This is a genomic window from Microbispora sp. CA-135349 (assembly GCF_050947365.1).
In the GTDB taxonomy this organism is placed as follows: Bacteria; Actinomycetota; Actinomycetes; order Streptosporangiales; family Streptosporangiaceae; genus Microbispora.
In genome coordinates this window covers 224,725-280,532 of sequence record NZ_CP192001.1, presented here as the reverse complement: position 1 = coordinate 280,532, position 55,808 = coordinate 224,725, and the positions used below count along the sequence as shown (strand labels likewise).

The 55,808-nt window shown below is 71.8% G+C and carries 53 protein-coding genes, 1 tRNA gene and 1 riboswitch; of the genes, 31 read left to right on the top strand and 23 right to left on the bottom strand.

The window, feature by feature from the left end:
• Positions 1-7: 7 nt before the first annotated feature.
• On the bottom strand, positions 8-805 hold the full coding sequence (locus ACQPZZ_RS01350) for an HAD family hydrolase (RefSeq protein ID WP_432928155.1): 798 nt from the start codon (positions 803-805) through the stop codon (positions 8-10).
• 240 nt (positions 806-1,045) lie between these two features.
• Between ACQPZZ_RS01350 and ACQPZZ_RS01345 the strand changes: the two genes are divergently transcribed.
• Positions 1,046-1,249, top strand: coding sequence for a cold-shock protein (locus ACQPZZ_RS01345; RefSeq protein ID WP_041952879.1), 204 nt, complete (start codon positions 1,046-1,048; stop codon positions 1,247-1,249).
• A 736-nt stretch (positions 1,250-1,985) separates the two neighbouring features.
• Here ACQPZZ_RS01345 and serS read toward each other — a convergent pair.
• The 7 genes from serS to ACQPZZ_RS01310 all read right to left on the bottom strand — a co-directional run bounded on the left by serS (position 1,986) and on the right by ACQPZZ_RS01310 (position 11,026).
• Complete coding sequence (gene serS / locus ACQPZZ_RS01340) at positions 1,986-3,251, bottom strand: serine--tRNA ligase (protein WP_363635452.1); 1,266 nt, start codon at positions 3,249-3,251, stop codon at positions 1,986-1,988.
• 38 nt (positions 3,252-3,289) lie between these two features.
• Positions 3,290-4,210: a prephenate dehydratase gene (gene pheA, locus ACQPZZ_RS01335; RefSeq protein ID WP_363635454.1), complete on the bottom strand. Its 921-nt coding sequence runs from the start codon at positions 4,208-4,210 to the stop codon at positions 3,290-3,292.
• A gap of 111 nt (positions 4,211-4,321) precedes the next feature.
• Positions 4,322-4,741 carry a DUF4446 family protein gene (locus tag ACQPZZ_RS01330; protein ID WP_432928152.1) on the bottom strand — a complete coding sequence of 140 codons (420 nt, stop codon included), beginning with the start codon at positions 4,739-4,741 and terminating at the stop codon, positions 4,322-4,324.
• A gap of 22 nt (positions 4,742-4,763) precedes the next feature.
• A complete protein-coding gene (locus ACQPZZ_RS01325; protein WP_432928150.1) occupies positions 4,764-6,017 on the bottom strand; it encodes a glycosyltransferase 87 family protein in 1,254 nt (417 codons plus the stop codon).
• Between the two features lie 2,196 nt (positions 6,018-8,213).
• Positions 8,214-9,674, bottom strand: coding sequence for a polyprenol phosphomannose-dependent alpha 1,6 mannosyltransferase MptB (gene mptB, locus ACQPZZ_RS01320; protein WP_432928148.1), 1,461 nt, complete (start codon positions 9,672-9,674; stop codon positions 8,214-8,216).
• A gap of 250 nt (positions 9,675-9,924) precedes the next feature.
• Positions 9,925-10,662: a glycosyltransferase family 2 protein gene (locus ACQPZZ_RS01315; RefSeq protein ID WP_432928146.1), complete on the bottom strand. Its 738-nt coding sequence runs from the start codon at positions 10,660-10,662 to the stop codon at positions 9,925-9,927.
• Positions 10,663-10,675: 13 nt separating this feature from the next.
• Positions 10,676-11,026 carry an STAS domain-containing protein gene (locus ACQPZZ_RS01310; RefSeq protein ID WP_030511009.1) on the bottom strand — a complete coding sequence of 117 codons (351 nt, stop codon included), beginning with the start codon at positions 11,024-11,026 and terminating at the stop codon, positions 10,676-10,678.
• A gap of 260 nt (positions 11,027-11,286) precedes the next feature.
• Between ACQPZZ_RS01310 and ACQPZZ_RS01305 the strand changes: the two genes are divergently transcribed.
• The 8 genes from ACQPZZ_RS01305 to ACQPZZ_RS01270 all read left to right on the top strand — a co-directional run bounded on the left by ACQPZZ_RS01305 (position 11,287) and on the right by ACQPZZ_RS01270 (position 17,788).
• Positions 11,287-11,691 carry a hypothetical protein gene (locus tag ACQPZZ_RS01305; RefSeq protein ID WP_363635465.1) on the top strand — a complete coding sequence of 135 codons (405 nt, stop codon included), beginning with the start codon at positions 11,287-11,289 and terminating at the stop codon, positions 11,689-11,691.
• Between the two features lie 212 nt (positions 11,692-11,903).
• Positions 11,904-12,383, top strand: coding sequence for a hypothetical protein (locus ACQPZZ_RS01300; RefSeq protein WP_432928144.1), 480 nt, complete (start codon positions 11,904-11,906; stop codon positions 12,381-12,383).
• Positions 12,384-12,392: 9 nt separating this feature from the next.
• Positions 12,393-13,928 (top strand): multicopper oxidase family protein, encoded by a 1,536-nt coding sequence (locus tag ACQPZZ_RS01295; RefSeq protein WP_432928142.1) that lies wholly within the window; start codon positions 12,393-12,395, stop codon positions 13,926-13,928.
• A gap of 295 nt (positions 13,929-14,223) precedes the next feature.
• On the top strand, positions 14,224-14,421 hold the full coding sequence (locus tag ACQPZZ_RS01290; protein WP_432928140.1) for a hypothetical protein: 198 nt from the start codon (positions 14,224-14,226) through the stop codon (positions 14,419-14,421).
• A 246-nt stretch (positions 14,422-14,667) separates the two neighbouring features.
• Positions 14,668-15,234: a MauE/DoxX family redox-associated membrane protein gene (locus ACQPZZ_RS01285; protein ID WP_432928139.1), complete on the top strand. Its 567-nt coding sequence runs from the start codon at positions 14,668-14,670 to the stop codon at positions 15,232-15,234.
• Positions 15,235-15,236: 2 nt separating this feature from the next.
• Positions 15,237-15,455 (top strand): S26 family signal peptidase, encoded by a 219-nt coding sequence (locus ACQPZZ_RS01280; RefSeq protein ID WP_432928137.1) that lies wholly within the window; start codon positions 15,237-15,239, stop codon positions 15,453-15,455.
• 27 nt (positions 15,456-15,482) lie between these two features.
• Positions 15,483-16,010 carry a TlpA family protein disulfide reductase gene (locus tag ACQPZZ_RS01275; RefSeq protein WP_432928135.1) on the top strand — a complete coding sequence of 176 codons (528 nt, stop codon included), beginning with the start codon at positions 15,483-15,485 and terminating at the stop codon, positions 16,008-16,010.
• Positions 16,007-17,788, top strand: a complete 1,782-nt coding sequence (locus tag ACQPZZ_RS01270; RefSeq protein ID WP_432928133.1) for an ABC transporter ATP-binding protein — start codon at positions 16,007-16,009, stop codon at positions 17,786-17,788. The genes ACQPZZ_RS01275 and ACQPZZ_RS01270 overlap by 4 nt, the downstream gene beginning before the upstream one ends.
• A gap of 10 nt (positions 17,789-17,798) precedes the next feature.
• Here the strand turns inward: ACQPZZ_RS01270 and ACQPZZ_RS01265 are convergent, their stop codons facing one another.
• Positions 17,799-18,914: a sensor histidine kinase gene (locus tag ACQPZZ_RS01265; protein ID WP_432928131.1), complete on the bottom strand. Its 1,116-nt coding sequence runs from the start codon at positions 18,912-18,914 to the stop codon at positions 17,799-17,801.
• A complete protein-coding gene (locus ACQPZZ_RS01260) occupies positions 18,911-19,624 on the bottom strand; it encodes a response regulator transcription factor (RefSeq protein WP_363635482.1) in 714 nt (237 codons plus the stop codon). The genes ACQPZZ_RS01265 and ACQPZZ_RS01260 overlap by 4 nt, the downstream gene beginning before the upstream one ends.
• Before the next feature lie 247 nt (positions 19,625-19,871).
• On the opposite strand from ACQPZZ_RS01260, the gene ACQPZZ_RS01255 reads away from it, so the two are divergent.
• The 4 genes from ACQPZZ_RS01255 (at position 19,872) to ACQPZZ_RS01240 (ending at position 21,726) form a co-directional block, all read left to right on the top strand.
• The gene (locus ACQPZZ_RS01255) at positions 19,872-20,039 is read left to right on the top strand and encodes a hypothetical protein (protein WP_363635484.1); all 168 of its coding nucleotides are present in this window, start codon (positions 19,872-19,874) and stop codon (positions 20,037-20,039) included.
• A gap of 1 nt (position 20,040) precedes the next feature.
• Complete coding sequence (locus tag ACQPZZ_RS01250) at positions 20,041-20,322, top strand: DUF6412 domain-containing protein (protein ID WP_432928128.1); 282 nt, start codon at positions 20,041-20,043, stop codon at positions 20,320-20,322.
• Positions 20,323-20,399: 77 nt separating this feature from the next.
• Positions 20,400-21,062: a YidC/Oxa1 family membrane protein insertase gene (locus ACQPZZ_RS01245; RefSeq protein WP_432928126.1), complete on the top strand. Its 663-nt coding sequence runs from the start codon at positions 20,400-20,402 to the stop codon at positions 21,060-21,062.
• Positions 21,063-21,225: 163 nt separating this feature from the next.
• Positions 21,226-21,726 (top strand): GNAT family N-acetyltransferase, encoded by a 501-nt coding sequence (locus tag ACQPZZ_RS01240; RefSeq protein WP_432928124.1) that lies wholly within the window; start codon positions 21,226-21,228, stop codon positions 21,724-21,726.
• Positions 21,727-21,831: 105 nt separating this feature from the next.
• On the opposite strand, the gene ACQPZZ_RS01235 is transcribed toward ACQPZZ_RS01240, so the two are convergent.
• Both ACQPZZ_RS01235 and ACQPZZ_RS01230 read right to left on the bottom strand, forming a co-directional pair.
• Positions 21,832-22,284: an ATP-binding protein gene (locus ACQPZZ_RS01235; protein ID WP_432928122.1), complete on the bottom strand. Its 453-nt coding sequence runs from the start codon at positions 22,282-22,284 to the stop codon at positions 21,832-21,834.
• A 150-nt stretch (positions 22,285-22,434) separates the two neighbouring features.
• Entirely contained in the window at positions 22,435-24,249 is a 1,815-nt protein-coding gene (locus ACQPZZ_RS01230) for a PAS domain S-box protein (protein WP_432934253.1), read from the bottom strand.
• Positions 24,250-24,652: 403 nt separating this feature from the next.
• Between ACQPZZ_RS01230 and ACQPZZ_RS01225 the strand changes: the two genes are divergently transcribed.
• The 6 genes from ACQPZZ_RS01225 to ACQPZZ_RS01200 all read left to right on the top strand — a co-directional run bounded on the left by ACQPZZ_RS01225 (position 24,653) and on the right by ACQPZZ_RS01200 (position 30,164).
• Positions 24,653-25,213, top strand: a complete 561-nt coding sequence (locus ACQPZZ_RS01225; RefSeq protein ID WP_363635494.1) for a methylated-DNA--[protein]-cysteine S-methyltransferase — start codon at positions 24,653-24,655, stop codon at positions 25,211-25,213.
• A 176-nt stretch (positions 25,214-25,389) separates the two neighbouring features.
• Positions 25,390-25,551, top strand: a complete 162-nt coding sequence (locus ACQPZZ_RS01220; protein ID WP_363635496.1) for a hypothetical protein — start codon at positions 25,390-25,392, stop codon at positions 25,549-25,551.
• 106 nt (positions 25,552-25,657) lie between these two features.
• Positions 25,658-26,659 carry an MvdC/MvdD family ATP grasp protein gene (locus ACQPZZ_RS01215; RefSeq protein ID WP_432928119.1) on the top strand — a complete coding sequence of 334 codons (1,002 nt, stop codon included), beginning with the start codon at positions 25,658-25,660 and terminating at the stop codon, positions 26,657-26,659.
• Entirely contained in the window at positions 26,656-27,669 is a 1,014-nt protein-coding gene (locus ACQPZZ_RS01210) for a TIGR04500 family putative peptide maturation system protein (protein ID WP_432928117.1), read from the top strand. The genes ACQPZZ_RS01215 and ACQPZZ_RS01210 overlap by 4 nt, the downstream gene beginning before the upstream one ends.
• A gap of 18 nt (positions 27,670-27,687) precedes the next feature.
• A complete protein-coding gene (locus ACQPZZ_RS01205) occupies positions 27,688-28,032 on the top strand; it encodes a hypothetical protein (RefSeq protein ID WP_432928115.1) in 345 nt (114 codons plus the stop codon).
• Complete coding sequence (locus tag ACQPZZ_RS01200) at positions 28,029-30,164, top strand: peptidase domain-containing ABC transporter (RefSeq protein WP_432928113.1); 2,136 nt, start codon at positions 28,029-28,031, stop codon at positions 30,162-30,164. The genes ACQPZZ_RS01205 and ACQPZZ_RS01200 overlap by 4 nt, the downstream gene beginning before the upstream one ends.
• Positions 30,165-30,208: 44 nt before the next feature.
• Here the strand turns inward: ACQPZZ_RS01200 and ACQPZZ_RS01195 are convergent, their stop codons facing one another.
• From ACQPZZ_RS01195 to ACQPZZ_RS01175, 5 genes are all read right to left on the bottom strand, one after another.
• Complete coding sequence (locus tag ACQPZZ_RS01195; RefSeq protein WP_432928111.1) at positions 30,209-33,601, bottom strand: BTAD domain-containing putative transcriptional regulator; 3,393 nt, start codon at positions 33,599-33,601, stop codon at positions 30,209-30,211.
• Between the two features lie 209 nt (positions 33,602-33,810).
• Positions 33,811-35,151 carry a purine-cytosine permease family protein gene (locus ACQPZZ_RS01190; RefSeq protein ID WP_432928109.1) on the bottom strand — a complete coding sequence of 447 codons (1,341 nt, stop codon included), beginning with the start codon at positions 35,149-35,151 and terminating at the stop codon, positions 33,811-33,813.
• Positions 35,142-35,258, bottom strand: a riboswitch (TPP riboswitch). (Overlaps the previous gene by 10 nt.)
• 110 nt (positions 35,259-35,368) lie before the next feature.
• Positions 35,369-35,692, bottom strand: a complete 324-nt coding sequence (locus tag ACQPZZ_RS01185; protein WP_363635505.1) for a rhodanese-like domain-containing protein — start codon at positions 35,690-35,692, stop codon at positions 35,369-35,371.
• A gap of 87 nt (positions 35,693-35,779) precedes the next feature.
• On the bottom strand, positions 35,780-36,658 hold the full coding sequence (locus tag ACQPZZ_RS01180; protein WP_432928107.1) for an Fpg/Nei family DNA glycosylase: 879 nt from the start codon (positions 36,656-36,658) through the stop codon (positions 35,780-35,782).
• A 22-nt stretch (positions 36,659-36,680) separates the two neighbouring features.
• A complete protein-coding gene (locus ACQPZZ_RS01175; RefSeq protein ID WP_432928105.1) occupies positions 36,681-37,286 on the bottom strand; it encodes a TenA family protein in 606 nt (201 codons plus the stop codon).
• A 43-nt stretch (positions 37,287-37,329) separates the two neighbouring features.
• Between ACQPZZ_RS01175 and ACQPZZ_RS01170 the strand changes: the two genes are divergently transcribed.
• The gene (locus ACQPZZ_RS01170) at positions 37,330-37,980 is read left to right on the top strand and encodes a GOLPH3/VPS74 family protein (RefSeq protein ID WP_432928103.1); all 651 of its coding nucleotides are present in this window, start codon (positions 37,330-37,332) and stop codon (positions 37,978-37,980) included.
• Positions 37,981-38,164: 184 nt separating this feature from the next.
• On the opposite strand, the gene ACQPZZ_RS01165 is transcribed toward ACQPZZ_RS01170, so the two are convergent.
• Complete coding sequence (locus ACQPZZ_RS01165) at positions 38,165-39,427, bottom strand: LCP family protein (protein ID WP_432928101.1); 1,263 nt, start codon at positions 39,425-39,427, stop codon at positions 38,165-38,167.
• 255 nt (positions 39,428-39,682) lie between these two features.
• Here ACQPZZ_RS01165 and ACQPZZ_RS01160 point away from each other — a divergent pair, with 255 nt between their 5' ends.
• On the top strand, positions 39,683-41,152 hold the full coding sequence (locus tag ACQPZZ_RS01160) for a hemolysin family protein (protein ID WP_363635514.1): 1,470 nt from the start codon (positions 39,683-39,685) through the stop codon (positions 41,150-41,152).
• A 100-nt stretch (positions 41,153-41,252) separates the two neighbouring features.
• A complete protein-coding gene (locus ACQPZZ_RS01155; protein WP_363635516.1) occupies positions 41,253-42,257 on the top strand; it encodes a hemolysin family protein in 1,005 nt (334 codons plus the stop codon).
• A 413-nt stretch (positions 42,258-42,670) separates the two neighbouring features.
• Here the strand turns inward: ACQPZZ_RS01155 and ACQPZZ_RS01150 are convergent.
• Positions 42,671-42,756 (bottom strand) — tRNA-Leu (locus tag ACQPZZ_RS01150).
• A 157-nt stretch (positions 42,757-42,913) separates the two neighbouring features.
• Between ACQPZZ_RS01150 and ACQPZZ_RS01145 the strand changes: the two genes are divergently transcribed.
• From ACQPZZ_RS01145 to pknB, 7 genes are all read left to right on the top strand, one after another.
• On the top strand, positions 42,914-43,654 hold the full coding sequence (locus tag ACQPZZ_RS01145) for a DUF3662 and FHA domain-containing protein (protein ID WP_363635518.1): 741 nt from the start codon (positions 42,914-42,916) through the stop codon (positions 43,652-43,654).
• Positions 43,655-43,671: 17 nt separating this feature from the next.
• Positions 43,672-44,136 carry an FHA domain-containing protein FhaB/FipA gene (locus ACQPZZ_RS01140; RefSeq protein ID WP_079313436.1) on the top strand — a complete coding sequence of 155 codons (465 nt, stop codon included), beginning with the start codon at positions 43,672-43,674 and terminating at the stop codon, positions 44,134-44,136.
• On the top strand, positions 44,133-45,407 hold the full coding sequence (locus ACQPZZ_RS01135) for a Stp1/IreP family PP2C-type Ser/Thr phosphatase (protein ID WP_432928097.1): 1,275 nt from the start codon (positions 44,133-44,135) through the stop codon (positions 45,405-45,407). The genes ACQPZZ_RS01140 and ACQPZZ_RS01135 overlap by 4 nt, the downstream gene beginning before the upstream one ends.
• A 26-nt stretch (positions 45,408-45,433) precedes the next feature.
• Positions 45,434-46,777, top strand: coding sequence for an FtsW/RodA/SpoVE family cell cycle protein (locus tag ACQPZZ_RS01130; protein ID WP_432928095.1), 1,344 nt, complete (start codon positions 45,434-45,436; stop codon positions 46,775-46,777).
• Positions 46,774-48,231, top strand: coding sequence for a peptidoglycan D,D-transpeptidase FtsI family protein (locus ACQPZZ_RS01125; RefSeq protein WP_432928093.1), 1,458 nt, complete (start codon positions 46,774-46,776; stop codon positions 48,229-48,231). Before ACQPZZ_RS01130 ends, ACQPZZ_RS01125 begins: the two co-directional genes overlap by 4 nt.
• 7 nt (positions 48,232-48,238) lie before the next feature.
• Positions 48,239-49,741, top strand: coding sequence for a serine/threonine-protein kinase (locus ACQPZZ_RS01120; RefSeq protein WP_432928091.1), 1,503 nt, complete (start codon positions 48,239-48,241; stop codon positions 49,739-49,741).
• 67 nt (positions 49,742-49,808) lie between these two features.
• Positions 49,809-51,734 carry a Stk1 family PASTA domain-containing Ser/Thr kinase gene (gene pknB / locus ACQPZZ_RS01115; protein WP_432928089.1) on the top strand — a complete coding sequence of 642 codons (1,926 nt, stop codon included), beginning with the start codon at positions 49,809-49,811 and terminating at the stop codon, positions 51,732-51,734.
• 173 nt (positions 51,735-51,907) lie between these two features.
• Here pknB and ACQPZZ_RS01110 read toward each other — a convergent pair whose 3' ends face one another.
• Complete coding sequence (locus tag ACQPZZ_RS01110) at positions 51,908-52,486, bottom strand: anthranilate synthase component II (RefSeq protein WP_432928087.1); 579 nt, start codon at positions 52,484-52,486, stop codon at positions 51,908-51,910.
• A 210-nt stretch (positions 52,487-52,696) separates the two neighbouring features.
• Here ACQPZZ_RS01110 and ACQPZZ_RS01105 point away from each other — a divergent pair, with 210 nt between their 5' ends.
• On the top strand, positions 52,697-52,942 hold the full coding sequence (locus ACQPZZ_RS01105; protein WP_363635529.1) for a cell division protein CrgA: 246 nt from the start codon (positions 52,697-52,699) through the stop codon (positions 52,940-52,942).
• Positions 52,943-53,080: 138 nt separating this feature from the next.
• Here ACQPZZ_RS01105 and ACQPZZ_RS01100 read toward each other — a convergent pair whose 3' ends face one another.
• Both ACQPZZ_RS01100 and ACQPZZ_RS01095 read right to left on the bottom strand, forming a co-directional pair.
• Positions 53,081-53,287 carry a tautomerase family protein gene (locus tag ACQPZZ_RS01100; protein ID WP_363635531.1) on the bottom strand — a complete coding sequence of 69 codons (207 nt, stop codon included), beginning with the start codon at positions 53,285-53,287 and terminating at the stop codon, positions 53,081-53,083.
• Between the two features lie 65 nt (positions 53,288-53,352).
• The gene (locus tag ACQPZZ_RS01095; RefSeq protein ID WP_363635533.1) at positions 53,353-54,087 is read right to left on the bottom strand and encodes an SDR family oxidoreductase; all 735 of its coding nucleotides are present in this window, start codon (positions 54,085-54,087) and stop codon (positions 53,353-53,355) included.
• A 110-nt stretch (positions 54,088-54,197) separates the two neighbouring features.
• On the opposite strand from ACQPZZ_RS01095, the gene ACQPZZ_RS01090 reads away from it, so the two are divergent.
• A complete protein-coding gene (locus tag ACQPZZ_RS01090; protein WP_432928085.1) occupies positions 54,198-54,911 on the top strand; it encodes a TetR/AcrR family transcriptional regulator in 714 nt (237 codons plus the stop codon).
• Here ACQPZZ_RS01090 and ACQPZZ_RS01085 read toward each other — a convergent pair.
• Positions 54,904-55,776, bottom strand: coding sequence for a rhomboid family intramembrane serine protease (locus ACQPZZ_RS01085; protein WP_432928083.1), 873 nt, complete (start codon positions 55,774-55,776; stop codon positions 54,904-54,906). The genes ACQPZZ_RS01090 and ACQPZZ_RS01085 overlap by 8 nt on opposite strands.
• Positions 55,777-55,808 lie beyond the last annotated feature (32 nt).

The following is a 55,808-nucleotide window of genomic DNA, read 5'->3' as shown; positions in this document are numbered from 1 at the left end:
CTTTACCTCAGAACAGGTTCTCCAGCACCACCGCCACACCGTCGTCGTTGTTGGCCGCCGTCACATGGTTGACGGCGGCCAGCACGTCGGGATGGGCGTTCGCCACGGCGTACGACGTGCCGGCCCAGGTCAGCATCGGCAGGTCGTTCGGCATGTCGCCGAAGGCGACCACCTCCGCGGGCTTGATCCCGCGCTCGTCGGCCAGTGCGGCGAGGGCCGTGGCCTTCGTCACACCGTGCGCGCTCATCTCGATCAGCGCCCGCCCGCTCGAGTGGGTCGGGGTCACGATGTCGCCGACGATCTCCAGCACTCCCCGGTGCAGCTCGTCGGGGTCCATCGAGACGTGCTGCGCGAGCAGTTTGGCGCACGGCCGCGACGTCAGCGCCGAGATCGCCACTTCCTGTCCGTAGGACAGCTCGCGCGAATCCCAGCCGCCCAGCGCGTAGTCGGACTCGTGCGCGAAGCCCCCCTCGTACTCGACCGAGAACGTCAGGCCGGGCACCTGCCGTCGCAGGCGGGCGACGCACTCCTGGAGGACGTCGGAGGCGATCAGATGCGCCTCGACGATCTCCTCGGTGTGCAGGTCGTACACGAGCGCGCCGTTCGCGCAGATCGCCAGCCCACGGTGCCGTACGGCTCCCGCCACGGTGTGCATCCACCTGGGCGGGCGGCCGGTGACGAAGACGAGCGTGCCGCCGGCCTCCTCCACCCGGGCGAAGGCGGCGGCGGTGCGTGGAGAGATCGTTCCGTCGGTGCGCAGAGCGGTGCCGTCGAGATCCGTGGCGACAAGGCGGGGGCAGGTCATGACAGGTTCCAGTGTGCACCGACATACGCCCGGGGGCGCCCCCGGCCGCCCTCGGCACGAGAAATCTCCCCCGGACGTGGAACACCAACGGGCTACATAGTGTTAGATGTGAAGGCGTTGTATTAGCTGTTCCCGTAGCGAAAACCAGTTTGACTGTATGAGCCACCCGGGGAGCTGTGCGACACACCCGGGGTCCACGAGGTGTGGTCCCCAAGATTCACTTCCTTAGGGAGAGCAGTAATGGCTCAGGGAACCGTCAAGTGGTTCAACGCTGAGAAGGGCTTCGGCTTCATCGCACCGGACGGCGGCGAGCCCGACGTGTTCGTGCACTTCTCCGCGATCACGGGCAGCGGCTACCGCAACCTGGAGGACGGCCAGCGGGTCGAGTTCGAGGTCATCGCCGGTCCGAAGGGTCCGCAGGCGTCGAACGTCCGTGGCCTCTGACCTGACGACTTGAGAGAAGCGGGGCTCGCCGTGGCGAGCCCCGCTTTTCGCATTTCAGGGGCCGCCCGGGCCCGGGGGTGCACGCCCTCGGCCACCCCGCCAAGCCCGTCGGCGGTGCCGCGAGGCCTGGCGGGAAGAACGCAGCACCAAGACCCCGCCGAGGCCGAGCCAGCCGGTGGCTCTGCGCGGGATTGAGGGCCGCCTGGGGCTTCTGAGGCCGTGTGCGGGGCCTTGGGCCGAGCTAGAGGGCCGGTCTGAGGCTCTGAGTGGCTCTGAGCCCGGTTTGAGGGCCGCATCCGGGGCTGCTGCGGCACGTGCTGCAGGCGGCAGCGGGGCCGTGGGCATGGCGTGAGGGTGAGCATGGCGTGAGGGTGAACTTGCCGCCGCCCAAGCCGCACACGTGGAGCGCGACGTACCGGACGGCCTTCGCGCATGAAAGTTTCACGATGAAGGCCTTCTCCGCGCCCCAACCTCGCCGAAACAGAGAGATTTACATCACATCTGACATCCCCTGCCACCAACGCGCATATCGCATCCTTTGCGGCCTCTGAGGCTTTCGACCCCCCGGCCCCCCATGGGGCGTTCCCCGCGTATTCGGCCGGCTCGCGCGGCAGGGCCGGGATTCGCCGGCCACGACCCCGGACATTCGGGCCGTCAGGGTGAAACACGAAGACCTCCGGACGTGGCAGGCGGCACCACGCCGGAGGTCCTCATTCAGAGCGGGTCGATCGACTCCCTAACGGGACAGCGGCTCCAGCACGTCGAGCCCCACGTACGGCCGCAGCGCCTTGGGAACGACCACAGAGCCGTCGGCCTGCTGGTGGTTCTCCAGGATCGCCACGATCCAGCGGGTGGTGGCGAGCGTGCCGTTGAGAGTGGCCACGTGCTGCGGCTTGCCGTCCTCGTCCCGATAGCGCACCTTCAGGCGGCGGGCCTGGAAGTCGGTGCAGTTGGAGGTCGAGGTGAGCTCACGGTAGCGGCCCTGCGTGGGCACCCAGCCCTCGCAGTCGTACTTCCGCGACGCGGACGAGCCGAGGTCGCCACCCGCCACGTCGATCACCCGGAAGGGGATCTCGACCTTCTCCAGCATCTCCTTCTCCCACGCGAGGAGCCGCAGGTGCTCCTCGTGCGCGTCCTCGGGACGGCAGTAGGAGAACATCTCCACCTTGTCGAACTGGTGGACGCGGATGATGCCGCGGGTGTCCTTGCCGTACGACCCGGCCTCGCGGCGGAAGCAGGACGACCAGCCGGCGTACCGCATCGGCAGCGACGCCCGGTCGAGGATCTCGTCGGAGTGGTAGGCCGCCATCGGCACCTCGCTGGTGCCGACCAGGTAGAGGTCGTCGGCCTCCAGCCGGTAGACCTCGCTCGCGTGGGCGCCGAGGAAGCCGGTGCCGGCCATGGCCTCGGGCTTGACCAGCACGGGCGTGATCATCGGCGTGAAGCCGGCCTCGACGGCCTGCTGCATCGCCATGTTGAGCAGCCCGAGCTGGAGCCGCGCGCCGACGCCCTTGAGGAAGAAGAAGCGGGCGCCGGACACCTTGGCACCGCGCTCGGTGTCGATCGCGCCGAGCAGCTCGCCCAGCTCGACGTGGTCGCGTGGCTCGAAGTCGAAGACCGGCTTCTCGCCGATCTCCTCCAGCACCACGTAGTCGTCCTCGCCGCCGGCGGGCGCGCCCTGCTCGACGATGTTCGGCACGGTCATGAGCAGCTCGTCGAGCTCGCTCGCCAGCGCGGCGGCCTCGCTCTCGGCCGCCTTCACCTGCGCGGCCAGATCCTTCGCGCGATCGAGCAGCGCCTGGCGCTCGTCTCCGGACGCGCGGGACACCGACTTGCCGATGCTCTTCTGCTCGGCGCGCAGCGACTCGAAGTTGTTGAGCGCGGCACGGCGGCGCTCGTCGAGCGACAGCAGGGTCTCCACGACCGAGTCGTCCTCGCCGCGGACGCGCTGCGACGCCCGGAGCCGGTCAGGGTCCTCACGAAGGGTTCGCAGGTCAATCACGGCTCAAAGGCTACCGGAGCCGGTGCGGGTCCCGCCCGTTAAGCGAGACCGGCGCGGATCTTGGCGAGCCATTCTCCGGCCTCGGCGAAGTCCGCGTCCGCCGTACCCTCCCTGACCTGCGTCGCAACGCGGTCGGCGCGCGGATAGCTGCCGAGGAAACGCACGTCGTCGCAGAGCCGGCGGAGCCCCGTGACGGCCTCCCCGACCCGGGCGTCGGCGATGTGACCTTCCAGGTCGAAGTGGAAGAAGTAGCGGCCGATGCCGTCTCCGGTGGGTCGCGACTCGATGCGGGTCAGGTTGACCCCGCGCACCGCGAACTCGCTCAGCATCTCCAGCAGCGCGCCCGGGTGGTCGTCACGGAGGAAGGCCACGAGCGAGGTGCGGTCGGCGCCGGTGGGCTCGGGCAGCGGGCCGGGACGGTTCACCTTGATGAACCGGGTGACGGTGTCGGAGCGGTCTCCGATGTTCGAGGCGGCCTCGTCGAGCCCGTAGTACTCCCCGGCGATGGCCGGGCTGATCGCCGCGTCGTACGGCGACTCGGGAGAGGCGACCTCCTGCGCGGCGGCGGCCGTCGACGAGGCCGCGATCACCACGGCGCCGGGCATCTCGCGCTCGATGAACCCACGGCACTGGGTGTGCGCCGCCGGATGGGTGATGATCCGCTTGATCTGGGCCAGCTCGGTGCCGGAGCGCACCAGCAGGGAGAACTCGACCGGAAGCAGCCACTCACCGGTGATGTGGAGCGGCTTCCCCCCGGCCAGCTCGTCGAGGGTCTGGGTGATCGCCCCCTCCACCGAGTTTTCCAGCGGGACCACCGCGCCGTCCGCCTCGCCGTCGCGGGCGGCGTCGAGCGCGGCTCCGACATTGGCGCAGGGCAGACGCTCGGCATTCGGCTCCAGAAGTCGTAGAGCCGCTTCACAGAAGGTGCCCTGGGGCCCTAGATACGCGAGCTTCGACATGTCATCCAGGGTATCCGCCGCCAGGTGTCGCGGTCGCGCGACGACACTCCTGTGGAAAACGTCCTCGTCAGCCCCGCCCTGTGGACGACTCCCGCCCTCCGCCGTCCCACCTCAGCGGAGGACGCGATGCGGCTCGACCTCAGGACCCATGCCGAGTCTGGCCGCCCGTACGGCCTGGTCCTCCTCCGGCGACAGCGGCTGCACTCCCTTCCCTCCGCGTACGGCGCGGGCGTACGTGCGGGTCTCGGTGCGCCCGTTGATCGACGTCAGCACGACGCCGTCACCGAAGCCGTTGATGAGCGCGAGTGAGAACGACAGCCTGCCGGTCATCTCGTCGAGCGCGTCGTACCGGTACAACGCCACGTCGCGAATCGCCCTGGCGTCCACCCGCCCCTCGACGGCCGCCCGCCGGGCGAGGACGTCCAGGCATCGCCACACGGAGCGGCGGGCGGCCCGCAGTGCGATCAGGCCGATGACCATGCCGGTCGCACCCGCCACGACCCCGGCCAACCCCACAACGGTAACCAGCACGGCACCGAGCGTAATGAATTGGTCAAGTCGCCGCAGCGGGAACGGCGACAGCGGCCCTCCGCCGCGGCAACCAGGACCCGAGGAGCCACACCAGGCCGATCGCGCCGAGCCCGAACGCGTTCTGCACGACTTTCCCCACGACCGGGCTGAGCACGGGGATCTCCAGCGCCTTGAGCGCCACCCCCCACCACGGGACGGGCAGCACGTAGTAGAGCCACACGCCCGCCGCGACCAGCAGCCGGACCGGGTCGCGCCCGGACCCCGCGAGAGCCGCGAGCACGACCACGACCCAGGCGATGTGGTGGATCCAGGCCACCGGCGACAGCAGCACCGCCATCAGCCCGGTGAGCGCCACCGCGGTCGTCGTGTCACCGTCCAGGTACGCCCGCCGGGCGCGGCGGAAGCCGTACCAGCCGATCACGGCGACGGCGGCGAGCCAGAGCACCGTGGTCAGCCAGCCGGGCAGGTAGAGCCTGAGCAGCATGCCGCGCAACGACTGGTTGGTGGTGGCGGCGTTCGCGCCCAGGCGCTCGGAGTCGAGCAGCGCCCCGAACCAGAAGTCCCGGGCGTCGTCGAAGATCACCAGGAACGGCAGCAGCGTGAGCAGGGCCGCCGTGAACACCGCCATGAACAAGGCCCTGCGCTGTCCCTCATCCCCCTTCCGGGCGGGAAAGGCGGTGATCGCCAGGTAGACGAGGAACACGCCGGGGGTGAGCTTCACCGCCGTGGCGAGGCCGATCAGCATGCCGCGCGGCCACCACGGTCTGCGCGCCACGCAGTCGAGCAGGCACAACGCCAGGAGGAACAGGTCCACCTGGCCGAACCTGAACTGGTCCCTGACCGGCATCAGATACGTGCACGCGACGCACAGCACGGCGAACAGCAACGGCGCGGCCAGTGCGCCGCGCACGCCGTCCAGGAAGGCGCGGAAGGCGTGCCGGACGGTCACGGCGAGGACGGCGACGAGGGCCGCGGTCCACACCCACTGCGCGACCGGCCACGACATCATGGCGAGCGGCACCGCCAGCATCGCGGCCACCGGCGGATACGTGAACGGCAGCAGCTGGGGAGCCGGCGTGATCACGTCGTAGACGGGCAGCCCCCGCAGCAGCGCCCAGCCGCCCGTACGGTAGACGTCCAGGTCCACCAGACGCTGGTCCTCCGGATTGGTCAGCCAGAAGGCGATCAGCGGCGCCGCCGCGGCGGCCACCGCCACCAGGGCGAGCGCCCATGCCCAGGCAGGCCGGCGGCCCCCGGCGATCCGGCCAGTCGTCATGACCAGGCAGGCTACCGTGGACCGTGTCCGCACCGTTATCGATCATGAGGGAGCGCGGGACAGTGCCACCTGGATCAGCCCCGGCTCCGGCGGGCCCAGCGATCCGGGCCTCCGGCCGACCGGATGACTCGGCGTGGCCCTCGAACACGGCCCGGGCCATCACGGTCCGGCGGCGCCGTCCACCGGCCACGCCAGGCCGCACCGGCACCCGGCGTGGCCCGCTGGCGGGGTTCATCGCGTCGATCCTGATGCTCGTCGTGGCGGTCTTCGTCCTGCCCGCCTCTCCCGCGTCGGCGTCGCGTCAGCCCGCAGCGGTGACGGGCCGGGTCGTGATGATCGGGGTGCCCGGCCTCCGCTGGGACGATCTGGATCCCCGGCGGACCCCCGCCCTGTGGGGGCTGGCCACCCGCGGCTCCAGCGCGTCGCTGTCCACGAGGGCCGTCCCTCCCGAAGGGTCGCCCGTGACCTGCCCGGCCGCCGGATGGCTCACGGTCTCGGCCGGTCAGCGGGCGGGTGCGCCCGGCCCGGGCTGCACGCCCCTCCCCGGGCCCGTCACCGGCGCCGGCGGCACGGCCGCGATCCAGAACTGGTCCGAGCTGGTCGCCGTGCAGCAGGCCGGCCCGTTCAAGGCCCGGCTCGGGCTCCTCGCCGACGCCGTGACCGCCGCCGGAGGCCGCATCGCGGCCATCGGCCCGGGAGCCGCCCTGGCCGCCGCCGATTCCTCCGGCAGGGTCGCGACGTACGCCGCGACGCCCGCCGCGCTGCCCGACCTCACGCCGTACGCCCTCGTCGTCGCCGAGGCGGGGGAGATCACCGGGATCGAGACCGACGGGCAGGGGCGGCGGGCGGCGGTGAGCGCGGCCGACCGGACCGTCGCGGAGGTGCTCGCCAAGGTGCCCGCCGGTGCGGCCGTGCTCGTGGCGGGGCTGTCCGACTCCCCCGGCCGCGGCGAGGGCTTTATCGCCCACCTGCACGTCGCGATCGCCGCGGGCGGGCCGTATGGGCACGGGTGGCTGACCGCCACCTCGACCCGGCAGCGGGCGCTGGTCACGATCACCGACGTCACGGCGACGGTCACGCACCTGCTCGGCGTTCCCACCCCCGAGGGCGCGGTCGGCAGGGCGTGGTCGGGCGGCGGCGCGGCCCCGCCCGTGACCGAGGCGGCTCGCGGGCTGGCCGACGCCGATCTCGCGAGCCAGGTGCTCAGGGAGGTCAGGGAGCCGTTCTTCATCACGCTGGTCGTCGCGCAACTGCTCTTCTACGGCCTGGCCGCGGTCGTGGTCAGGCGCCACCGGCGCATGCTGACGACCACTCGCGTCGTGGCGACGGTCAGCGGCGCGCTCCCGATATCGATCTTCCTGGCGCAGCTCGTGCCGTGGTGGAGCTTCGCGCACCCGATGCCCGCCCTGCTCGGCACGATCCTGGCCTTCGCTCTTCTGGTGGCGGGGCTCGCGTACGCCGGGCCGTGGCGCCGCCACGTGCTGGGGCCGCCCGCCGTGGTCGCCGGGATCAGCTCGCTCGCGCTCCTCGCCGACGTGGTGACGGGCTCGCGGCTGCAGGTCAACGCGGTGGCCGGGTATGAGCCGGTGACCGGCGGCCGCTTCTATGGCTTCGGCAACATGGCCTTCGCCGTCTACTCGACCGGCACGATCCTGCTCCTGGCGGCCGTCGCCCACGCGCTGCGCCGCCGGCCGCGGCTCGCCGTGGCCGTCTGCGTCGCGTACGGCCTGCTCGCGATCGCCGGGGACGGCTGGCCGACGTGGGGCGCGGACTTCGGCGGGGTGCCGTCGTTCGTCCTCGGCGTGGCGGTGTGCGTGCTGATGGTCGCGGGCAAACGGATCTCGGTCGTCCGGCTGGGGCTGATCGCCCTGGCGGGCGGCGTGCTCATCTCGCTGATCGCGGTGGCCGACTGGCTGCGTCCCGCCGATCGGCGCACGCATCTCGGCGCGTTCGTCGGGCAACTGATCGGCGGCGAGGGCGGCTCGGTCGTGGGACGCAAGCTCGGGGCGATGCTCCACACGCTGGGCAACCTGCCGCTGACGCTGCTGTCGCTGGTCGCGCTGGCGTTCCTGTTCCTCGTGCTGGCCCGGCCGTCGCGGTGGGGCGCGCCCGCGCTGAGCCTTGCGTACGAGCGGGCGCCGGAGCTGAGGGCAGGACTGTTCGGCGCGCTGACCGCGGCGTTCGCCGGGTTCCTGATCAACGACTCGGGGATCGCGATCCCGGCGATGGCCCTGACGGTCGCGGTGCCGCTGACGCTCGCGGCGTCCGTACGCGCGCTGCAGACCGGGCCGCCCACCACAGCAGCGCGATCGTCAGCGCCAGCAGAAGCGACGGCGCCACCCACCCCCTGACCACGTCGACAAGCCACCCCAGGTCGTCCGGCTGATCCGCCTTACGTGCGGGCAGGTAGGCGAGCGCGAGCACGGCGAGCCGGGCGACCAGGAACGCCTCCAGGCCCGGCCAGGCGACCAGGGCCAGCAGCGCGAACCCCAGCCCGTCATACCAGGGCAGCGCGTACGGTGTGGCGAACAGCCAGGCCACGGCGACGGCCAGGGCGACCGCCGGCCCCTCGGGCCCGGCGGCGGGCCGGCCGCGCAGCAGGAGCGCGGCGAGCACGGCCAGCAGGAGCAGCGACCCGGCCTGGATCCACGCGTGGTAGGCCCCGGACCCGAACACCGCCTGCAGTGCTTTCTTCACGAGCGCCCACGGCGTGGCGAGCGAGACCGACTTGCTGGCGTTGAGCAACTGGTCGAGCGAGTGCGGCCCGGCCAGCAGATATGCCACGAGCACGGTCAGCGCCGCCGACCCGGCCACCAGGGCGAGGCGTCCGGGACTCCTGCGCAGTTCCCACGCCGTGCCCAGCGCCACCAGGCCCACGGTGGCCTTGACCGCGACGCCCAAGCCGAGCGGCACGCCTCGCCGGGCCACCAGCCCGGCCACCACGAAGGCGATCGCCACGGTGTCGAGGTGCATCCCGGCCACGAGCTCGTAGACGATCAGCGGGTTGGCCGTCCACAGCAGGGCCGCGCGGCGCTGCCGTACGGGATCGCCGGCCGTGGCACGGTGCAGCAGCAGGCCGGTGGCGACGAAGGCGGCGGCGTTGACCAGGGCCATCACGAAGACCGTCAGGCGGACCGACTCGCCCCCGGCGTGACTCGCCAGCGCCTGCACGGCCGTCGCGACCGGGCCGTACACGCTGGGGGTGTCACGCCACTCCTCCACGCTGCCGACGACGGGATCGGCGGGCAGGTCGGCGGGCACGGTCGCGTACGGGTCGTAGCCGAGGGCCGCCAGCCGGCCGTACGCCGCGTAGTTGAGGTGGTCGGCCGACCCGGAGGGCGGCAGGAACGCGAGGACCCCGGCGGCGGCGCACCCGGCGACGACCAGCGTGCGCGCCCGCGGCATCCGGTCGGCGTACGCGAGGCCGGCGGCCAGGCCGAGCGTGCCGAGGACGAGCGCCGCGGCGGCCATGGCGACGACGAGATGACCGTCGGGCGCGAGATCGAGCGAGTAGGGGGGCTGCCACGACCGCCCGGGCAGCCGGGGCACCATCGCCGACGGCCCGAGGGCGCCGATCGCGATCGTGAGAAGGATCGAAAGACCGCCGGCGGCCGGGGCCAGCCGGGCGGCGATCCGTGCGAGCCCCCGCGAATCCACCCGAGAATTCCACCACATGAGGCCGCCGCCACCGGCCGGGCCGGCGTGCCTGTCGGCACGGCCGGGCGGCGTGCCCGGCGGCACCGGCCGCGCGGAGGAAGAGCATCGCCGCGCCGGCACGGCCTCTGGGGTGGCGCGGGCCGGCGAGCGCGGGTCAGCGGCGCGGGTCAACGAGCCCCGGTCAACGGGCCCAGGTTGGCGAGCCCGGGTTGGCGAGCCCGGGTTGGCGAGCCCGGGCCGGCGAGCCCGGTCAGCGGCGTGGGGAGCGGAGGGCGGCTCGCGCCTGGTTCACGGCGGGCTCGCGGGCGGCCAGGGCCAGGCCGACGTCGCGGAGCTGCTTGGCCCTGTGCATCTGCGAGCGCCAGTCGGTGCCGGTCGCCCGGTGCGACATCTCGACCTCGACCTCGGTCACCCGGAAGCCCTTCCTGAGCAGGTCGACGGTCATGCCGGTCTCGACACCGAAACCGTGGGCGAGCGGCCGGGCCGCCTCGAACGCCGCCCGGGTGAGGCACCGCTGCCCGTTGAGCGGCTGGGTCGCCTCCCAGCCGGTGAGCCGCTTGATGCCGTCGCGGGCCAGCCGTACGACCATGCCGTGCCCGCCGAGCTTGACCCTGGTCGCGAACCTCGCGATGGTCATGTCGGCCTCACCCTCGCGGATCGGCGCGATCAGCGGAAGCGCCGCCGCCGCCGTTTCGCCCAGGTCGGCGTCGAGGAACAGCAGATGCCGGGGACGGTCCTCGTCGAGGAGGCGTACGGCCTCGGCCCCGCTCTCCATCGCCGCAGCCTTGCCCCGGTTTCGGCTGTGCCGTACGACCCGGGCGCCCGCCGCCCTGGCCACCCGGCCGGTCTCGTCGGACGAGCCGTCGTCGACCACGACCACGAGATCCACGCCGGGCAGCTTCAGAGCGGCGGTCACGGTGGCGCCGATCCGGTCAGACTCGTCCTTCGCCGGGATCACCACCGCGGTGTCCGGCTCCGGCACTGCCATCTCCCCCATTCGCCTAGCCCTGATGCTCGGCCGTGAGCAGGTCGGCGGGCACCGTGTCGTGCACGGTGAACACCGAGTCCAGTCCTGTGACCTGCAGAATCTTTCGTACCGCCGGTCTCGGCGCGGCCACCTCCAGCGTGCCGCCACGCTCGCGCAGGCGCTTGAGCGCCGACAGCAGCACGTTCATGCCCGTGGAGTCGCAGAACTCCACTCCGGACATGTCGATGACCACGCGGTCCGGCCCGGTCTCCAGCAGACGGGTGAACTCCGCCTGCAGCCGGGGCGCCGTATATAGGTCGATTTCGCCGAAGACGGCCATGACGGCCTGACCGGCGTGGGATTGCGTCGCGACTTTGAGCTCCACGAGGCGCACACTAGCGTCGTCCCGGCCCCGGGTCACGCTCCATCGGATTCGTCGAAGAGTCGTCCGCCCTTTGTCCCCGATTCCGGCCCCATGTAAACGCCGAGTGCGCGAAGCTTGACGCTACGCGACACCGGCGTCGCCGGATGGAGGGCCCGGAACCTCCGCGTCTTGGTCGTCACTTCGCGAAGGAGGGCGGGCGCCGAGCACAGCGGGCCCGAGAGCAGATGAACAGTGAAATACCCGAGGATCCCCAGCGTCGAGTGCTGCGTGAGCATCTGGAGACCATCCAGGTCCGCACCGAGAAGGCCTCGTCGTGGCGCGACGCGGCCGAGCCGCTGCGCGGCCTGGTCAACCGCGAAGGGTACGTCCCGGTCAGCGCCCGGCTGGCGGCCGAGGACCTCGACTTCCTCGCCGAGGCGCGGGAGGAGCTGCTGAGCTTCTCCGAGCTCGGCATCCGGCTGCTCGACCTGCACCAGCCCAGGGACGCGGGCGGCATCTCGAGCGACTTCGCCAACCCCATCCTGCGGTGCCGCAGCTGCATGTGGCGCTGGCCGTGTCCCACGTTCCGCGCGATGGCGGAGGCGTTCACCCCGCGCCGGCGGGAGACCGCCCCGGACGTGCCCTCCTGGCGCGGCCAGCTGGAGCACCAGGGCGACGACACATGACCTACGTGCAGGCCGGCACCCCGCCGGCCTGCGCTTTCGCGCGGGAGTCCACGGCTCCAAGCGCCATCAAAGTCATCGTTAAGTGTTCTCCATGGAGGCGCTCGTAACTTCCCCTGTGTGAGGGCCGGCGTGCGGAGACGGACGCCGGCCGAGACAGACGAGGACCGCCGGGCCGCGGCACGGCTCGCCGGGTTCCGGATGGGAAGAGCGTCATGAAACTGGTCTACAAGATCCTGGCCTCGCTGGTCGCGGCCGAGGTCGCCGTGCAGGCGATGATGGTCGTGCTCGGCGACGCCGGCCTGTTCAAGTACATCGAGCAGGGCGGTGTGATCGACAAGGCGGCCGCGGAGAGCGGGAACATCCAGTTCCCCGAGTTCTTCGCCTTCATGGTCCACGGCATGAACGGGATGATGGTCATCCCCGCGATCGCGCTGCTTCTGCTGATCTCCTCGTTCTTCGCGAAGATCCCCGGAGCGGTGAAGGGGGCCGCCCTCGTGGTCCTGCTCGTCGTGGTCCAGGTCTCCCTGGGCCTGCTCGGCCACGAGATCCCCGCCCTGGGCGCCCTGCACGGCCTGAACGCGCTGCTGCTGTTCAGCGCGGCCGTCCACGCCGCGCGCCGCGGCCGCAAGGCGGCGGACACGACGGCGAGCGCACCCGGCCAGCCGTACGCCCGTGCCGAAACCGTCGCCTGACGAACTCCCATGAACGCGACTCGCCGTCGCGGCGCCCGTCTCCGTCTCGTCCTGGCGGGCGCCGCGACCATCGCCCTGCTCGGCCCGGTGGCCTGGCTGTGGCAGGACAGTCTCATGCCCGGTGCGTACTCGGTCATGGACATGGGATACGCGGACCACGGCGGCGCCCTGACACACGTGGCCGGCACCTCCGCACACTCCGCACACTCCGCACACTCCGCACACTTCGGGCACGGCGGGCAGACGGCGCCGGCGCGCAGCCTGACGTCGTTGACCGCCGATCCGGAACGCACGCCCGACGTCGCGGTCACCCTGGTCGCCCGCAAGCAGCGGTTCCGGCTGCCCACCGGCCGCGAGGTGGACGGATACACGCTGAACGGCACCTCGCCCGGTCCGGTCATCCACGCGACCGTCGGACAGCTGGTGCAGGTCCGCCTGGTCAACGAGTCGGTGCCGGACGGCATCACGCTGCACTGGCACGGCGTCGACGTGCCCAACGCCGCGGACGGGGTCGCCGGCGTCACCCAGGACGCGGTCGGCATGGGCCGGTCCTTCACCTACCGCTTCGTCGCGGGTCAGGCGGGCACCTTCTGGTATCACTCCCATCAGGTGTCCCACGAGCAGGTGCGCCGCGGTCTGCTGGGCGCCCTGGTGGTGGCCCCGGCGGCGCGACCGCCCGCCGCCGTCGACGTCGTGGCGCTGCTGCACCTCTACGACGGAGCCCGCACCGTCAACGGGCGGGAGGGTGACGTCCGCGCCGAGGCGGCCCCCGGCGCACGGGTGCGCGTGCGCGTGATCAACACGGAGAACGGCCAGACGCCCGTATGGGTCGGCGGCGCCCCGTTCCGGCTCGCCGCCGTCGACGGCACCGAGCTGCACGAGCCCGCCGTCGTACGGGACACCGCCGTGCTGGTCACGGCCGGAGGGCGGGCCGACATCGAGGTGACCATGCCCGAGGACGGCTCACCGGTGCGGGTCCACGTCGGCGGCCCGACCGGCGTTGTGCTCGGTTCGCGGTCGTACGACGCGCCCGCCGCCCCCCGGCCCGCGACCACTCTTGACCTGCTCTCCTACGGCACGCCGGCGCCGCTGGGCTTCGACCCGGACCGGCCCGACCGGCGGTTCGACTACGAGATCGGGCGCCGCCCCGGCTTCCTCGACGGACGCCCCGGGATCTGGTGGACGGTCAACGGCCACATGTTCCCCGACGTGCCGATGTTCGTGGTCGCCGAGGGCGACGTGGTGCGGGTGCGCATCGTCAACGACAGCAGCGAGCCGCACCCGATGCACCTGCACGGCCACCACGCCGTGGTGCTGAGCAGGGGCGGCGTGCGGGCGACGGGCAGCCCGTGGTGGGTGGACTCCCTTGAGGTCGGCACCGGCGAGACGTACGAGATCGCCTTCGTCGCCGACAACCCCGGCGTCTGGATGGACCACTGCCACAACCTGCCGCACGCGACCGAGGGTCTCGTCGCCCATCTCATGTACGAGGGAGTCACCACGCCCTTCACCGTGGGCGGGACGGCGGGGAACGAGCCGGAATGACTTCGGGGGCGAGGGCGCGCGACGGCACGGCACCGAAAGCACGCCGTCGCCCCGCGATCTCGGTCTCGCGTGTTGGAACGCTCCGCCCTCGGCCGTGAACCTTTCATGACAGACGATGTCAACGACACTTCGACTCTCGTCCAGGCCGGAAGGAACGCCGCATTTCACTGCAATGGAACCCCTGACAACGCTTCTCACTGACCACCTCGCTAAGGCTCATCGGTTGATCTCCATCGCCTCGATGAGAACGTGAGGGCGGCTGCTCGAACGAGCGGCCGCGAAGGGAGGAGTGTCGATGGTTCGCACGTTCCAGTCCTGGGGTGACCGCCTGCTCGCCCGCCTGGTGCCCCGGACCGAGGCGTCGGCCGCAGTGCCGTGCTGGTGCCCCGGATACAGCCAGCCCGGCCCGAACTGCCCCTGCAACAACGGCGTACGGCAGGTCTGCTGCTACGGCGGCAACTACGGCTACTACTGCTACAGCCAGGCCTGCTGACATCCCGCCGAGCCCGGCCGGGGTCTCGGTGCGTGGGACGCGCGCGGGCGACGCCCGAGCGCGTCCCGGACCCAGCCGGTCCGCGCGTCCCGGACCGAACCGGCCCGCGTGTCCTGGACCCAGCCGGCCCGGCGATCCACCGCGTGGCGCACGGCGTCCCGGAGCCGGCGGCGCCCACCTGGTCCCTGCCGCCGGCACACCTTCCGGCGATCGATGCGCGGCGGAGTCGAAGCCGAAAGGGGATCCGTGACCTACCTGCTCCTCGCCTGCCGGATGACCGTCGGGCTGACGTTCCTGGTCTCACTCGCCTCGAAGCTGCGCGGGCGGGAGCCCTGGTCGCGGTTCGCCGACGCCACGGCGCGGCTGCTTCCCGGCCGTACGCGGGCCCTGCGAGCGGAGCGGCGCCACGGGCTCGCGGCCACGGTGGCCGTCGCAGTGGCCGCCGCGGAGGCGGCCGTCGTCGTGCTGACGGCCGTCCCGGCCACGGCGTCCGCCGGGTTCGCGGTGGCGCTGGCCGCGCTGGCGGCGTTCTCCTTCGTCATCCGCACCGCGATCCGCAGAGGTCTCGCGGTGCCCTGCCACTGTTTCGGCGGCCGGAGGCTGCCGGTCGGACCCGCCGACCTCGCGAGGAACGCCGTCCTCGGGTCGATCGCCCTCACCGGCCTGGCGCTGACGGTCCTCGTCCCCGCACGCGGGCCGGCCGAGCTCGCGGGAGCGGCGGTCGCCGCCCTGGCCGCGCTCCTGGTCACGGTCCTGGTCGTGCTGACGGGGGAGATCGCCGACCTGTTCGGGCTCACCCGGGAAAGCAGATAGCGATGGCTCACCCAGCCCAGGTGCGGCCGATCCTCCTTTCTGGCGTGGCCGTGGCGCTCTCCGGCCTGGCCGTGGTCGCCCGGCTGCGCCGGGCCGCCCATCTGGTCGTCCTGGGCGACGACCCCCGCTCCAGCCCGGACTCGCGCCGGCGCGGCTTCGTGCCCGCCGACCGGGTCCTGGGCGTGGTCCTGCGGTGGCTGCCGCCGGACCACAGCCGATGAAACCCACGGCCCAAGCAGGGAGACCTCATGCCGTTCCTCATCGCCTTCGTCACTGTCGTCGGCGTCCTGTGCGCCGTGGACCTCGTCCTCTCGGTGGGCGTCATCCGCAGGCTCCGCGAGCACTCGGAGGCGCTGGCGGCGTTGCGACGCGGGCCCGAGGTCATGGCCCCGGCGGGATCGGCCGTCGGCCCGTTCACCGCCGTGACCACGGACGGAGAGACGGTGTCCGACGACACCCTTCCCGGGACGCCCACGCTCGTGGGCGTCTTCTCCCCGGGCTGCCCGGCCTGCGCCGAGCGCATGCCGTCGTTCGTCGACGCGGCCGAGAACCGCGCGGGCGGGAGGTCGTCGGTCCTCGCCGTACTGGCCGGCCGCGAAGAGGACGTCGCGGCGGAACGGGCCGCGCTCGAACCCGTCGCCCGCGTAGTGATCGAAAGCTCCGGCGGTGGTCTCACGCGGGCGCTGTCGGTGTCCGGGTTCCCCGCTTTCGCACTGGTCGACGCCTCCCGCACGATTCTCGCGAGCGGCACCAGCATGGAGGGCCTGGGCGCGTGAGGGCCGTCCGGGCGGCCGTACGGCTGGCGTGGGAGGCGGGCAGGGCGCGGCTGGCGGTCTACGGCGCGCTGATCGCGGCCGCGGCGGTGATCCCGCCGGTGATCGCCTGGCTGACCAAGGCCGTGCTCGACCTGGTCTCCCACGGGACGGCGACCGCGGAGTCGCTCGCCGGGCTGGGCGCCGCGCTCGCCGCCTGCGGGACCGCGGTGGCCGTCGTGCCCCAGGCCACCCTGTATCTGCGGGAGGAGATCGGCAGGAGGATCGGCGTCGTCGCGCAGGACCGCCTGTTCGCCGCCACCGAGCGGTTCGTCGGGCTGTCCAGGTTCGAGGATCCCGCCTTCCTCGACACGCTCAGGCTCGCGCTGCAGTACGGCGGCGCCACGCCCGGCATGGTGGTCATGGCCGCTTTCGGGGTCGTCAGGTCGGTCGTGGCCGGTGTGGGCTTCCTCGGCGCTCTCGCCCTGATCAGCCCGTGGATGGCCGTCCTGGTGGCAGCCACCGCCGTGCCGGGCCTGGCGGCCGAGGTCTGGCTGTCCCGGCGCCGCGCCGCGATGCTGATCGGCATAGGCCCGAACGAACGCAGGGAGTTCTTCTTCCAGGACCTCCTGCTGAGCGCCCAGGCCGCCAAGGAGATCAGACTGTTCGGCCTCGCGGGCCACCTTCGCGGCCTGATGCGCGAGCAGCGCGTGACCGCCAACGCCGAGCGCCGCCGCTCGGACCGCCGGGAGCTGGCCGTCCAGAGCGTCATGGCGGGCGCGAGCGCGCTGCTGGCGGGAGCGGGTCTGCTGTGGGCCCTGCTGGAGACCCTCGGCCAGGGCCGGACCGTGGGGGACGTCTCGCTGTTCGTCGCCGCCGTCGCCGGGGTCCAGGCCGCGATCAGCGGCCTGGTCGGGGAGATCGCGACGATGCACCAGCAGGCCCTGCTCTTCGGTCACTACCTGACGGTTCTGACGGCCGCGCCGGACCTCCCGGTGCGGCCCGCGCCGGTCACCGTGCCCGAGCCTCGGCGGGGGATCGAGTTCCGCGACGTCTGGTTCCGGTACTCCCCCGAGCACGAGTGGGTGCTGCGGGGCGTCTCGTTCACCATCCCGTACGGGCACTCGGTCGGCCTCGTCGGCCGAAACGGGGCGGGGAAGAGCACCGTCGTCAAGCTGCTGTGCCGCATGTACGACCCGGAGCGGGGCGCGATCCTCTGGGACGGCGTCGACCTCAGAAACCTCGATCCCGCCGATCTGCGGCGGCGGATCGGCTCGGTGTTCCAGGACTACATGACCTACGACATGAGCGCGGCGGACAACATCGGCCTCGGCGACCTCGACGCGCTGAAAGATCGGGAGCGGATCGCCGAGGCCGCCGGCCTCGCGGGTGCCGACGGTTTCGTCGGCGCGCTGCCACGGGGCTACGACACGCTTCTGTCGCGGATCTTCCTCGACGGCGGCGAGGCCGGGGTCCATCTGTCCGGCGGCCAGTGGCAGCGTCTCGCGCTGGCGCGCGCCTACCTCAGGGGCGGCCGCGACCTGCTGATCCTGGACGAGCCCAGCTCGGGTCTGGACGCCGAGGCCGAGCACGAGATCCACAGCGGGCTACGGCGGCACCGGGCAGGGCGGACGAATCTGCTCATCTCACACCGTCTCGGGTCGATCCGGGAAGCCGACCTGATCGTGGTGCTGGACGAGGGCCGGGTGGCCGAGCGCGGCTCGCACGCCGAACTGCTGCGCCTCGGCGGCCTGTACGCGAGCCTGTTCGCGTTGCAGGCGGAGGGCTACCAGGTCGGCTGACGCCGCGCTGTCAGGCCAGGGGCAACGTGATCTCGAAACGGCAGCCGGGGCCCTCGTTCACCACGCCGATCTCGCCGTCGTGGGCCTCCACGATGCCGCGCGCGATGGCGAGACCGAGCCCGGCGCCGCCGTCGGGGCCGGGCGTCCGCGCGGCCTCGCCGCGGAACGCGACGTCGAAAACCCGGGGAAGGTCCTCCTCCGGGATGCCGCCGCAGCCGTCGAGCACGGACAGGCGGGCGGTCGTCCCGTCCGCCGTCGCCCGCACGACGACCGCGCCCCCGGCCGGCGTGTGGCGGATCGCGTTCACCACCAGGTTCCGTACGGCCCGGCCGAGCTGTCCGGCGTCCGCGTACACGGGGACGCGCGGATCCGCCTCGCCGGTCAGACGCACGCCCTTCGCGCGGGCCAGCGGCTCGACGGCGGCGAGGGTGTCCGCGACGAGGTCGCCGAGCCCGGTGCGGGTGAGCGTGGGCCGCAGCGTGCCCGCGTGGATCCGCGACAGCTCGAACAGGTCCTCGACCATTCCGGCGAGCCGGTCGACCTCCACCCTGATCTGCACGTGGTAGCGCTTGACGGTCTCGGGGTCGTCGGCCACCCCGTCCTCCAGGGCCTCCACCATCGCGCGCATCCCGGCGAGAGGCGTGCGCAGGTCGTGGCTGACCCAGGCGACCAGTTCGCGCCGTGCGCTCTCCAGCGCCCGCTCACGCTCGCGGCCCAGCCGCAGGCGCTCGTACGCCTGCTCGAGGGCGGTGCTGATGGTCTGCAGTTCGGCCGGGAGCGGTGTCGGCGGCGGGACGAACCGGCCGGAGGGCGGCACGCTCTCCAGAGCGCCGACGAGGCTCCTGCTGGCGCGCACCACCGTCCGGGCGTTGACCAGCGCGACCCCGAGGCCCACCAGGCCGCCGATGCCGACGACGGTGAGCACGATGTTCTTCGGCCGGCCGTCGATGATCATGGCGAGCGTGATGGCGACCACCCCGGCCAGCGTCGCGGAGACCGTCACGGCCGCGACGACCGCGAGCATCACGCCGATCGAGCGGCGGCGCAGCACCCGCAGCAGCGCCAGGCCGAGGCCCGCGATGACGAGGCCGAGCCCGGCGGCGACCGCGACGATCTGGACGATCACGGCAGCGGCTCGTAGCGGTAGCCGACACCCCAGACGGTGACGATCCGGCGCGGCTCGGTGGGGTCGTCTTCGATCTTCTCCCGCAGCCTGCGCACGTGCACCGTGACGGTGGAGGAGTCGCCGAACGACCAGCCCCACACCTGGTCGAGCAGGGCCGTACGGCTGAACGCCTGGCGGGGATTGCGCAGCAGGTAGACGAGCAGGTCGAACTCACGGGCGGTCAGCGTGATCTCCTTGTCGCCCAGGCGCACCTCATGGGCGCCGACGTCCACCACGAGATCGCCGTCACGCAGCACGCCGGTGCCCGTGGGCACCAGCGCGCCACGGGCCCGCCGCAGCACGGACTGCACGCGCAGCGCCAGCTCGCGCGGGCTGAACGGCTTCGTCACGTAGTCGTCCGCACCCGTCTCCAGGCCGACCACCCGGTCCATCTCCTCGCCGAGAGCGGTCAGCATGATCACCGGGACGGGCCACCGCTCCCGCAGCTTCCGGCAGACCTGAAGGCCGTCGAGCTTGGGCAGCATCAGATCGAGCACCATCAGGTCGGGCGGGTCGGCCAGAGCCCGCCGCAGCGCCTCGGCCCCGTCACCCACGCACTCGACCTCGTGCCCGTCCCGCTCCAGGTAACGGGCCACCACCTCGGCGACGGTGGGGTCGTCGTCCACCACCAGGACGCGAGCGGTATTCGCGGAGTTCTTCGAGGAGGGCACGCCCTCAACGGTAAGTCCGCCGCGCGGCCCGGCCGAGTCCCGTCACCGTCTCGTAAGAACCGGTCTCACGAAAACCGGCCGCGCCGTCTGCCCCATCGCCGCCTCTGTACGTGCGGGAGCCGTCACCGTCGGCCGGTGAACCGCGGACCTAACGCGATGATTCACGTGAAACCTCACGGAACGCGGGTAGGGAAACCGATTTTGGATCAAGCTCGCGATTGTCGGTCCCACCGCGTACCTTGTGGCTATGGCCCGTACCGTACTGACCGTACTGGGAATCCTCGCAGCTCTCTGGCTGGTGTTCGGATTCGTGATCCCCGCGCTGTTCGCGACGCTGAAGTTCCTGCTCATCATCGGAATCATCGCTCTCGTCGCCGTGGTCGCGGTCACCGTCGTCGGGAAGCTGTCCCGCTGAGGTGAACGCTCTCCAGGCCGCCGTCGGATCGCTCGTCTGGCTGCTGGCCGGGTTGGCCGCCGGGTCCGTGGGGCCTGGCATGCTGACCGTGGTCGGCCTGGCCGGCGTGGCCGTCCTGGTGTTCGCCTGGATGCTCTGCCGGCTGACCGGCGTCCCCGTTCTGCGTCGGGGGCCGGGCAGGTCGTCGTACAACGGTGAGACGGCGATGGTCAGGCTGCGCGATCCCGGCACGCCTGGCCGTCCCCGTCCCCGTGCACCATCCGGAAGCCACGCGCTCGCCTGACCGGTGATCCGTCCGGTCACGAGCGCCTTCGTCATGCCCTCATTCACCAGCAGAAGGTCACAGACGAAAGGCTTTCCATGTTCGACTTCGTGCTCGACCCCGCCTACCGGCTCATCGGCGCGCTCAGCCACGTCACCGGCGCCGGACTCGCGATCGTCCTGGTCACCCTCGCCGTACGGCTGGCGCTGCTGCCGCTGAGCCTCCGCGTCGCGCGGGCGCAGCGGATCCGGATGCGGCTCGCTCCCCAGGCGGAAAGGCTGCGCACCCGCTGGAAGAACGATCCCCGGCGGTTCCAGCGTGAGATCAACGCGTTGTACGCCAAGGAGGGCGTCGGCCAGTTCACCGGCTACCTCCCGGCGTTCGCGCAGTCCCCGTTCTTCATGGTGGCCTACCGGCTGTTCTCCGCCGCGGTGATCGCGGGACACCCGAACCTGTTGCTGGCGCAGAGCGTGCTCGGCGTGCCGCTGGGGGAGCACCTGGCGGCCGCGGTCGCCGGGGCGGGCCTGGTCAGCCCGGCGGCCGGAGTGTTCGCCGGACTGCTCGCGCTGCTCGTGGCCGTGGCCGTGATCGCCGCCCGCCGGGTCGAGCCCACGGCGCCGATGCGGCGCCTCCAGGTCCTGGCGCCGTTCTGGACCGTGGTCGCGGCGGCCTTCCTCCCGCTCGCGGCGGGCGTCTACCTGCTCGTGAGCAGCGCCTGGACGACGGCCGAACGGGCCGTGCTCCACCCGCGCACGGCGTGACGTTGGGAGGAGGAACGGGGTGACGTCCGCGCGGAGTCCGGAACGGGGTGACGGCGCGGCCCCGTGCGAGCCGTACGCACCGGTCGGTGCGGATGCCCGCCGGTTCGGCCACCTCCACCCGGCGCAGCCCGCGCCGTGACGGGCGGAATGGAATGCTGACCGCATGACCTCTGATCACGTGATCGGCATCTGGGCGGCCGGGGACACCGGCGGGGACGGCCTGCGGGCGCTTCTGGCCGCCTATCACCTGCGCACCGAGGCCGAGAAGGGCGTGCCGGTCGCCGACGCGACGCAACTGCCCGAGCGCTACCGTGTGGAGGTCGAGGATCCGGGCGCGGCGTTCGCGGACGACGTCGTGCTGGTCGCACGTCGTGGGGACGCGACGATCGGCTGCGTGGTGCTCACGGCGCCCGCCGAGGAACGGGCGGAGATCAAACGGCTGTGGGTGAACCCGGACGAGCGCGGCAGGGGTGTGGCCGCCGGGCTTGTCCGCGCCGCGCTCACCCGGGCACACGCGGCCGGCCTGCGGTCCGTACGGCTGTCGGTGTGGGGCTGGCGGACGACAGCGATCGCCCTGTACGAGCGAACCGGCTTCACCGTCACCGAGTCATGGGACGCCCGGGACGACCTCGTCTGCATGGAGTACGACTTCGGCCGCCTCTGACCCGAACCCCCATCGACTCAAGCCGAACGCGTCCTTCGGCCCGCTGCCCCCTGTCGAACCCCCGTGTCGCAGCCCCGTGTCGCAGCCCCGAGGTTCAAGTGGCCGTCAACCGACCTCGCGCAGCACCGGAGTTTCGGACATCTCGACGTGTCCGTTCCGGGCGGGCCATATGGCGGGCACGACGGCCCAGACGGTGGTCGCCTCCTCCTCGTGCCGGACTCCCCAGCGCTCGGCCAGGTACTCGACGATGCCGAGCCCACGACCGCCGAGAGACGACAGCGTCGGACGGCCCGCGCGGGGTTCCGTATACGCGCCCCCGTCGCTCACGGCCACCTCGACCTGGGTGTCCGAGCAGAACCAGGCCACTTTGAGCCGGCCGCACGGGAGAGGATGGGCGTGGCGCAGCGCGTTGCTCAGCAGTTCGCTCATGATCAAGACAACGTCGTCGACGGCGGTGGCGAGCAGCCCCGCGTGCGAAAGCTCGGCGCTGAGGCGCTGACGTGCGACGGCGACGCTCGACGGTGCGTACGGCAGCATCACGACGCTCGACGCACTCACCTCCCCCTTACCCCCGTTCTGCGGCACGAGCCAGCTACGACCGAAATGCCCCGCTTGCTCGGCCGGGAAACCGTGCCCCGGATCACAGCTTGTGCACATTGGACAATAGTTCAGTCCTTAAGTGGTGACGCCACGCTCCGATCTGTCTTATCAGGATGAAGATCCTGCCGAGTTCAACACCAGTCGCATTCGGGTTCCCCCACCGGATCGCGGCAGCGCGGCGACGTCCCCGCCCTGGGCCCGGGCGAGGTTGCGCACGATGTAGAGCCCGAGCCCGACGCCGCCGAATCTGCGCCGGTTGCCGCTGTCGGCCTGGACGAACCGCTCGAAGACGCGCTCCCGGTCACCGGGTGCGATGCCCACTCCCTCGTCGTCCACCACCAGCACGACCCGCTCGTCCTCCGGCCATGCCTCGACCCGGATCAGACCGCCGTCAGGGGAGTACTTGAACGCGTTTTCCAGCAACTGGGCCAGGAGGATGTCGGTGGCCAGCGCATCTCCGAACACGAAGGGGAGATCGGGCGGGATGTCCACCTCCAGCCGGTGCCTGTCGGGCAAGACCGGAAGTCCGAGCGTCGCAGCGTGCACGCGGGCGGCCAGGTCGAAGGGCTCGACCCTGACCTTGAGCTCCTCCGCGCCCGACCGCGCGCCGAGCAGGAGATGATCCATGAGCTGCCCGAGCGAGCGGGCGCGCTCGGCGATCGTGTGGACCGCCGAACGCCGTTCCCCGTCGGACAGGTGGTCCCAGCGGGAGTCGAGCGTGCTGGCGAAGCCGTGCACGATCGTGATCGGCGTACGCAGCTCGTGGCTGGTGGTGGCGAGGAACAGGTCCTTGGCCTCCTCCAGCTCCTTGGCCCGGGTCACGTCGCGGAAGTCGACGACGCTCTCCCCCGTCTCCCTGATCTCCGCGCACAGCACGTCGAGCCAGCGGCCGGACGGGAGCTGGAAGGTGAGCTTCTCCCCCGGCGCCGGCAGCGGGAAGGGCGGCGGCCCCCCGATCACCTCGTCGGCCGGATGCCCGGTCAGCTCGGCCGCCGCCGGGTTCCACCGCACGACCACGCCCGTGCCGTCAAGCACGGCGATGCCGTCGGCGCTGGCGTCGAAGACGGCCCGCTCGTGGGCACGCTGCCGCACCGCCTCCTGGTACGCCATCGCGTTGGCGACCGCGATGCCGGCGTGCCCGGCGAGCAGTTCGAGCAGTTCGAGTTCCAGGTGGCTGGGCTTGCGCCGGGCGAACAGCGCGTACAGCGCTCCGTACGGACGCCCGCCCACGGCGGCTATGCCGACGGCGATCGTGTGCAGGCCGGGCAGGCGCGCCCAGATCAGGTCCGGGAAGCCCTCGGGACCGGTCTCCAGCAGCACGGTCTTACCGGTGCGCAGCAGCTTGGCGACCAGGCTGGTGTGCAGGTCGGCGGTGGCCCCGCGCAGCGTCTCCGGCAGTTGGTGCACGCCGACCAGGCGCAGCCGCTCCCCTTCGATGGACACGAAACCGCCGGCGTCGGCGCCGGTCAGCTCGGTCAGGCTCGCGGCGATCCGGTCGAGCACGACGGGCAGGTCGAGTTCGGCGTTGATGTCGCCGACGACGTCGGTCAGCCGTCGCACCAGGCGGGCGCGGCGCACCATCCTGCCGTGCGCGGCGTCGTCGTCCTCGGCGGCGTGGTAGACCTTCACATATCCCAGCAGAACGCCGGCCGGCGAGCACAACGCGCTGGTGTCCACCCGCAGGTCGAGCAGCCGGCCGTCACGGTGGAGACGCTTGGTGGTCACCGACACCCGGCCGCCCGCGCGTACGCGTTCGAGCACGGCGTGGTGCTCGGCCATCAGCTCGTCGGGCACGATCGGGGCCCGTCTGCCGAGCAGATCGGCCGCGGGCCAGCCGAACAGCCTCTCGGCCGCCGCGTTCCAGCTCAGCACGGCCAGGTCACGGTCGAGGGTGACGATCGCGTCGGGGGAGCCGGCCAGGATCGCCTGCGCGAGGCCCTCCTCGACACCGCCGAAGGCCTCGTCCGCGTGCCCGCCGACGCTCCCGTTCACGGTCGTGCCGGGACTCGCGGCGGGACCTCCGTTCACGATCGCGCCGAGGCTTCCGTTCACGGTCGTGCCGGGGCTTCCGTTCGCCGTCGCGGCGGCGCCCCCGCGGGGCTCCGCGCCCGCACCGGGACCGCCGCCGGGCTCCACGCCGAACCTGCCCGCGGGCGGGTCCACGGCGTCAGGGATCGCGGGGGCGACACCCGCCGCCCGGCCGTCCACGCTGCTGTCACCCACGTCCCCATCGTGCCTTCTTTCACCTTTTGATCTTGGGGTTTTCCATCACCTCGCGACCGCTCCGATACGCTGCCTGCAGTAGTGACGAGAAAGTGGGGCGCCCATGTCCACCGAGGACCTCGAAGCCCTGCTCCGCGTGACCTCGCCGGGCTACGTCGGCGAGACCCCGCCCGAGGTCGCCTTCGGCACCGCCGACGCGCCGGTGGGCCGCCTGGTCCTCGCCGTGACCGCACGCGGCGTGCTGGCCTGCACCTACGAGGACGAGCACCAGCTCTTCGCCCGGATCTCCCGCGTCGTCGGCTCGTTCATCGGGCCCGACCCGCGCCGCCTCGATCCCCTGCGCAGGGAACTGGACGCGTACTTCACGGGCAGGCTGCGCACCTTCTCCCTTTCCGTGGACCTGCGCCTGGTCACCGGCTTCAGCCGTACGGTGATCCAGCTCATGCCGGCCGTGCCGTACGGCAGCGTCACCACCTACCAGGAAATCGCCGAGCGGATCGGGCGCCCGCAGGCGCCCCGCGCCGTGGCCAACGCCCTGTCGGGCAACCCGGTCTGCCTGCTCCTGCCGTGCCATCGCGCCGTGGAGGGCCCGGGCGCGCTCGGCGGGTACGCCGGCGGCCCGGCGGCCAAGGAGCACCTGCTCCGCCTGGAAGGCGCCCTCTGACCACCCCGGGCTCCAACCCGTGCCCGCAGGGCTTTTAGAAGATCACAAGTAAGCCTTTAGCCGCGCTCGGCAGGCTGCTTCCTCGTCGGCACACCGGACTCGTCCCGTCACGGCCCTCGGGCCGTGAGCGGGCTCTCCGGGCATGCCGCCGTTCCATATGAAAGGTGGTGAAAAGCATGTCTGTTCGCATCGACGACCTCAACGGTGACGCCGAGCTGCCGGAGGACTTCCTGGACGACATCGTCGGCGGGTTGCCGCCGCTGATGGGCCCCGAGTGCGCTTGGGTGTCCTCCTCTCTCGGAGGCGGCCAGGGCGACCCGATGGACGTCCGCATCTGACGGTCGAACCAGCACGGCGGCGTGACCGGGCGCCCGGTCACGCCGTCCCCTCGGCGGGAAACCTCGACGGGAAACCTCGCCTGGAACCTCGACGGGAAACAGTACGTTGATCTTGATTCTCAGCGCCGCGGACGACGCGTCTGTGGAGATGGTCGTCCCGCATCTGCGTGAACGCGGGACGGAGTTCCTGTGGTGGGATCCGGGCGGCTACCCGGCCGAGAGCCGGATCACCTCCCGGCTCACCGGCGAGGGCTGGCGCCACATCCTGCACACCGGCGGCAGGACGTACGACACGTCCCTGTTCAGCGCCGTGTGGAACCGCCGTCCCTCTCCGCCCCGGGCACCGGAGTCGGTGACCGACGCCGACCACCGGCGGTACGTCGAGAAGACGGCGCAGATCCTGCTGTACGGCTGGGAGGACACCCTCGACGCCCGCTGGTTCCCCGGCCGCAGCATCGACGTCATCCGGCTGCAGAACAAGCTGCTCAACCTCGCCGCCGCGGCCCGGCTCGGCTTCGTCACCCCCGACACGCTCGTCACCAACGACTCCGAGGAACTCATCCCGTTCTGGGCGGAGGCGGACGGCGAGCTGATCGCCAAGCAGGTGGAGTACGTCCCGTTCCACGTCGGCGGCGAGGAGCACGTGTTCTACACCACCCCGGTCACCCGGCGGCACCTCACCCATCGGCACCGGCTCGGCGCCTCCCCGGTGATCCTCCAGCCGTACGTGAACAAGGCGATCGAGCTGCGGATCACGGTCGTGGGAGACCGGGTGTTCGCCGCGGAGATCCACTCCCAGGGGTCGCGGACGACCCGGTACGACTACCGCCACTACGAGCGCAGCTTCTCCGCCTACGGGATCCATCGGCTGCCCGAGGACGTGGAGCGCCGCTGCCTGGCGCTGACCGCCTCGCTCGGCCTGCCGTACGGCTGCATCGACATGATCCTCACCCCCGACGGGCGATACGTGTACCTGGAGATCAATCCCACCGGTCAGTGGGGCTGGATCGAGTCGGCCACCGGCCTGCCCATCTCCGCGGCGATCGCCGACTGGCTCGTCGCCGCCGAACCCGGCCCCCGCCCCGCGACCACGATGGAAAGCACATGACCGTTCCTACCGAGGAGACCTCTTTCGCCGACGTCCTGGCCGAGGCGGTGGAGCTCCTGCGCAGCCTGCCGCGTACGCGTGACGGCGTGGCCGCGGCACGGCGCGCGGCCGAGCGCTGGCGGGCGGACCACCCGGACGCGCGGGCCCAGCTCGTGACCGACGTACGGCCCGGCAGCCCCACGGTCGACTACGACCTGGTGCTCGGCCATCCGGCCGGCGGAACCGTGGCGCTGACCGCCCCGGCCGACGACGGCGTCCCCTGGACGGTGGACCACTCCACCCATTGGGCCTCGGGCCGGGTGCTGACCGTCGACGGCCAGGAGCTGCTGATCCAGAACGCGCTGCTGACGCTGCGCGCCCGCGCCGAGCGGGATCCCTCCGTGCCGGAGGAGCTGGTCGACCACTGCGTCCTGGAAGAGCTGATCGCGCGTGAGCCCGAGCCGGCCGGGGAGGAGCTGCAGGAGGCGTCGGACGCCTACCGGCGGCGGCGCGGGCTGCACACCCGTGAGCGGATGCTGCGCTGGCTCGGTGAGGTCGGGCTCACCCAGGAGGCCTACGACAACCACATCCACGGGCTCGCCCTGAAGCGGCGGGTGCGGGCGCGGATCGAGCGGGAGACCGCGCGGGATTACCTGGAGCGCCACCCCGAGGAGTTCGACCAGGTCTGGGCGATCTGGGCCACGGGGAGCGCGGAGCGGCTGGCCGGCCTCGCCGCGGCGCGGGAACCGTTGGCCGCTCTCGGCGCGGCCGTGCTGTCGCGGGGCGATCTCGACGTGACGGCGGCGGTCCGGGTCGCCCGCGAACTGCCGGAACCGCTCCGGGACGCCGCGGCCGGCGCGGTCGTGGGGCCGGTGTCGTACGGCGCCGGGCACCTGTTCGGGGTGGTACGCGAACGGCGGCCGGCCGACCTCGACGACCCGGTGACGCGGGCCGCGGCGGGACGGGCGGGCTTCGCCGCGTTCATGGCGGCGCGCCGCGCGGCGGCCGAGATCACCTGGCACTGGCTCTGAGCGGCCCAAGGCAACGCCGTGAGCAGCACAGGACAAGGCCGTGAGCAGCAGAGGACAGAGCCCGGCGTCCTCACCCCCGGCCCACCACCCGAGCCGGGCGGTCCCGTCCCGGGGCAGGCACGCGGTGCCTTCCGGGAGGAGGCACTGCGGCGGCACGCCGTACGGAACCGGGGGCCGCGCGTGCCGGTCGCGCTCCGCGGGCCGTCGTTCCTGATGTTGTGGATCGCGGTGGCCGTTCTGGCGGCCGCCGGAGTGGTCGTGGCGGTGCTGGTGGCGGCGCAGATATCAGCGCAGATATCAGCGCGGTCAGCGGTGCCGACACCGGTGAAGACGCCCATGCCCGTGCCGGGGGCGGCCCGGTGAGACGCGTCCCGGTGATGCTGCAGAACACGCCCACCGAGTGCGGCACCGCGTGCCTGGCCATGGTGCTGTCGCATCACGGCCACCGCGTCACGCTGACCGAGCTGTCGGAACGCCTCGGTGTCGGCCGTGACGGCCTGAGCGCCCGCGCGCTCCTGCAGGGCGCCCGTGAGCACGGCCTGAAGGCACGGGGGTTCTCGCTCGACCCCGAGGACCTGGCCCGGGTGCCGCTTCCGGCCGTCGCGCACTGGGAGTTCAACCACTTCGTGGTGGTCGAGCGGTGGTCGGCCGACCGGGTGGACATCGTCGATCCCGGGCAGGGGCGGCGGCGGCTGACCCAGGAGGAGTTCTCCGCCGCCTTCACCGGGGTGCTGCTGGTCTTCGAGCCGGGGGAGGGGTTCCGGCGCGGGTCGTCGTCGCTGGCGAGCGCGTGGCGGCGGGAGTTCGTGCGCACGTTGCTGCGGCGCAGGCGCGGCCTGCTCGTGCAGGTCATCGCGGCCTCGCTGCTGCTGCAGCTGCTGGGCCTGGCCATGCCGCTGCTGACCGAGCTGCTGCTCGACACGGTCATTCCGCGCGACGCCACCGCCCTGCTGCCGCTGCTCGGCGTGGGCGTGCTGCTTGCGGGGGCCGCCCAGTTCGTCCTCGCGTACCTGCGCGCGGCCCTGCTGGTGGCGGTGCGCGCCCGCGCCGACCGGGAGCTCACCGAGGGGGTGGTCGCCCACCTCGTGGCCCTGCCGTACCGGTACTTCACCCGGCGCGGCACCGGCGACCTGGTGACGCGGGCCACCAGCGTCACGACGCTGCGCGAGCTGCTCACCGGCCAGATCGTCACCGCCCTCCTGGACGGCCCGCTCGCCGTCGGCTACCTGGCGCTGGTCTACCTGCGCGACCCCGTCTTCGGCGTGGCTCTGACCGGCGTGGTCGTGCTGCAGTCGGCGCTGCTCGCGGCCACGTCCCGCCGCGTGCACCGGCTGGCGCAACAGGAGCTCACGGCGCTGTCGGCCTCGCAGAGCAGCCTCATCCAGACGATCAGCGGAATCGAGACGCTCAAGGCGTCGGGCGCGGAACGCAGGGCGATGGAACAGTGGTCGTCCCACTTCGCCCGGCAACTCGACGCGGACGTGCGCAGCGGGCTCACCCACGGCCTCCTGGAGGCCGCGCTGTCGGCGATCCGCGTGATCACCCCGCTCGGGCTGCTGTGGCTCGGCGCCTGGCGGGTGCTGGACGGGCAGCTCAGCGTGGGCACCCTGGTCGCGCTCAACGCCGTCGCACTCGCCGCGCTCACCCCGCTCGCGTCGCTGATGACCGGCCTGCAGAGTCTCCAGCAGGCGGGCGCGCACTTCGACCGGCTGACCGACATCCTCGCCTCCGCCCCCGAACCGAGCCAGGGCATCGAGGTGCTGCGCCTGCGCGGCGCGATCGAGCTGCGGAACGTCGGCTTCCGGCACGACCCGCGCGGCCCGTGGACCGTACGCGGCGTGTCGGTGACGATCCGCCCGGGTCAGAAGGTCGCGCTGGTGGGAGCGTCCGGCTCGGGCAAGAGCACGCTGGCCCGGCTCCTGCTGGCGCTGCACATCCCGGTCGAGGGCGAGATCCGCTACGACGGCGTCCCCGCCGCCGAGCTGAACCTGAGCACGCTGCGCCGCCAGTTCGGGGTGGTCACCCAGGATGTGGCCCTGTTCAACGGCTCCATCCGGGACAACATCGCGCTCAACGACCCCGACGCGCCACTGGAGCGGATCATGCAGGCCGCCGGGCTTGCGGCCCTGCACGACGACATCATGGCCATGCCCATGGGCTACGAGACCATGCTGACCGACGGCGGCGGGCTGTCCGGCGGCCAGCGGCAGCGCCTGGCCCTGGCCCGCGCCGTGCTGGCCCGGCCCAAGGTGCTGCTGCTGGACGAGGCCACCAGCAACCTCGACAGCGCCACCGAGGCCGCCGTCGAGGCCAACCTGGCCTGGCTCCCGCAGACCCGGATCGTCATCGCCCATCGGCTGAGCACGGTCAGGGACGCCGACCTCATCCTCGTCCTCGACTCGGGACACGTCGTGCAACGCGGCACCCACGACCAGCTGATGGCCCAGGGGGGCGTGTACGCCGCGCTCGTCGCGGCCGGCCTACGCCGCCAGTAGCGCCCCGGTAGCCGCCGATAGCCTTCGACAGCCCTCGGTAGCCCTCAGCAGCCTTGGGGAGCCGCCCTGCGTGATCGACCGGCCGCGGCGACGGCGCGGTCCCGCCACACGGTGAGACCCGCCCTGCCGGCGAGCCGTGCGAGCCCGGCGTGGTGCCGCGCCGCGGCGGCGTCGTCCCCCGTGGCCGAGGCGAGCATCGCCAGGAACCAGTCCACCGGCCCCAGGAAGGCGATCGCGGCTCCCACCGAAATCCGTCCCTTGTAGGGCAGGAGGGCGGAGTACGTGGCCGCGCATGCGTGCGCGTCGCCGACCGCCGCCTGCGCGGCGCCCTGGAGACAGGTGAAGGTCAGCCACGACCAGTCGCGCGGCGCCGGCCGCCACCCCTCGGCGGCCTCCTCGCGCGCCTCTTCCCTTCTCCCTTGGCCGCACCGCAGGAGCACGCGGAGCGCCTGGTCCCCGCAGGGGTTGACGCCGGCGACCGCGTCGATCAGTGGCTCCGCCCCGTCCATCGTCCCCCTGTGGTAGGCGAGGAGGATGCGGCCCAGGGACACGACGGATCCCGCGTACCACATGCCGACGTGTCCGGCCTGCCGGTCGAGGTCGGCGTAGAGGGCCTCGGCGTCGTCGTACCGTCCGCGGAGCGTGAGCCGCCCCGCCCGCCACATGGTGTGCTGGAAACGCGGCCAGGGCAGCGGCATGCGGGCCAGCATGGCGTCGCAGCGTGCGGCCGCCTCGTCCGCTCCCGCCACGTCGAACACCTCCATGCGACGGTAGGTCCACATCATCTGCGCGAGCAGCTCGAACTCCGGCGCCCGGGTCTTGTGGCCCAGGTCTTCCAGCTCCCCGGCGATCTCCCGCGCCTCCTCGGTGTAGATCGAGCTCGGGATCGCCAGATATCGGGCGTTCAGCGCGTGCATCAGCAGGTGCGGGTCGCCGAGCCGGCGGGCCGTCTCGACCGCCTGCGCGGAGTAGACGTGGCAGCGCGGGTCGTCCGACCCGTCGTACAGCTCCTGGGCCAGCCCGCCGAGCAGCCGCGCCCGCTCGGGGGCGGCGGCCTCGGGCATGGCGTCCAGCGCGCGCCCGAACCGGTGCACGAGCTGGAGCTCGACCTCCTCGTACGGATTGCGCAGGTTCCAGATCGAGGGGGCGTCCAGCGCGGTGAGCGCCCGGGCGGCCAGCACGTGCCCGTCGGGGCCGGTCACCCGGTCGGCCACCCGTATCGCCCGCGCCCGCACGCTTCTGGCGGCCAGGGCGTCGCCGGCGTCGAGCAGGGCGCGGGCCTGCCGCAGCAGCAGCTCGACGTGGTCGGCGGGATCACCGGCCGCGGCCCCGTGCGCCTCGACCGCACGGCCCCACCAGGTGGCCGCCTCCTCGTAGGCCAGGCGGAGACCCGACTGCTCGGCCATCGCGGCGGCCCAGCGCGCCGCCTCCGCGTACGCCGCGGGCCCGGCCTGGATCGCGTGATGAGCGATGGCGGCGACGTCGGCGCCGGGCCGGGCGACGAACGCGTTCATCACCTTCCGGTGGATGACTGCCCTGCGCAGCGGCGGGATCTCCCATAGAAGGGTCTCCCGCACCAGGTCGTGGGCGAAGCCCATCCGGCGCCCGGCGGCGACGACCAGACCGGTCCGCACGGCCTGGTCCAGGAGGTCGTAGACGGGCGCCGCCCGCACCTCGTCCACGACGCCGGGATCGAACTCCCTGCCGATCACCGCGGCGATCTCGAGCACCTCGGCGACCCGCGGGTCCAGCGCCGCCAGCCGCTGGCGGATCAGGCCGGCGACCGCGTCGGGCACCATCTCCAGCGGACGGCCCCGCGCAAGCAGCCGGGCCGTCTCACGTACGAAGAACGGGTTGCCGCCGGTGCGCCGGGTCAGCAATTGAGCGGTCCGCTCGTCGATCTCCGCGCCCACGGTCACGGCGATGGCCCGGATGGCGGGGGTGTCGAGGCCCGCGAGCCGGATGCGAAGCAGGTTGTACGGGGCGAATCTGCCGAGCACGTCGTCGAGCGGACCGGCCCGGGCCGTGTCCCTGAACGCGGTCACCAGCGTGAGCGGGACATGCTCCGCCGACTCGCCGACGAGCGCCGTCACATCGCGCAGCATTCCCAGGGTCGCCGGGTCGGCCCACTGGAGATCGTCCAAAATGATCACGACCGGCCGTTCCAGGGCTGCGGCGCAGAGCCAGTCGGCGACGGCCTGATGACGCCGCTGACGCGCCCCCTGTGCCGATTCCTGTGCCGATTCCTGTGCCGATCCCCGTGCCGATCCCTGCGGGACCTCCTCGTCGAGGAGCCCGGCCAGTGCCTCGGGGTCGGGAGCCGGACGGACGCGCTCCAGCGCCCTCAGGACCTGGATCCACGGCCGCAGTGGCAGGGCGTTTTCGAGATCGTGACAGCTACCCCAGAGGGTCAGGTGTCCCCTCTCCGCGCACCGGTCCCGGAACGCCTTCAGCAGCCATGTCTTGCCGATGCCCGGCTCCCCGGTCACCGCGATCGTGCTCACCCCGCCGCCGAGCATCGCCTCCATCTCCGCGAGCTGCCGGTCGCGCCCGTGCGGCGGGCGCGCCTTCCCGGAGGCCGGCCGGGCGGGGGTGGGTACGACGGGCTCGCCGGGGAGAGTGCGGGCCTGCGCGGTGAGAGACGGGGCAGAAGCGGAAAGGGCAGAAGCGGACGGGGCAGAAGCGAGCAGGGTGGGGAGAGCCAGCGGGGTGAGAGACGGTGGGGTGAGAGACGGGGCCTGCCGGAGGATGTCCTGCTCCAACGCCCGCAGCTGCGGGCCCGGATCGAGCCCGAGCTGATCGGCGATGAGACTCCTGGCGCGCCGCAGTGTCGCCAGCGCGTCCGCCTGACGGCCGGTCCTGTAGTACGCCAGGGCCAGCAGCCACCACAGCCGTTCGCGTAGCGGATGCTCCCCGGTCTCGGCCTCCAGGTCCTGGATCGCCGCCTCGGGCCGGCCCAGGTCGAGCTGTGCCTGTGCGCGGCGCTCGACGGCGACCAGACGCAGCTCGTGGAGGCGGTTCACCTCGGTGACGGCCCAGAGCTCGCCCGCGAAGTCGGCGTACGGCCGGCCGCGCCAGAGCCCCAGCGCGTCGTCGAGCAGCGCGAGCGCCCGGGCGGGTGGCCTGCGTTCCGCGTAGGCGACGAGCCCGCCGAACCGCAGGGCGTCGACGTCCGAGGTGGCGAGCAGATAGCCCGGGCGTTTCGCGACAAGGAGCCGGGGAGGGGTGCGCGGCGCCCGCTGCGGTTCGATGACACGACGCAGGTTCGACACGTAGACGTGGATCGACTCGAGTGCGGTGGCCGGCGGCCTGCCGTGATAGAGGTCCTCGATCAATGTGTCCGTGGAGACGACCGCGCCGGCGGCGAGCACCAGCCGGGCCAGGACGGCCCGTTGCCGCGGGCCTCCGACGCCGACCGGCACCTCGCCGTCCCGCACTTCGAAAGGACCCAGAACCCCGAATTGCACTGCCCCCACGGCCTCTCTGACGGTGAAGGCCGGAGCGGGCCTTTCCCTGAGCGGCAGTCTTGGGGCGTCGTCTTGCAACTCGCTTGCCTCTGGGTGAGAAGCCGGCCCGAGAAACACACCGGCCCGGGAAACACGCCGGCCCCAGGGCGAAGCCGGCTGGGGTGAGAGGCAGGCCCCCTCTAACGGCGCGACCGCAGGCGGCGGGCCGGGACGGACAGCGCCGCGGTCACCAGCGCGGCGACGAGGAAGGCGGCGAGCGCGGCGTTCATCCAGGGCTGGTGGACGAACCCGAGAGCGAGGCGGACGTCGGTCCAGAACCCGTCCCACCAGCCGACGGTGGGGGTGGACGTCACGATCCAGTACGCCGCGAACCCGAGGATCCACGGCGCGACCATGAGCCAGCGGGAGGGGGCGTCCTCTGCCGTGTTCCACCGGGCGGCCCCGCCGAGCAGGAAGTAGTCGACCACGAGGACGGCGAACATCGGCACGAACACCGCCCCGATCACGCTCAGGAACGCGCCGTAGGAGTTCACGTCGGCGAACAGCGCGATCAGCGTGGTGAGCACGCCGATCACCACCGAGATCACCCGGCGGTCCCAGCGCGGGGCGAGGTTCTGGATCGACACCGTCGTCGAGTAGACGTTCGCGAACGACTGGTCGACCTCGCGCAGCACCAGGATGCCGAAGAACACGACCCCGAGAGGAGCGGCCACGAACGGATCCCACACCTTGTTCTCGTCGTTGCCGACCAGGGCGAGCGCGGCGATGCCGAGGGCCAGACAGGCAACCTGGGCGATCGTGTATCCCGCCACCACGCCGGTGAACGCCGCGCCGCTCGACCGCGAGTGCCTGGCGTAGTCGGCCGCCATCGGCACCCACGACACCGACAGCGCGATGACGTAGTCGACCGCGGGGGCGAAGGCGTCCCAGGAGCCGCCCCCCACGGACGGCCCCTGAGCGAACAGGGCGACCGACAGCCAGATCATCGCGATCACGACGCCCGCGGTGACGTAGCGGCGCAGCAGCCGCAGCGCGCCGAGCGGCCGGATCGTCAGCGCGATCGTCAGCGCGCCCGCCGCGACCGCCCACACGGCGTACGGCACCGCCGTGCCGAACAGCGCCTGCGCGCCGTTGGCGATCACCCACAGCTCGAAGGCGCCCCAGCCGAGCATCTGCACGATGTTCAGCACGGTCGGGATGTACGAGAGCCGGGCCCCGAACAGGCCGCGCAGCAGCACCATCGCGGGGCGGCCGGTCCGCGTGCCGGGGATCGCGGCCAGGCCGACCATCGCCGTCCCGACCAGGCTGCCGACGACGGCGGCCAGGACCGCGGCGGTGAACGTGAGCGGCTTCCCGCCCAGCGGGTCGAGCAGGAACAGCGCCCCGGAGAAGCCGAGAAGGCTCACCCCGAGGTTGGCCCAGAACGCCCCCTGATCGAGCAGGCCCAGATTTCTCGGGGCCGCCTCGTCCAGGGTGAGCGGAACCTCCGCGTGCGCGTCGTCGACGACGGCAGAAGTCATCACACGCTCCCTACGCCGGCATTATCCGGACAGGTTCATGCGGTCGGCGGCACGACTTCGATCCGCCCTCTCAGCCCGGTCACGCCCGAGCTCCCGCGAGTATTGATGATGTCTTTGCGATTATGGCACTACTTTGACCGTTCTCCTAAGCCTGCGCCGCCTGTTTCCGCGCCGGCCTGGTTCCCACGCCGCCCGCTGCCCGCGCCGGCCTGGGTTTCTACGCGACGTAGGGCGCCGCGCCAGTCTCGCTCACCATCGGGCGTCCGACCGCGGCCCAGGACTGCATGCCACCGTCCACGTTGACGGCGTCCCTGCCGATGTGGTTGAGCCACATCGCCGCGTGCGCCGACCGGCCGCCGACCCGGCAGACCACGTACACCCGCCGGTCGTGCGGCACCTCGTCCAGCCGCACCTGCAGCTCACCGAGCGGGATGTGAACGGCGCCGGGGGCGTGGCCGGCCACCCACTCCTCGTTTTCGCGGACGTCCAGCAGGTACGCGTCGTCGGGCAGGGCGTCAGGGGTGATTTCCGGCAATGTCATGCGCCCATTGTGGCGGCACGACACCCGTGCCCGGGCCCGGACCTGCAGCTGTGATCCTCGGTGGTCGCCGACGCTACTTCAGCGGCGCTACTTCAGCAGGCGCGACAGCCGGCGGTCGGCCAGCGGCTTGCCACCGGTCTGGCAGGCCGGGCAGTACTGCAGCGACGAGTCGGCGAACGACACCTCCCTGATCGTGTCGCCGCACACCTCGCACGTCTCGCCCGTACGGCCGTGCACGCGCAGGCCCGACTTCTTCTCCGACTTGAGGTCCTTGGCGGCCAGCCCCCTGGCCCGCCCGACCGCGTCCCGCAGCGTGCTCACGATCGCGTCGTGCAAATCGGCGATCTGGCCGTCGGTCAGCGTGCCGGCGACCTTGAAGGGGGACATCTTCGCGACGTGCAGCACCTCGTCGGAGTAGGCGTTGCCGATGCCCGCGATCACCTTCTGGTCCCGCAGCAGGCCCTTGATCTGCGCGCGGCTGCCGCCCACGATCGTCTTGAGCAGGTCCGGGGTGAACTCCTCGGCGAGCGGGTCGGGCCCGAGGCCCGCGATGCCGGGGACCTCCCCGGGATCGCGCACCACGTAGACGGCCAGGCGTTTCTGCGTGCCGGCCTCGGTCAGCTCGAACCCGGGGGCGCGGCCGTCCTCGCCCGGCGACAGCCTCACCCGGACCGCGAGCGGGCCCTTGCCCGGCCGCACCGGCCGCGCGCCCGTGAGGTCGTCGCGCCAGCGCAGCCAGCCGCCCCGGGCCAGGTGGGTGACGAAGTGCAGGCCGTCGCAGTCGACGTCGAGGAACTTGCCTCGCCGCGCCACGCCGGTGACGAGCAGCCCTGCGAGCGCGGTGACGGGCGGGTTCACGGTCTTGAGCGCCTGGATGGCGGTCACGTCGACGCCGACGACGGCATGGCCGACGGCGTGCTCGCGGAGGAACTCGGCGAGCGCCTCGACCTCGGGCAGCTCCGGCATGCCTTCACACTAACCCGCGCGGTCAGGGGACGTCCCAGAACGCGAGCTCGTGCTCCATGCCCCGGACGAACAGCTCCCTGGCGCGCGCCGGGTCGGGAGCCGCCTCGTCGATCATCACGGCGATGCGCTCGGCGAGGGTGGCGAACCCGGGGTCGGCGTAGGTGTCCACCCACGCCTTGTACCGGGGCTCGGCGGGCGGGTCGGCGGCCAGGATCCGGCCGAGCGTCGAGTAGCCCCACATGCAGGGGTACAACGCGGCCAGGCCCTCCGCGTAGTCGGCCGCCGCCTCCAGCAGGAACGACGTGTACGCCGCGCAGGCCGGGCCCTTCACCGCGCCGTCGAGGTCGGCGCCGAACTCGGCCGACAGCGACCGGTGCAGGTTCAGCTCGTCGTGCCAGGTGGCGTACGCGAGGTCGACCAGGTCGCCGAGGTGGGCGTCCGGGGCCTGCCAGGCCAGCCGGCTGAACACCCGGACGTAGTCGAGCAGGTACAGATAGTCCTGCTCCAGCCACGACCTGAAGACCGGCTCGGGCAGGTCGCCCGCCGCGATGCCGCGTACGGTCGGGTGCGCGAGCTGGGCGTCCAGCATCGGCCGCCCGATGGCGTGGAGGTCCGCAGAGATTCCCATAAGCGCCCATTCTGGCCCTGATCGGAGAGTTAGGCTCGTCTGCGTGACGCTGACGATCGCCGAGGAAGTGCTGCTGCTGGCCTACCGGGAAGACACCGGAAAGCCGGTCATCGGGTCGGTGGAGCTCGACTGCGCCCTGGGGGGTGCGCTGCTCGCGGAGCTCGCCGTACGCGGCCGGGTGGACCTCGACGGCGCGAAGGTCGTGCCCGTCGACCACACCCGGCTGGGCGAGGAGGAGCTGGACGCGACGCTCACCCGCATCGCGGAGGAGCCGCGCCCGCACAAGGCCGACTGGTGGGTGGGCAAGCTGCGCGCGGGCAGGCTGCGCAAGCGGCTGCTGACCCGCCTGGCCGCCCGGGGCGTGCTGAACGAGCAGCAGAGCAAGATCCTGGGCATCTTCCCCACCACGCGCTATCCCGAGCTCGACCCGAGCCCGGAGAAAGGCGTGCGGGAGCGTGTCCAGAGCGTGCTGGCCGGGGCCGAGCCGGACGAGCGTACGGCGGTCCTGATCGCGGTCATGCACGCGGCCAAGCTCGACCGAAAGGCGTTCCCTGACGCGCCGAAGGGCCGGATCAAGGAGATCGCCCAGGGCCAGTGGACGGGCGAGGCGGTCCGCAAGACGATCGCGTCCGTGCACGCCGCCGTGGCCGCGGCCACGACCGCCGCGACGGTCGCCGCCACCGCCGGAAGCTGAGCGCTGCCCGCTCACCCCCGCCCGCTCACCCCTGCCCGCTCACCCCTGCCGCCCGCCCCTGCCGCCCGTGCCGCGCGCGGAGCGCCCCGGACGAGCGGCCGTGTGAGCGGCCGTGTGAGCGGCCGGGACGGGTCGCATGGCCCGCACGGACCACCCGGAGGCTCCGGGAGCGACCCCGCCGGGGCTACTTGGTGATGACGTCCTTGGGGACCTGCTTGTCGGCGGCGAGCGCCTCGAACAGGCGCAGCGCCTTCTGGGTGTCCCACTTGACCACCGCCTGCCCGCCGATCGTCGGCAGCGAGCCGATCGGCACGGCGGTGGCGATGGGGCCCTCACGCATGGCCAGGCCGACCGACAGCAGGTCGAACAGGCCGGAGCCGGGGTCGACGGAGACCGAGTCGGCCGCGCTCAGCGCCAGCGGGACCGAGGTGAACGGGTTGATCAGCGTGCCGGGGCTCGCGGCCTTCTGCACGACGGCGGAGAAGAACTGGCGCTGCCGCTGGGTGCGCTCGAAGTCCGGGATGGCGCCGGTGGCCCGGGTCCGCACGTAGCCGAGCGCGGTGCCGCCGTCCATGTCCTGGCAGCCCTTCTTCAGGTCGATGCCGGCCTTCGGGTCCTTGATGTCCTGCTTCACGCAGATGTTGACCCCGCCGATCGCGTCCACGATGCCGACGAAACCGCCGAAGCCGATCTCCATGTAGTGGTCGATCCTGATGCCGGTCACCTGCTCGACCGTCTTGGCCAGCAGCTTCGGGCCGCCGAAGGCGTACGCCGCGTTCAGCTTGCCGCTGCCGTGCCCCTCGATCGGGACGTACGAGTCGCGGGGCAGGCTGACCAGGGTCGGCCGGCCGCTCTCGGGGATGTGCAGCAGCATCATCGTGTCGGTGCGCTTGCCGACCGCCTTTCCCGTGGCCAGCTTCCTGCGCTGCGCCGCCGTCAGGCCCGCCCGGCTGTCGGAGCCGACCAGCAGCCAGTCGGCGCCCGGTGTCTCGGCGGGCCGCCCGTTGTAGTCGGTCAGCGACTCGACCGGCCGGAGCCGGGAGCCGATCCAGAAATATCCGGCCACGGCGGCGATCAGCAGGAGCACGACCAGCACCACGACGCCCCGCAGGATGATCCTGCCGGTCCGCCGCGGTCCGCGGCCGCCGCGTGCGGCCCCGTCGCGGCCCCGCGGCCCGCCACCGCCCCCGCGCGGGGCGCTCTGCGGCTCCCCCGCCTCCTGTCCGCTCCCGCCGAGCGGGCGGACCGGGGTGTTGCCGGAACGTGGCTTTCCGTACACCTTGGAGCGAATGCGGGGGACCGTGTCCTCCCTGCCCGACCCCGCCGGAGCCGCCTGCCCGGGCTGTGCCGGGGGCCGGGCCGCCGGACGTTGCGCCGCCGGGGGCTGGGCCGCCGGGGGTTGGGCCGTACGCCGGTACGCGCGGGTCGCCTCGTCCTCGTCGGCCACGTGAATCCCCAGCCCCTCAGCGTCCTTACGCGTGCTTTGAACGCAGCGGCCGAAGTCTTTGCCGATGCGCCCCCTTCTTCACGGTACCCAGACGCCTTCTAAGCAGTCGGTAAAGCCTGCCGGGAAACACAGGAGAGATTCCAGCCGTTACGGTGGTATACCACCACGCGAAAGGATCGTCGTGTCCGTTTCGGACCCCTGGAGTACCTGCCCGTGCACAGGCACGGGATCTCATGATCGCACGGCGGGCGCCCGATGAGCGCCGCCCTCGGCCTTGTGGCCGTCCTCCTCCTGACCCTGGCCACCGGATTCTTCGTGGCGCAGGAGTTCGCCTTCGTGGCGGCCGACCGCGGCGTCCTGCGCGAGCAGGCCGCGGCCGGCGACGGCGCCGCACGCCGGGCCCTCGACATCACCGGACGCCTGTCGTTCATGCTCTCCGGCGCGCAACTCGGGATCACGATCACCACCCTGCTTGTGGGCTTCATCGCCGAACCCGCGGTCGCCGGCGTGCTGCGCGGCCCCCTCGAGGCCGCCGGGCTCCCCGGCTCGGCCGTCCCCGGTGTCTCCGTGGCCCTCGGCGTCGCCATCGCCACGATCGTGCAGATGATCCTCGGCGAGCTGGCCCCCAAGAACCTCGGCATCGCACGGCCCGACGACGTCGCGAAGTTCCTCTCCCGCCCGACGCACGTCTATCTCGTGGTCGCCGGGCCGCTCATCCGCCTGTTCGACGCCGCGGCGACCCGGCTCGTGCGCCTGTTCGGCATCGAGCCCGTGGAGGAGCTCGAACACGGCGCCACCCCGGAGGAGCTGTCGCGCATCGTGACGGAGTCGGCCGCGGCGGGCGAGCTGCCGCCCCGGCTCGCCGACATGCTGGAACGGGCGCTGGAGTTCGGCGACCGCACCGCCGAGGACGTCATGGTCCCCCGCCCGCGTGTGGTCTCGCTGCGCGCCGAGTGGCCCGTCGCCGAGTTCCTCGACGCCCTGCGTACGCACGGGCACTCCCGCTACCCGGTCCTGGGCACCGACGCCGACGACGTCGTCGGAGTGGCCGGGCTGCCCGAGTATCTGAAAGCCGGCTCTCCCTCCGACGGGCTCGTCGGCGGCATCACCCGCGCACCGCTGCTCGTCCCCGCGACGCTGCCGCTGCCCGAGCTGCTGCGGCGGATGACCTCCGCCGGTGAGACGTTCACCTGTGTGATCGACGAGTACGGCGGGCTGGCCGGCGTGGTGACGCTGGAGGACCTGGCCGAGGAGCTCGTCGGCGAGCTGGTGGACGAGAACGACCCCGAGCCGCTCGGCGTCGTACGGCGTGGCGACGACGTCTGGGACGTGCCCGGCACTCTGCGCCTCGACGAGGTCGAGCGCGCGACCCGCGTCCGGCTGCCCGAGAGCGAGGACTACGAGACCGTGGCAGGCCTCGTCCTCGCGCTCCTCGGCCGGATGGCCGAGCCCGGCGACCGGGTCGTCTCCCCCCTCGTGCCTGAGCCCCACCTCTTCGACGAGGAGGAGGACGCCGAGCGGGCGGTGCTCACGGTCCTGAGCGTGCGCCGCCGCGTCCCCGAGTGGGTGCGGGTGTCGACGGAGACGTCCGCGGTGGAATCGGCGCAGGCGCCGGAGGAGGAACGGCCGGAGCGGGAGAAGGCCCGCACGGCCGCCCGCGCCCCGGGCGGCGCCGACTACGCCACCGAGCTGTTCTCCGCGCTGTTCCAGGGCAGGCCCGCATGAGCGAGCGGAGCGAGCGAATCATTGAACACAGCGTTCGGCGAGGTACCGCCTTGCGCGCCTCCGGCACGACCGGACTCCGAGCCGAAGGCGAGGAGGTGGCATGAGTTCTCTCACCGGCGTTCTGCTCGGCATCGTGCTGCTGGCCGCCAACGGGTTCTTCGTGGCGGCCGAGTTCGCCTTCGTCTCGGCCCGCAGGCACCGGCTGGAGGAGGTCGCGGGCAGCGGTGGCCGGTTCGCCAAGATCACGGCCCGCGCCGCGGTCAGGGGCGGGCGCGAGCTGTCGCTCATGCTCGCCGGGGCGCAGCTCGGGATCACCCTGGCCTCCCTGGGCCTCGGCATGGTCGCCGAGCCCTCCATCGAGCACCTGATGGAGCCGGTGCTGACGCTGCTGCCGGAGTCGCTGCGCACCCCCGTGGCGTACGTCGTGGCGCTCGCCCTGGTGACGTTCCTGCACATGGTCGTGGGCGAGATGGCGCCCAAGTCGCTGGCGCTCACGCACCCCGAGCGCGCGGCGATGGGACTGGCGTTGCCGTTCCGCGGCTTCGCCTGGGTCGTCCGCCCGATTCTGGCCGTGCTGAACGCGCTGACCAACGGCGTCCTTCGGCTGGCGGGCGTACGACCCCGTGACGAGCTGGCCACCACCCGCACGCCCCGCCAGCTCGCCATGCTGGTGGCCGAGTCGGGCCGGATGGGCATGCTCGACCGCGACGAGCACGACCTGCTCACCCGCGCGCTGCGGGTCCACTCCCAGCCGGTCGAGCGGCTGATGGTGCCCGTCGGCGAGGCGTCCTCGGTGCCCGCGAACGCCGACGACCTGCTCGTACGCCGGACGGCGGCCCGCGGAGGCGGCCTGCGCATGCTGGTCGTCACCCCCGACGAGGTGGTCGGCGTGCTGCACGTGCGGGACGCGGTTCTCCAGCCGGGACGCCGGGCCGGCGAGCTGGCGACCCCGGTGCCCCGCATGGCGAAGGACACCACGGTCTCCGACGCCGTGACCCTGCTACAGGAGGCCCGTGCCCAGCTCGGGCTCGTCACGGACGCCGGGGGCACGCCCGTGGGTGTGATCGATCTCACCACTTTGGTCGGCGAGCTGCTCGTCGCCTGAGCGGAACAGCCGCGGCGTGCCCGCCCGAGGAGCGGGCACGCCGGGCCCTGTTCGGGAGGCCCCTGCCCGTCCCCGCTCCTGCGACTTCACGACAGATCTCTCATCGTGAGACATGTGCTCTTAAAGAGTGGGACAAAAGGTAAAGGTCGCCGCCTGCAAGCGCGGGGAAAGTGGTTTGAAAGTCGGCCTCCTGAGAATGTGCAGTGCGCGACAGGCTGGCTCCGGCCCGACGGGGCCCCTGACGCGACACCACACACGGGCCCGTGCCGTACGGGCCGGAGGGAGGCCGGAGGTGCACGACGGCGGCATCGTCGAGCGAGGCGTGTCCTCCGGCCGGGGGTACCAGGGAGTCGTCCCCCTGGGCGGCACAAAGAAAAAACCCCGCCGGGCTGTCGCCAAGCGAGGCTTGTTCCTGGTGGGCAAGGGGGGAGTTGAACCCCCACGTCCTTTCGGACACACGGACCTGAACCGTGCGCGTCTGCCATTCCGCCACTTGCCCTTGCGGTTGGCCCCCATCTCTGGGTGCCTGGAAAGGTTAGCACGTATCCGCCCGTGCTTACGAACCCGGATACGATCCTTCTCAACGACGATGCGAAGGAGCTCAGTGCAGCACCGGAGCGGTCGCGACCGTAGTGGCAATGGAAGGGAGGTATCCGGTGGGAGTCCTTCAGCGCTTCGAGCGCAGGCTCGAAGGGTTGGTTGAAGGGGCCTTCGCGCGGGCGTTCAAGTCCGATCTCCAGCCGGTCGAGGTTGCCAGCGCCGTGCAGAGGGAGATGGACGAGCGGGCCGCGATCGTCGCTCAGGGTCGCACGCTCGTGCCGAACGACTTCGTGGTGGAGCTGTCGACGACCGACAGCGAGCGGCTGGAGGTGTATGCCGACAGCATCAGCCACGAGCTGGCCACTCTCGCGCGGGAGTACGCCAAGGAGCAGGGCTACTCGTTCGTCGGGCCGGTACGGGTGCGTTTCGAGACCGCGGACGATCTCGCGGTGGGACTCTTCCGCATCCGGTCGGGTGTGATCCGCGGCGCCACGGTGGAGCAGGACGAGATCCGTCAGCCGCCGAGCGACGTGCCGGCAGCCCGGACCAGCGCGTTCCAGGGCCGTCCCCGGCTGCTCGTCTCCACCCAGGACGACCCCCAGGGCCAGCGCTCGTACGAGCTGACCACACCGGTCACACTGCTGGGCCGCGGAACCGATTGTGATCTTCGGCTGGTGGATCCCGGCGTATCACGGCATCATGCCGAGCTAAGAGTGGAAGGACCGCAGGTCGTGCTCGTGGACCTGGGGTCGACCAACGGCACCTTCGTCAACGGCCAGCCGATCCGCAGGATCGAGATGCAGGACGGGACGAGAGTGACGCTCGGCCGTACGACACTGGTGTTCAGGCGCGATTAGAGGTAGACAGACGGTCCATGTCCGAGCTAACGCTGCTGCTGATCCGGCTCGCCTTCCTGGCGGTGCTGTGGTTCTTCGTGATCGCCGCGGTCGGCGTCATCCGGACAGACCTGTTCGGTCCGCGTACGGCTCCCGCGCCCGCACGCAAGCCGGTCAAGCAGCCCCGACCGGTTTCCAAGCCCAAGAAGGGCGAACCCCGCCAGCTGATCGTCACCGGTGGTCCCCTGCAAGGGACCATCATCAACCTCACGGAGACGCCAATCACCATCGGCCGGGCGAACGACGCCACGCTGGTTCTCAGCGACGACTACGCTTCGAGCCGGCACGCCCGGCTCTTCCCTCAGGACGGCCAGTGGATCGTGGAGGATCTCGGCTCCACGAACGGCACGTACCTCGAACGCTCGAAAGTGACCCGCCCGACCCCGGTGCCCCTCGGAGTTCCGATCCGCATCGGCAAGACCGTCATCGAATTGCGCAAATGACCATCGCACTCCGCTACGCCGCTCGCTCGGACGTCGGGCTCCTCCGTGAAGGCAACGAGGACTCGGCGTACGCCAGCGGCCGCCTGCTTGCCGTCGCCGACGGCATGGGCGGGCATGCCCACGGCGAGGTGGCCAGTTCGGTCGCCATCGCCGCACTGTCGTCCCTCGACCGGGACGCCTCCGGCGGTGACCTGCTCAGCGCCATCGAGGCGGCGGTCCGGGACGCCAACCACCAGTTGCACGCGATGGTGGCCCGGGACCCCAGCCTGAAGGGCATGGGCACCACCCTCACCGCGATGCTCTGGAGCGGCTCACGCTTCGCGCTGGTCCACGTGGGCGACTCCCGCGCGTACCTGCTCAGGAACGGCGAGCTGTACCAGATCACGCACGACCACACCCTGGTGCAGTCCCTGGTGGACGACGGACGGATCACCCAGGAGGAGGCCGCCAACCACCCCCAGCGCTCGATCCTGCTGCGCGCGCTGGACGGAAGCGGCGAGGTCGACCCCGACCTGCAGGACCGGGAGGCCCAGGTGGGCGACCGTTACCTGCTGTGCTCGGACGGCCTGTCCACGGTGGTCAGCGCCGAGACCCTGCACCACACCCTGACCACGCTCGACGATCCCGAGGACGTCGTCCGGCAGCTCATCGACCTGGCCAACCGGGGCGGCGGGCCGGACAACATCACCTGCGTGGTCGCCGACGTGATCGAGGTGGACGACCTGCAGCCGCCGCCCGGGGTGGCGGCGGTCGTGGGCGCGGCCGGCTCCGGGCGGGTCCGCTCGGCGCCGCCCGACACCCCCGCGGGCAGGGCCACCACGGTCACCGCGCCCCAACCGGTGATCATCGACGACGACCTGGACGACGAACCCGTGCGCGAGGCCCAGTCCTCCGCACGGCGTTCGCGCAAGGGCCGATCGGGGCCGAAGGTCGCCGTCGGGGTGCTGGTCGCCGCCGCCGCGCTCGGGGCCGGCGGCTATTTCGGCTACCAGTGGACCCAGAGCCAGTTCTACATAGGCGTTCAGGGGGACGAGCTCGTCGTCTTCCAGGGCGTCGACGCGGAGGTCGGCCCGGTGTCCTTCAAGAAGGTCGCCTACACCGATCACCTCCGCGTCTCGTCGCTGCCAGCCGTACAGCAGGACCAGGTCCGCAGCGGCATCCCGGTCGACGACCTGCAGGCCGGGATCAGCAGAATGAAAAGTTTCGGCGCCTCGGAGGCTCCCACCCACGACACCGAGGCGACGCCGACCCCCACGAGGTCCGCTAAGTGACTGCTGTCGAAGCCACGCCCGTACCGATGACCGCGAAGAGGCGGGGCGCCCAGCTGGGCATGCTCGCCTTCGCCGTGCTGATCGTGATGGGCGCGTACGCCGGCGTCGGGCTCGGGATCAACGGCAAGGTCCCGTCCGGCATGCTCGGCTACGGCCTCGGCCTCGGCGGTCTGATGCTCGCGGCCTATCTGGTGCTGGCCAAGTGGGCACCGTGGGCCGATCCCCTTCTGCTTCCCCTCGTGACGCTGGTCAACGGCATCGGCCTGGTGATGATCTACCGGATCGAGCAGACGGGTCAGGTAGGCGCCTCAGCCACCAACCAGCTCATGTGGACGGCGCTCGGTGTGGTGATGTTCTCCGCGACCCTGATCGTGTTGAAGGACCACCGTGCCTTGCAGCGCTTCACCTACACCGCCGGTTTCGTCGGAGTCGTGCTGCTCATCCTGCCCGTGCTGCCCGTCATCGGTACGGAGCACTACGGCGCCAGGATCTGGATGAACCTCGGCCCGTTCTCCCTGCAGCCGGGTGAGTTCGCCAAGCTGGCCCTGGTCGTCTTCTTCGCCGGCTACCTGGTGGCCAAGCGCGACGTGCTGGCCCTGGCCGGTCGCAGGCTGCTGTTCATCGACCTGCCCCGCGCCCGCGACCTCGGCCCGGTCCTGATCACCTGGGGCGTCAGCATCGCCGTCCTCATCGCCGAGAAGGACCTCGGCACCTCGCTGCTGCTGTTCGGCGCGTTCATCGCGATGCTGTACATCGCCACCCAGCGCACCTCCTGGGTGCTCATCGGGCTCCTGCTCTTCGTCGGGGGCGCCGTCCTCGCAGGCCAGGTCTTCAGCCACGTTCAGGCCCGCTTCGACGGCTGGCTGCACGCCGACTCGGCCGAGGTCTACGGAGCCGGCACCAGCTACCAGCTCATGCAGGGGCTGTTCTCGATCGGCTCCGGCGGCATCCTCGGCACCGGCCTCGGCCAGGGCTACCCGAGGGAGATCCCCTTCTCCTTCTCCGACTTCATCTTCGACGCCATCGGCGAGGAGCTGGGCCTGACCGGCCTGATGGCCATCCTCATGGTGTACGCCCTGATCGTCGAGCGTGGGCTGCGCACGTCGCTGGCGGCCCGCGACCCGTTCTCCAAGCTGCTGGCGGGCGGCCTGTCGTTCCTCCTCGCCTGGCAGGTGTTCATCATCGTCGGCGGCGTGACCCGGTTGATCCCGCTGACCGGTCTCGTGACGCCGTTCATGTCCGCGGGAGGCTCGGCCCTGCTGGCCAACTGGATGCTCATCGCCCTGCTCGTACGGATGTCCGACGCGGCCCGCCGGCCGCCGCCACAGGCGATCCAGGACGAGGGGATGACGCAGGTGATGCAGCGATGAACGGCACGATCAAGCGCATCTCCGTGGCCTGCCTGCTCATGTTCGGCCTGCTCATGGCCAACGTGACCTACCTGGGCGCGGTGAAGGCCGACGACCTGCGCAACGACTCTCGCAACGTCCGGATGCTGTACGCCCGTTACAAGGTCGACCGCGGCTGGATCACGGCCGACAACGGCAAGACGACGCTGGCCAAGACGGTGGACACCGGAGACAAGACGTACCGGTTCGAGCGCGAATACCCGCTCGGCAAGCCGTTCACGCACGTGGTCGGGTGGTTCGCGCCGGAGAGCGCCTCGGGCATCGAGGCCGCGATGAACCGCTACCTCGACGGCAGCCACCCCGACCTGGTGGTGCGCCGGGCCATCGACATGGTCAGCGGCAAGCCCGCCAAGGGCGCGAGCGTCGACCTCACGCTGAACACCAAGGCCCAGGAGGTCGCCTACAAGGATCTGGCGAACACCGGCAAGCGGGGCGCGGTCGTCGCGCTCGAGCCGAAGACCGGCAAGATCCTGACGATGGTCTCGGTGCCGTCCTACGACCCGAACCCGCTGGCCAAGGCCAACAAGGACAAGGTCAACAAGGCGTACAACAAGCTGAACAAGGACGAGAACAAGCCGCTGCTCAGCCGGGCCATCGACCTGACGTTCGCCCCGGGGTCCACGTTCAAGACGGTCACCTCGGCGGCCTACCTCAGCGACGACACCTCCCGCGACGAGAACACGCAGGTCGACGCGCCCGACTCGCTGCCGCTGCCGGGCACGAGCATCTCGCTGCCCAACTACCACGGCGAGTCGTGCGGCGGCCGGGCGACGCTGGTGCAGGCGCTCACCATCTCCTGCAACACGCCGTTCGCCATCATGGGCATGGACGTCGGCTACGACAAGCTGAAGGAGCAGGCGGAGAAGTTCGGGGTCGGCCAGCCGCTGGAGATCCCCCTCGGCGTCGCGGCCAGCAACATCGGCCCTGACGAGGGCAAGGCGGCCCTCGCCAAGACCGCGATCGGCCAGCAGAGCAACCAGATGACCCCGCTGCAGATGGCGATGGTCGCGGCCGGCATCGCCAACCAGGGCACGGTCATGAAGCCGTACCTGGTCAACAAGATCATGGGTCCGGACGGCGCGGAGATCGACGGGACCGACCCCGACGAGCTGGACGAGGCCGTCAGCCCCGAGGTGGCCGGCGAGCTGACCAAGATGATGATCGGCGTGATCGAGCACGGCACCGGCGGCGCGGCCAAGCTCCCCGGCATCACCGTGGCGGGCAAGACGGGCACGGCGGAGACCCTGCCGGGCAAGCCGTCGCACGCGTGGTTCATCTCCTTCGCCCCGGTCGAGGACCCGAAGGTCGCCGTGGCGGTCTTCGTGGAGTCCGGCAGCGCGGGCAACGACGCCACCGGCGGCGCGGTGGCCGCGCCCATCGCGCACGACGTCATGCAGGCGGTGCTCGGACAGTGATGGACTCATGACCGACACGGTGCTCGGCGGGCGGTATCGGCTGACCTCTCCCATCGCCGCGGGTGGGATGGGCGAGGTCTGGCGGGCCGACGACGAACTGCTCGGCCGGGAGGTGGCGATCAAGCTGCTCGGCCGCCATGTCGCGGGCGACGCCACCTTCCGCGACCGGTTCCGCTCCGAGGCCAGGATCACCGCCGCCCTGACCGACCCCGGCATCGCCCAGGTCTTCGACTACGGCGAGAACGACGGCCTGGCCTACCTCGTGATGGAACTGGTGCGGGGCGAGCCGCTGTCGGCCGTCCTCGCCCGCAACGGCACGCTCGGGCCGGACGTCACGCTCGACGTCGTCCAGCAGACCGCCAAGGGCCTGCACGCGGCGCACCGGGCCGGGGTGATCCACCGCGACGTCAAGCCCGGCAACCTGCTCGTCACCGAGACCGGGCAGGTGAAGATCACCGACTTCGGCATCGCCCGCGCGCGGGAGGCCGCGCCGCTGACCGCGACCGGCACGATCCTCGGCACCGCCCAGTACGTGAGCCCCGAGCAGGCGTCCGGCACCACCCTCACCCCGGCGAGCGACATCTACTCGCTCGGGGTGGTGGCCTACGAGTGCCTCGCGGGCCGTCCTCCGTTCACGGCGGAGACCCCGGTGGCGCTCGCGCTGCGGCACCTCAACGACACACCCCCGCCGCTGCCCGGCAACGTGCCCCCGCCGGTGGCGGCACTGGTGATGTCCATGCTGGCCAAGGACCCGGCCGCACGGCCGGAGACCGGGCCGGTGCTCCTCGACAGGGTGCGGGTGTTGCGGGAGACCCTCGCGGGCACGGCCGCCTCGACCGCGGTGCTCGGCTCGCTGACCGATCCCCAGGGCTTCCCCGCGACCGGCGGGGCGGGCCGCGCCACCACCGCGGCCGCGCCCGGCCTGACGGCGCCTCAAGGTCAGCCGGCGGGGCAGCCGACGGGCCGGGGAACTCGTCCCGGCGCCACCGCGCCACTGGGCCCGGTCCCGCCCTCCCCGCGCAGGGCTCCCGCGGGCGTCCCCGACGACCGTACGCGGCGCCCCGGTGGTCCTGAGGGGCCCGCCGGGGGGCGTCGCCGCCGTCCCGCGATCCTGCTCCTCGCGACGGCGGGCTGCGCCGCCGCGGTCGGCATCGGGGTCCTGGCCTTCACCGCCGCCCGGAACGGGGAAGCGCCGCCGGACCCGGGTGAGACGGCCGCGCCCGTCTCACCGTCCCCCTCTTCGCCGTCGCCATCGCCGTCGCCGGCGCGTACGCACAGGTCAGAGGTTCCACGGACGCATCGGCCGACCGCTCCGGCGGCGTCGGACGAGCCGAGCGCCGTTCCGTCGGCTACCGTAAGCAGGTCGGCATCAACCACCCAGACGCCCACACCGGCTTCGTCCCCGACCTCGACCCCGACTCCGACGTCCACCCCGGCCACGGAAACCAGTGAGACTCCGCCCCCTACGGACGCCCCACCCGACACGAACCCTCCGGATGAGGGGGAGTGATGGAAAGAGGGGTCGATGATGGAGACCGGTGGCACCCCACGATGAACGGCAAGGGACAGTGCAGGAAATGACTCAGCCACGACTTCTCGGCGGACGCTACGAGCTGGATGGCGTCGTGGGGCGTGGCGGCATGGCCGAGGTGTATCGCGCCCGGGACATCCGGCTGGACCGTATCGTCGCCATCAAGACGCTCCGCTCCGACCTCGCCAGGGACCACACGTTCCAGGCGCGCTTCCGGCGTGAGGCGCAGTCCGCCGCCTCGCTCAACCACCCGTCGATCATCGCCGTGTACGACACCGGCGAGGACATGATGGACGGCACGCCCGTGCCGTACATCGTGATGGAGTACGTCGACGGGCGGACGCTGCGCGACCTGCTGCGCGCCGACCGGCGGCTGCTGCCCGAACGGGCCACGGAGCTGGTGGACGGCATCCTGCGGGCGCTGGACTACAGCCACCGGGGCGGCATCGTGCACCGGGACATCAAGCCGGCCAACATCATGTTGACGGTCAACGGCGAGGTCAAGGTCATGGACTTCGGCATCGCCCGGGCCATGGCCGACTCCGCCGCCACGATGACCCAGACCGCCCAGGTGATCGGCACCGCGCAGTACCTGTCCCCCGAGCAGGCCCGCGGTGAGCGCGTGGACGCCCGCAGCGACATCTACTCGACCGGCTGCGTGTTGTACGAGCTGCTCACCGGCCAGCCGCCCTTCACCGGCGACTCCCCTGTGGCGATCGCCTACCAGCACGTGCGGGAGGACCCGATCCCGCCGTCGCGGATCGACCCGGAGATCCCGCAGTGGGCCGACGCCATCGTGCTCAAGGCGATGGCCAAGGACCCGCTCCACCGCTATCAGAGCGCCGCCGAGATGCGCGCCGACATCCAGCGGGTCATGTCCGGCATGCCGGTCGACCCGCAGACCATGGCGATGGCCACCCAGCAGTACAACGGGTACGGCGGGGCCGACCGCACGCGGACGATGACCACGGCCGGCGGCGCCCCCATGACGCAGAACACCCGCGCCATCCCCGACTACGAGTACGCCCAGGAGGAGCGCGGCGGCGGCCGGTACGACGGCAGGCGGCGCAGCGGCGGCGGCAACACCGCGGTGAAGACCGCCCTGTGGATCCTCATCCCGCTGCTGGTGATCGGTGCCATGATCGGCGTCGGGTACGCCTTCCTCGGGGGCGGCGGCTCCTCCGCGGCCGACAAGGTCGAGGTGCCGCGAGTGAGCAACCAGACGAAGGCGGCGGCCCAGAAGGCGCTCGAGGCCCAGGGGTTCAAGGTCGCCTTCGGGCCGGAGGAGTTCAACGGCGACGTGCCCAAGGGCGCAGTCGTGAGCACCGACCCCCCGGGGGGCGAGCAGGCCGACCGGGGATCCACGGTCACCGTCATCGTCTCCAAGGGCGAGGAGAAGGTGACGATTCCCGACACCCTGATCGGGAAGTCGCCGGAAGAGGCCCGGGCCGAGCTGGAAGCGCTCGGTCTCAAGGTCAGCATCGTGCCGAAGGCCTCCAGCAAGCCGCAGGGCCAGGTGTTCGGCACCAAGCCCGAGCAGGGTGAGAAGGTCGAGAAGGGCGCCCTGGTCACGCTGTACGTGCCGAAGGAGATGACCGAGGTCCCCGGCGTGATCGGCCAGACGCTGGAGGACGCGACCCAGACGTTGAAGGGCGCCGGCTTCAGGGTCAAGTCGCAGGAGCGGCCGAGCGACACGGTGCCGCAGGGCAGCGTGATCGACCAGTCGCCGCCGGAGGGCACCAAGCTCAACCCCGGCACCACCATCACGCTGACCATCTCAAGCGGCCCGCCCCAGGAGCAGACGCCGACCCAGCCGCCCACCGGCGACACACCTACGGACGGCACCGGAGACGGCGGTGACGGCACCGGAAACAGCGGTGACGGCTCCGGAGACGGCACCGGAGGCGACGACGGCGGCAGCGTCCAGGTGGGACCCCCGGGAGAGGGCGGGGACAACCCGTTCGGCAACTGACGACACGAGCGGACGGCGGTCACCGCGCTGCGGTGGCCGCCGTCGGCGTTTCCGGCTGCCGGATCACGGTCAGGCGGATCGCGGTCAGGACGCGGACATGAGGAAGGGCTTCCGCCACTCGGGGGCAATGGCGGAAGCCCTCACTCTTGTAGTCGTAACAAGAGCGGAAAGCGTTACACGATCTGCGCGAGCCAATTTCCGAGCAGCCGATGGCCGTGCTCGGACACGATCGACTCGGGATGGAACTGCACGCCCTCGACGGGGGCCTCGCGGTGGCGCAGGCCCATGATCACGCCGTCGGCGGTGGTGGCCGTCACCTCCAACGCGTCCGGCACGGTGCCGGGGACCACGGCGAGCGAGTGGTAGCGCGTCATCGTGACCGGCGACGGCAACTCCAGGAACACGCCCCGCCCGTTGTGGGAGATCGGGCTGGTGCGGCCGTGCATCAGCTCGGGCGCTCGGTCCACCACGGCCCCGTACGCCACGGCGATGGCCTGATGACCGAGGCAGACCCCGAGGAGCGGCAGGCCGCGCTCGGCGCAGTGCCGTACGAGGGGAACCGACACTCCGGCCGCCTCCGGCGTTCCGGGCCCCGGCGACACGAGCACGGCGTCGAAGCCGTCGGCGTCGCCCACCGTGACGCGGTCGCGCGGCCGTACGTCGCAGTCGGCGCCGAGACCGCGCAGATACTGCACGATCGTATGGACGAAGCTGTCGTGATTGTCGACCACGAGCACCCGGATCGGGCTCATGCGTGTCTCCCGCTTCACCGAGACGGCTGTATGTGCGGAGCGGCTGTGTGCGGAGCGGAAATCGGACTTTCAGCGTACGTCAATTCCGCATGGGGGATCGCCCGGCGGGGGCCGCGCCGACTATCCTGGCTCGGGACTTCACCGCCACAGCGATTACGCTATTGAGACCAGCCCGCACGACCGCGCGGGTACCCACCAGGAGACGCTCCCGTGCCCAAGTCGAAGACCCGCAAGAAGCCCGTTTACACGCCGCCGCAGAAGGCGCAGACGGTGAAGGTCAGCCCCCGTTGGCTCGCCCCCGTCATGGTGGCCTGCTGGATCATCGGTATCGCCTGGATCGCGATCTACTACATCGCGCCGAGCGTTCCCGGTATCTCCACCCTGGCGAACTGGAACCTGCTGATCGGTTTCGGGCTCATCATCGTCGGCGTCGTCCTGTCGACGAAGTGGCGCTAGACCGTCTCCTTAAATTCTTTCCACAGTTTTATCCACAGCCTGTGGGCAATAGGTGACCGACGGGTGCGTGCCGCCCGATCCCCGCATGGCGCATGCGGGCCGGGCGGCTGACCCGTCCGGGCCCCGACCTGGAGAAACTCAGCTCCGGCCGAGCATCTCCGCGGTGAGGACCTGGCCGCCGAGGCCCCAGCCGCCGTCGGGAACCTCCTCGACGAGGACCAGGGTGGTCGCCCGGGCGCGCTCGCCGTACACGGCCGCGTACGCGTCGGTGACGGCGTCGATGAGCTTCTTCTTTGACTCGGGGGTCAGGGTGTCGGCGGGCACCTTGAGGTTGGCGAACGGCATGGTCGTTCCTTTCGGGGTGTTTCGGGTGTTGCGTTTCCGGAATGTGGCTGCGGAGCGCGGCGGGGTCAGACGATGCCGCCGTTGGCGCGCACGACCTGCCCGTTGACCCAGTGCCCCGCGGGGCTCGCCAGGAAGGCGACGACCTCCGCGATGTCCTCGGGAGTGCCGAGGCGTTCGAGCGGAGGCTGCTTGGCCATGCGCTCGATGGTGGCCTCGTCCTTGCCGTCGAGGAACAGTTCGGTGGCGGTCGGGCCGGGCGCCACCGCGTTGACGGTGATCTGCCGCCCCCGCAGTTCGCGGGCGAGCACGAGAGTCATCGCCTCAACCGCGCCCTTGCTGGCGACGTACGCCCCGTAGTTGGGCAGTTGCAGGCCCACGACGGACGTGGACATCGTGATGATCGTTCCTCCGTCGCGCACGCGGCGCGCGGCCTCCCGCGCCATGACGAAGGTGCCGCGGACGTTGGTGCGGTGCAGAGCGTCGAGGTCGGCGAGGTCGAGGTCCGCGATCGGGGACAGCGACAGCCGCCCCGCCGAGTTGACGACCACGTCGACCCCGCCGAACTCCTTGTCCGCCGCGTCGAACATCGCCGCGACCGCGTTCTCGTCCGCGACGTCGGCCTGGGCCGCGATCGCCCGGCCGCCGGCCGACGTGACCGCGCCGACCACCTCGGCCGCGGCCGTGGCGGAGCCCTGATATCCCACGACGACGGCGAAGCCACGTGCGGCGAGCGTCGTCGCGATCGCCCGGCCGATCCCACGGGAGGCGCCGCTGACGACGGCCACGCGCTGGTCACTCATGAGGAGTCTCCTTTGCTATCACCGATAAGTTCTTCTCGTATCGGCGTTACGAGAGATACGTTAGCACGACCGTCGTATCGGCGCTATCGAGACTCCGTATCATTGGTTACATGGCAGATGCGGACACACTGCGAGCGGCGATGATCGAGGCCGCCGAGAAGCAACTGGCGTCGTCGTCCGACAACGACATCGCCACCCGGGCGGTCTGTGAGGCGGTGGGCGTCACCCAGCCCGTGCTCTACCGGCTGTTCGGCGACAAGCGGGGGCTCCTCGACGCCGTCGCCGACCACGGGTACGAGCGCTACGCCGCGCTCAAGGCCGCGCAGGAGCAGACCGCCGACCCGGTCACCGACCTGCGGGCCGGCTGGGACGGCCACATGGCGTTCGCACGGGAGAACCGGGCCCTCTACCAGCTCATGTTCGCCCCTCGGCCGTGGTCGCGGTCCACGGCTCGCGAGCGGGTGTTCGAGCTGTTGGAGGCCACGCTCGTACGATGCGCGGCGATCGGCGCGCTGAGGGTCGAGCCGCGGATCGCCGCCCGGCTCGTCCTGGCCGCGAGCGTCGGAACCGCCCTCGATCACATCGCCAGTCCGGAGCTCTTCGACGACCCCGCGATGTCCCACCGCATGCGCGACGCGGTGTTCGCGCACGTGCTCACCGAGGCGACCGCCCGGCAGGACGCCGATCCCCTGCGCGAGGCCGCGCTGCGCCTGCGCGCGCAGCTCGACCTCGCCGGCACCGAGGCCCTGGAGCCGGTCGAGACCGCCCTGCTCCGGCGGTGGCTCGACCGCATCACGCAGCCCGGCGCGGAGAGCGTCAGGTGAGAGCGCCCTCCAGCAGGCCGTGCGGCGGGAGCATGGTGACGAGCAGGACCAGCGCCACCAGCACGGCGGCGGCGACGCCGGCCTGTACGAGGGTGCGGTTGCGCCGCGGGGCGTAGGCGAACCCGGCGGCGACGATCGCGCCGGTCACGAGCCCGCCGAGGTGGCCCTGCCAGCTGATGCCGGGCACGACGAACGTGAGCACCACGTTGATGCCGATCAGCCACAGGACGCCGCGCGCGTCGTACCCGAGCCTGCGGGAAACCACGAACAACGCGCCGAACAGCCCGTAAATCGCACCCGACGCACCGACGGCAGCGTCGCTGAGCAGGTAGACGGCGACCGAGCCGCCGAGCGCCGCCAGAAGGTAGAGGACCGCGAACCGGACCGAGCCGAGCATGCGCTCCAGCTGTGGACCCAGAGCGTAGAGCGCCCACATGTTGAACGCGATGTGCATGAACGTGAACCCGGAGCCCGGGGGTGCGTGGAGGAAGGCTCCGGTGATCAGGCGCCACCACTCGCCCATATGAACCCCGAGCGACCACATCGCGAATCGCTGCACGACCTCGGCCGGGCGCAGGACCTCGGCCGCGTACGCGAGCACGTTGAGGATCAGCAGCGTTATGGTGACCCGTGCGACACCTACGAGGGCGCCGCCGAACGTGGCGCGGGCCTGCCGCACCTCCTGGTTGCCCTCACGGACGCATTCGGGGCACTGGTGACCGACCGCCGCATCCCGCATGCAGTCGGGGCAGATCGGGCGCTCACAACGCTGGCAGCGGACGTAGGTCTCGCGGTCGGGGTGCCGGTAGCAGGTGGGCACGGCTTGCGCCCCCGGCTGCGGGGGCGGCGGAGGCTGGGAGGTCATGGGGGTCCTTTCCTGGCGTGTCCCTGTGCGGG

Coding starts and splice junctions, on each gene's coding strand:
- ACQPZZ_RS01130 (WP_432928095.1), top strand. CDS start 45,434: ATGACCGCGAAGAGGCGGGGCGCCCAGCTGGGCATGCTCGCCTTCGCC.
- ACQPZZ_RS01350 (WP_432928155.1), bottom strand. CDS start 805: ATGACCTGCCCCCGCCTTGTCGCCACGGATCTCGACGGCACCGCTCTG.
- ACQPZZ_RS01180 (WP_432928107.1), bottom strand. CDS start 36,658: ATGCCGGAGCTGCCCGAGGTCGAGGCGCTCGCCGAGTTCCTCCGCGAG.
- ACQPZZ_RS01220 (WP_363635496.1), top strand. CDS start 25,390: ATGTCTGTTCGCATCGACGACCTCAACGGTGACGCCGAGCTGCCGGAG.
- ACQPZZ_RS01085 (WP_432928083.1), bottom strand. CDS start 55,776: ATGACCTCCCAGCCTCCGCCGCCCCCGCAGCCGGGGGCGCAAGCCGTG.
- ACQPZZ_RS01190 (WP_432928109.1), bottom strand. CDS start 35,151: ATGACTTCTGCCGTCGTCGACGACGCGCACGCGGAGGTTCCGCTCACC.
- ACQPZZ_RS01140 (WP_079313436.1), top strand. CDS start 43,672: ATGTCCGAGCTAACGCTGCTGCTGATCCGGCTCGCCTTCCTGGCGGTG.
- ACQPZZ_RS01280 (WP_432928137.1), top strand. CDS start 15,237: ATGGCTCACCCAGCCCAGGTGCGGCCGATCCTCCTTTCTGGCGTGGCC.
- ACQPZZ_RS01345 (WP_041952879.1), top strand. CDS start 1,046: ATGGCTCAGGGAACCGTCAAGTGGTTCAACGCTGAGAAGGGCTTCGGC.
- ACQPZZ_RS01240 (WP_432928124.1), top strand. CDS start 21,226: ATGACCTCTGATCACGTGATCGGCATCTGGGCGGCCGGGGACACCGGC.
- ACQPZZ_RS01300 (WP_432928144.1), top strand. CDS start 11,904: ATGAAACTGGTCTACAAGATCCTGGCCTCGCTGGTCGCGGCCGAGGTC.
- ACQPZZ_RS01210 (WP_432928117.1), top strand. CDS start 26,656: ATGACCGTTCCTACCGAGGAGACCTCTTTCGCCGACGTCCTGGCCGAG.
- ACQPZZ_RS01325 (WP_432928150.1), bottom strand. CDS start 6,017: ATGACGACTGGCCGGATCGCCGGGGGCCGCCGGCCTGCCTGGGCATGG.
- ACQPZZ_RS01090 (WP_432928085.1), top strand. CDS start 54,198: ATGGCAGATGCGGACACACTGCGAGCGGCGATGATCGAGGCCGCCGAG.
- ACQPZZ_RS01125 (WP_432928093.1), top strand. CDS start 46,774: ATGAACGGCACGATCAAGCGCATCTCCGTGGCCTGCCTGCTCATGTTC.
- ACQPZZ_RS01275 (WP_432928135.1), top strand. CDS start 15,483: ATGCCGTTCCTCATCGCCTTCGTCACTGTCGTCGGCGTCCTGTGCGCC.
- ACQPZZ_RS01100 (WP_363635531.1), bottom strand. CDS start 53,287: ATGCCGTTCGCCAACCTCAAGGTGCCCGCCGACACCCTGACCCCCGAG.
- ACQPZZ_RS01185 (WP_363635505.1), bottom strand. CDS start 35,692: ATGACATTGCCGGAAATCACCCCTGACGCCCTGCCCGACGACGCGTAC.
- ACQPZZ_RS01155 (WP_363635516.1), top strand. CDS start 41,253: ATGAGTTCTCTCACCGGCGTTCTGCTCGGCATCGTGCTGCTGGCCGCC.
- ACQPZZ_RS01095 (WP_363635533.1), bottom strand. CDS start 54,087: ATGAGTGACCAGCGCGTGGCCGTCGTCAGCGGCGCCTCCCGTGGGATC.
- ACQPZZ_RS01175 (WP_432928105.1), bottom strand. CDS start 37,286: ATGGGAATCTCTGCGGACCTCCACGCCATCGGGCGGCCGATGCTGGAC.
- ACQPZZ_RS01160 (WP_363635514.1), top strand. CDS start 39,683: ATGAGCGCCGCCCTCGGCCTTGTGGCCGTCCTCCTCCTGACCCTGGCC.
- ACQPZZ_RS01120 (WP_432928091.1), top strand. CDS start 48,239: ATGACCGACACGGTGCTCGGCGGGCGGTATCGGCTGACCTCTCCCATC.
- ACQPZZ_RS01295 (WP_432928142.1), top strand. CDS start 12,393: ATGAACGCGACTCGCCGTCGCGGCGCCCGTCTCCGTCTCGTCCTGGCG.
- ACQPZZ_RS01110 (WP_432928087.1), bottom strand. CDS start 52,486: ATGAGCCCGATCCGGGTGCTCGTGGTCGACAATCACGACAGCTTCGTC.
- ACQPZZ_RS01315 (WP_432928146.1), bottom strand. CDS start 10,662: ATGGCAGTGCCGGAGCCGGACACCGCGGTGGTGATCCCGGCGAAGGAC.
- pknB (WP_432928089.1), top strand. CDS start 49,809: ATGACTCAGCCACGACTTCTCGGCGGACGCTACGAGCTGGATGGCGTC.
- ACQPZZ_RS01135 (WP_432928097.1), top strand. CDS start 44,133: ATGACCATCGCACTCCGCTACGCCGCTCGCTCGGACGTCGGGCTCCTC.
- ACQPZZ_RS01290 (WP_432928140.1), top strand. CDS start 14,224: ATGGTTCGCACGTTCCAGTCCTGGGGTGACCGCCTGCTCGCCCGCCTG.
- ACQPZZ_RS01245 (WP_432928126.1), top strand. CDS start 20,400: ATGTTCGACTTCGTGCTCGACCCCGCCTACCGGCTCATCGGCGCGCTC.
- pheA (WP_363635454.1), bottom strand. CDS start 4,210: ATGTCGAAGCTCGCGTATCTAGGGCCCCAGGGCACCTTCTGTGAAGCG.
- ACQPZZ_RS01225 (WP_363635494.1), top strand. CDS start 24,653: ATGTCCACCGAGGACCTCGAAGCCCTGCTCCGCGTGACCTCGCCGGGC.
- ACQPZZ_RS01255 (WP_363635484.1), top strand. CDS start 19,872: ATGGCCCGTACCGTACTGACCGTACTGGGAATCCTCGCAGCTCTCTGG.